Source organism: Cupriavidus lacunae (assembly GCF_003353055.1).
GTDB classification, from domain to species: Bacteria; Pseudomonadota; Gammaproteobacteria; order Burkholderiales; family Burkholderiaceae; genus Cupriavidus; species Cupriavidus lacunae.
In genome coordinates this window covers 1-57,671 of record NZ_QKWJ01000043.1, presented here as the reverse complement: position 1 = coordinate 57,671, position 57,671 = coordinate 1, and the positions used below count along the sequence as shown (strand labels likewise).

Genomic DNA, 57,671 nt, shown 5'->3' with positions numbered 1-57,671 from the left:
GTTTGCGGGTCACGAACGTGACTGCCGCAAGCTTCTGAGAGCATGACGATCCGGGGGGCGCTACCGGTACCAGAACGGCGCAACAGGAATCACTCACCACGGCAGCGGCCACGGGCGCGAGGACAACAATCCTGGCGAGCGAGGGCCGGCATCGAAACGATGCACCGGGTGGATGGCCGCGCAGCGGCACGCAAGGCGAGAGCCGGCGTGTTCGCATAGCGGACAGTCACGACGCATTGCTTCCATGCTCAGGGCTGATCGGTTTGCCATCGCTAAAGGACAGGAAGAAGTGGACTCCGGCATGGTGGCCGGTTAGCTGGATGTGGTAGTCCGGCGCACCAGGTGGTGAGTGTCGTAGGGGCGGCAATTCACCGAGCAAAGCAAGTCGCGCACTGGGCGCAAGGCAGGCAATTCGCAATGGCAGCGAGAACCTGCAGTTGGAGCAACGATGAGAATGAGCAAGGGCACCGACCTGCGCGCCGTGCTGGCACCGTACAAGCTCCCCGAGAGTTTCAAAGCCGCGTTCGCAGTGCTGGCGGCGGAGCATCTGCACGCGCCGCACAGCGGTAGCCGCGTCAGCGGTCGGTCGCTATCGCAGCTGTCGCAACGTCAACGCGCTCAGGCGTTGCTGAAGGCGTTCGTGGACTTGCGCAAGGGGGGGCTTCGCAGTCTCGTCGCCATACAGCCTTCGACAGAAGCACATTCAGTGGCTGGTGCACTTCTGGGTGATGGAGCAGAAGCTAAACGTCGGGACGGTAGAGTTGCGTCTGACACATCTGCGCGCGCTCGCATCATGGATGGGCAAGGCGAGCATGGTCGGATCGACCGATGACTATGTGGAGCGACCCGCTGACTACAAGCGCAGCTATATTGCCCGAGAGGATCGGTCGTGGGAGGGCAACGGGGTGGACGCGCTGGCAAAGATCGCGGAGATCGCCGGCACGGACCGGCATGTGGCGCTGCAACTCAAGCTGGATGCGGCGTTCGGCTTGCGGGCGAGGGAAAGCTGGCGCCTGCGGCCCATTCGAGACGTGCTTCCTTCTGGACATCTGCACGTTCAGGATGGAACCAAGGGGGGACGGCCGCGCCAGGTGAACATTGAGTTCACCTGGCAGTACGATTTACTGGTGGAGGCGGCAGAGCTTGCGGCGCGGACGAACCCGGAGCGGGGTACGCTAATACCCGCGACGTTCACCCAGGATCAGTGGCGACGTCGATTCTATGCTGTGCTGGAAAAGCACCGGATCACAAAGGATGGGTGTGGCGTCACGGCCCACGGCCTGCGACACCGGTGTTTCCACCAGATGTACGAGCGGACGGCCGGCCAGGCAGCGGCGATCAAGGGCGGTGGGGAGGTGATTGATCGCCAGCGCCATGAGGAGGCGATGCGCAAGATTGTCGAGGCGGCTGGCCACAGTCGTCAGACGAAGGCGAATGCATATCTGTCGACATACTCGGTGCAGGCCGCCGCCTCGCGGCCGGTCGTCACCCCGGCGATGGCCGCTCAGGCGGTGAAGGCTGCCGGTGGTGTGAAGGCGAAGGCAGCGGAAGCGCTGGGGATCTCCCGGCAGGCGCTGTACCGGCTGTTGGCAAGGCTGCAGGCCAGCAAATAAGTCCAAACAGGGTTCATCCTTGACTGCAGACAAACCGTGGTCCATTTGAGGTTCATCGCCAATTTCCGGGGAAGGCCGAGCACGGCCACGACCAGCCGGTCACCTGAGCTTGAGAGCTGACACCCAAGGGGCCGCTTCATTCTGAAACCAGCCGAACAGCCGACGCGAACTCCTCGGCCGGAGCCGCCGCAGCCCAGCCTCGAGCCCAATGGCCGGTCAGGATTGGTGGCAGGTCATACAACCGATTGGGTCCGACGGGCAACTTGCAAATCCCGGACCGACCCTGGCGACCCGAAGCTGAACTACAGGTTGCAAATTCAAGTCGAGTGAAATCTTCACCAAGGCCTCGGGAATTGCCGGAGCAAATCTCAAGACCCAATGCTGTAATGCACCAGCAAGGTCAGGTCCTTTAGCTTACTTGTGTCAGTGGCCGCCAGAGTAAAGGCCGTTTCGAGGGTCAATGTCGCTGACGTGCCGACGCACAATCGACCGAGATCGAAGTTGCGCTTCAAGTTGAAGTCAACCGCATCCAGCGACATGACGTATACGGCTGGATCGCCGTCCACTCTCGCGAACCAGGTGACCGAATCAACCACTGGGCCATGGCTTCGTACGAAGTACGGCAAGTGCTGCGGTCCGATCGTCAGCGTGGCGCTCATTGTCTGTTGCAGGCTGTACCACTCATTCGGGAACTGCTGGCGCAGGTTGTAGGCCTGGTATAGGCCGCTGCGGCTGGCCGCCAGCGTCATCTCGTCGAGCAGTTCGCGCTCCACGCCGTCCACCAGCGTTCGGAAGCTCGATCCCCCGTCGCGTGCCGTATACCTCAGGTGCAGGATGACGTCGCTGATCGTGTCGTAGTCGAACTGCCGGAACGAGTCGGGCATCTCGATGAGCCAGGTCGCGATGGTGCCGGTGCCTTCGAACGGCAGGTACCGATCGTCGCGGAAATTCAGCTCGAACATGCCGCTGTCGGACTGCCCGCTGCTGGTGGCGATCGACTGGATCGATCCGACGTTGTAGACGAAGCGCTCATCGTTGCCTGCCTGCTCCTGGTACTTGGCCTTGTCGGTGGCGGCGCCCTGGCGCAGCGCCGTGCTCTTGCGGTAGCGGTTGCTGATTAGGGAGAGCTTACAGCTCACCGAGGTGTAGGGCCCAGCTACGCAAGGGATCGAGAGGCTCACCGACTTGTGACGGCGCATGTAGTGGCCGGGATGATCGAGATCGAAGGCCGTCTCGGGCACCTGCACGACGCAACGGCCGGTCGTCTTCAACTGGATCAGCGCGGCCGGATCGAGCTGCAGCAGCGACAGGTGCTTGGTGAGCTCGTACTCGCGCTTGTTCTGGTCCAGATAGGCAGCTTCCATGCGCTTGATGTCGTGGAGCAGCGCGTCGGCGCTCATCAGCCCTTTTTGCAGGCTGTCCCAGTAGCCGAAGGCGATGAAATTTGCGCTGCCGCCGAGCTCGTGGCCGAAGCAGCGCTCGGCCTTCTTGGCAACGTCGAACGCGAGCTGGTAGGCCTTGAAGTACACTGAGCTGATCCGGCCGATCATCCAGTCGTAGAGTTCCTGGCGGGTGTATTTGCTGTGCATGTACGCGTCGGTCTGCCGCGCGTTCGCGACCTGCACGTCGTGCGCGGCGACGTCCTTGGCGAGCATGTCGAGATGCAGGTTGGCGGTGGCGATCTGCTGGTCGATCTGCACGAGTTCCTTGTCGGCCAGCCGGACCTGGAAGTCCCACTCGTCCTGGCGCCTCTGGTAGCTGCCTTGCGTGGCGGCCATCGCGGCCGCCTTGTCGAGTGCGCGCGCAATCGACGAAATCGTCTGCACGGCGGAATCGGCGGACGCTCCCGTACTGGAGCCACCGATGGTGAGCGTTACGGTCGGTGATCCGCCGAAGCCCGCCCCACCGGTCATAAAATCCGGGATCAGCTTCAGGCCCCCGGAAAGGATGTAGCCGAGCGCGATGGCCGCCTCGCCGATCAGCGAGCCGCCGGACAGCGCCACCGCGGTGATCTCCCAGGCATTCATGTAGCTCTGGCCGGCGTAATACGCCCTGCGCTCTTCAGTGACCTTACGGCTCTTGTTCAATCCTTCCAGCGCGCCCTGTGCCTCTGCAATCGATGCGACCTTCACGGCGCGCACCGCCTTCAACACCGCGATCTCCTGCTCCGAGCGCAGGCGAGCGAGGCTTTCGGCGTCGCGTTTCTCGAGTGCGGCCAGCATCGCGTTGCCGAGCGCGCTGACCTGCTGCACCAGTTCAGTCGCTTTCTGGCTCATCACGCTGAAACGGTAGTTGGGCAAGGGCGCACCGAGACCGGCGACGAAGGACGAGATATCGAGGCCCCCGGCCACCGCCCGCACCAGCGCGCCCGGATCGATCGGTGGCGAGAACAGCGCGAGGATGCTCTCCACGCCGTCGATGTTCTGGCAGTGGCGGATCTTGAACAGCCGGTCGGCGACCAGGTCCCAGTACTCGAGCATCTTCTCGTTCGGCGGCACGCAGAAGTACAGCGCCGACACCGTCATCGGCGCGGGCGGCAGCTCCGCGCCGCCATGAGGCAGCAGGCCGAGGTCCGGAATCATGTTCTCCAGGTCGAGCAACGCGTTGCCGAAGAGGTCGATCTTTGCCTGGAGCTGGTTGTAGGTTTCGGGCGGTGGCGAGATCAGCGGCGCGACGATGCGAGGCTTCGGTCCGAGCAGCTTGTCGGCCAGGATGTATAGCTGCGTGGCCTGCGTAACCGATTCGCGCGTGAATTGGCGAAAGAGGTTGTCGCCCCAATCGATGAGGTTCTGGATGTACTTCGTGACGACGGCGAGCTGGTACGCGACCGGACGCGAGCGCGCAACAACGTGCGGCCGGAACGGCTTGTCACGCCACTCGGAGACGGCGAACTTCAGGTTCGTGATGCTCGCGCCCGATGGATCGGCGGCGATCGCATTCATGATGCTGTCGATCGCCTGTTCCTGGTAGTCGGCCAACGTGGTCTGAAAGAACGGCTTGGTGACCCAGAACCTCTGCGGTGCCGGCGCGTCGGTTGCGCCGACCGGGTTGAAGATGTAGTGGAACCAGTCGCGGGCTTCCTCGAAGCGCTGGTCGCGGTTCAGCCGCATCGCGATCTCAAACGGCATGTGGAAGAACAGCTCCCAGTTGTAGCCCGCATAGGCGCCGTCGCGCTCGAAGTCGACGTCCTCGCGCGGATAGGGCTTCACCACCAGCGCGCTCGGCTTGTAGACGGCGGCGAAGTCGAACGGTGTGGTGGTTAGCTGCAGGTCGCGCTGCATTAAGGCGGGAATGCCCTCCCGATTGAGCGTCGATCTGAGCAGGCAGATCAGCGGGTGGTAGAAGTTGCTGAACTTCAGGCCGAATTGCAGCGACTTGTAGACCGCCCACTCGGCCTTGAGGCGCAGGTACTCCGGATCGACAAGCAGGGTCTGGATCAGCTTGGCGAGGTCGTGCGCCGGATCGTTCTGGTAGATCTGCAGGTACTTCGTCACGAGCGCGAGCACGTCCAGAACCAACTGGTCGATATCGGAGAACGTCTTCTCGATGCGGTGCCGCGGATCCTTCGCTTCGCGCTCGTAGAAGCCCGGAATGATGGCGTAGGTGCGCGTCACATCGCCGTAGAAGTACGGCATGAAGGTGCCGAGCGGGATCGCCAGCCCGCGCTCTCTGTAGGAGGCGGCGAAGCTGTTCTGCGCGCCCAGGTAGAGCTCCAGCCCAAGCAGGATCCAGTCGATGACCGACATCTGCATCGGGTACGTGACCTTGAAGATCCCGGGCGTGTCGTTGACGATGGTGTCGAACGCGCCCAGGTTGAATATGCTGCGGATCGCCAGGTCGTTCGTGGCGTCCTGGTTCAGTTCGGTGAAGCGCTCGGCCTGCAGCGCGCTATCCTTGAACTGCGGCAGGAAGGTCGCCGGAAAGCCCGCGCCGCCGGGCTGGGGCTCCGGGTAGCCCTTGCAGCCGGTGAGCGCAAACGAGCCGACCCAACCGGTGCCGCCGGTGTTGGAACATGAGACGGCCTGCCCCGCCGCACCCAGTCCCCAGACGAAGAAGTTGTAGGTCTGCGCCGCCGGCAGAGAATAGAAGTAGCCGCCCTGCGGGCTGTAGATCGCGCCCTTCGAGACCTTCTTCGGCATCCATTTTTCGCCCGAGCGTTCGCTGACGGCAAGCTGGATCTTCCAGCGCTTCTGCGGCACGTTGGTGTCCTTGCCGCCGGCGGGAATATCTCCCGGGCCGGGAATGTGCCCCACCTGGCTCGAATCGGTTTCCTCGGTGAAAACCGGCCAGGCCAGCGTGAGGCGGCTGTTGCGATCGAAGGCCAGCAGATGATCGCCGACGATATCGAGGTCGACCTTCTCCCAAGGCGTCCAGTAGCGCTCCTTCTGGAACTGGCGGTAGTAGTAGACGGCCGGGTCGCCCCCCTTGGTGCGGGCAAAGACGTGCATCGTGGCGATGTCCGTCTGATAGTAGGAGGCCATCACGTCCATCTGCGCGATGTCGTCCAGCTTCTCCAGATATGAAACGGCGGCGTCCTCCACTGCTTGGTCGGTGAGCTCGTTCTGCTGCAGCGTGTCCTCGACCTGAACGAACAGTTCGGACTTGTCATCGCGCAGCTCCGGTTCGATCCAGTTCTCCGGGTACAGGAAGATCTTGCGGTTGGCTTCCCAGACGCGGAAGTTGGCCATCCACCTCCACTGGGCCCAGCCCGCGTCCTGCTTCACGCTGGCGACGCTGCGCGGCTCCAGTCCCATCAGACAGCGCTGCACGAAGAGCTGGATCGTCGCATGCGCCTGGACGATCCGCGACGTCGGCATGCACGAGCACATCTCGACGTCGATCAGGAAATAGTCGTAGAGATCGTCGGCGGTCTTCAAGGTGGCGTTCTTGCCGAGCAGGAAGGCGACCAGCGCGTCGCGCTTCTGCTGGCGCAGCGGGTCCTGCACGTTGCGCAGCACCCCGAGCCATTCCGAGTCCGCGTAGCGTGCCTTCAGCGCCTGGCGCATGCGCGCGGCATCGGCCGCGAGCAGTTGCGGTTTGATCAGGTTCAAGCCCGATGCGACGTCGAGGCCCAGCGTGCGCAGCAGCGTCACCGGCGGCTCGAGCCGCAGCCAGGTCCCTGCGAGGCGGTAAGCGGTCAGGTCGACCGCCGAGAGGCCGAAGCGCGCATCGAGCGCCGCGAGCACCGCCGGGTCCCAGCCCGTCAGCCGCGCGCCATAGGCCAGCACGTCGGCGATGAGCGCACCCGGCTTCAGCACCAGCTCGAACAATCCGTAGACGCTCAGCGGCTTGGCCGCATCGGCGGGATTGGCAACCGGTGGATAGGCATGCACCAGGTGCAGCGCGTCCTGCAGCCTTTCCCATGCGTCGAAGGTCACGGGCGCGATGCCGGCCTGGTAGGTAAGCTTGTCCGGTTCCATCCATCCCAGGACGGGGTTGTTCGTCAGCATCCACCCCACTTGCTCGGCATCCAGCTTCAGCGCGCCGAGCAAGGCCGTCATCGCCTGCAGCAGACGCAATGCCCGGTACTGGTTGTCGAACGCCGCCGGGGTGATGGCCGGTGGAACGGCCGGCACGTTGACGGTGTCGACCAGCGCTTCGTCGGTCAACAGGTCGATGACGGTTCGTTTGCCGGCGGCGGCCGGCTCCTTCAGGCGGGCATGTTGCAGCACCGCCGTGGCGATGTCTTCGTCGAGCTTGAATGCCTTGACCATCGCCGCGACGAGCAGCTCGTTCTTCGCGCTCACGTAGAACGATCTCGACAACGCATCAGCCACCGAGCGGATCAGCGCATTGCGCTCGGCTTCCTTCGGCGCCACCGCCCCTGCCAGTGCGGCCTGGGCGGCCTTGATCGGCGCGGTGTCGACGAACTTCTGGAGCTTCTGGTCGATGAACTGTGCCGGCGTGACGATCGGGTCGACCCACGCATCGTCGACCAGGGCCTGGAAGCGCGCGAGGTCGGCCGTGCTGAAGTCGGGCAGCGTGGCCAGCAGGTCGGCAAGCGTGACCTTGTTCTCGTCCGCGGTGGAACTGACCGAGAACGGCGACCGATGATCCGCATACGCCAATTGATAGCCTGCCTGCAGCGCGCTCAGAAGCGTGCCGATGGCAGCATCGCCGAGCTCCCGGTCGCTGAGGTTGTCGGCCTGGTGGACCAGCAGGTACTGCAGGTCGGCCGGGCTGGTGCCCGAGGCGCGGACCTTCGCCAGCTTGTCGAGAAAGCGCATGGTGTCCGCGGGCGACAGCAAGGTGTCGATGCCGGTCAGGCTCTCGAGGATCAGCAGCTCCGTTGGCTTCAGGTGCAGCGTGCGTGCGAGAATGTTGCGCGCATACACTGCGGCGATGTTCGCCTCGCTGAGGATCGCGGGAGCGGCCAGGGCGGCGACGAGGCGGCCGGTCTCGTCGGCTGGCGCGCCGAGGCACAGCGCCAGGTAGTCGATGTAAGCCGACAACTTCTTCCCCGAGCCCGGCACGTTCGCTTCGTCCTGTACGTTCTGGCGCACGTTCGCGAGCCGGAAGTCTTCGTTCAGCGCGCCATTCGCGGACAGGTTCAGGAACAGCTGCGCATAGCGTGAGCCGTCGCCGTCGGCCTCGAGCGTCGCGTAGAGGTTGCATAGTTCGCTCACCGGCAGGTCGAGCTTGGCGCGCAACTGGCCTATCTGGCGGATTCGCACCAGGCAGGCATCGTCGAGGACGCCGTTGCCTAGGCGCGGCGCGCGGATCGCCCGGTCGAGGTCGGCGCTGGCCCAGCCGGTCTTGCGGGTCAGGCGGATGAAGCGGTGCAGGCGGTCCAGCGTGTTGTCGTCGAGGTTCTGGATTTCCTTCTTTGCGAGGTTGCAGCTATTGTCCAGTTGCCGGATGAACATAGTGGCGCCGGGATTGAGCCACGTGCGGCCGAGCAACTCCTGTAGCGTGGTGTAGTCGATGCCCGCCTGGGTGATGAGACTGTCTACCACCTTCATTGCGGTCGCGGCCGGCGTCGCGCCAGTGTTCCAGTAGGTCGCTTGGTCCGCCGGATCGGCGCTAACGATCAACTGGCGATGCGCATCGCTGAGCCCGAGATCCTCGGCCGCGATCTCGTTGTCCTGCGGGCCGGCGGTGATCCGCAATGCGTCCATCAGGTCGGCGCGCGACACGTCGAACTGCGCGAAGTAGCTGCGCGTTTCCTCGTGCGCCAAGTCGAAGGGCAGCGCGAAGGCGAAGCGCGCCGCGTTCAGTGCGGTGTAGGTGTCGGCGTTCAGGTACTGCGGCGCCGCGGCCAATTCCTCCGCCGTGCCGCGGGTCTGGCGCAGGCGTCGCAAACGCCAGGCGTTGGGGCCGCCGTCGGGAGTGAGCTTGCAGACCACATTGGCGTCGCGCACGATCCGGTGGCCGGTCAGGTCGGCGTCGTACACCGCGGCCTTGGTCGTGAACGGCAGGCCGTTCGCCTGCAACGCAGCCAGCAGGCCCGCGGGCACGACGCCGCTGGCCAGCGCGCCGTTGAAGGCGAAGCCCGGGTCGGGCGCGACGGCTTCTTCGAGCAACTCGCAGACCACGTCGATGTACTGCAGCGGCGTGTTGGTGTTGTCGCAATCGAGGTCCGTGTCGCCGAGGTCGGGGCGCCGCTCGAACAGCACGTCGCGGGCGATCTTGACGCTCGCCGGCCCGCCCGTGGTGTCGACCACGAGGCGGTTGCCGAGGAACTGCAGCGTGTCGACCACATAGGCCGCCGCGCTGTGCACGCTGCGGCATTCCTCGCACGCGCAGTAGTCGGCGAGTTGGAACAGACTCTTCATGTTCGGGAAGTCGCGCGTCACTGCGTCGAGCTTTGCCTGCGCCAGCGCCTTGGCCAACGCAGTCACGTGCATCGCGGCCGACGTGGCCTGTAGCTCGCCGGCCAGCAATGCGCTCGCGGTGTGGATGTCGCTCGCCTTGCCGAAAGTCTCGCGGGCCTGCTCGCGCGTGAACACGCCCGGCTTGGCGAACCGTTTGACGAAGCGCATAGCGCCGAGCGCGTGGATGTCGGCGGCCGAACGCACACCTCCGTCGAGCAGGGCCTTCGCCTGGCGAAACGTAGGCGCTACCTTGAAGACGCGCTGCGTGGCCTTGAGCGCCTGCTTGGCCTTCGCGTGCGTCGGGCTCTTCTTGAGCAGCAAGTCGATGTTGCCGGCGGCCAGATCGAAGTCGGGGTGTTCCGCCAGCAGCCCGAGCAGCGCATCGCGCTGCGCGGGAAGCGCGCTCCGGTCCCGTTCCAGTTGGGCGCCGAAGGCCGTGGTCGGGTAGCGCTTCTCCATCTTGCGCACGAGCGCCGATGCATGCAGGTCGACCAGTTCCTTGCGCAGCGGCCGGTCGCCGACCTGCAACGAACCCACGGTGCGTTGCAACAAAGCACTCCAGCCAGCGCGATTCAAGCGCGCCAGTTGGCGAACGTCTTCGGGCCGTTCGATGTTCTGCGCGCGGCGGATGCCATCGACGATCTGGTCGTCGTAGCCGAGAAGGTCGGCAAGGGTCGCGCCGACGGCCGCGCGGTTCGCGTCGGCAGGTTCCTTGAATGCCGCAGCGTCCTGGAGCCGCCGGAACAGCTCGGGCAGGTTGCCGAAGCTGTCCTGCTGGAGGATGTCGAGCACCTGCGTTTGCTTGCCGGCTGCGAAGAACCGTTCGAGCTGGCCCAGCAGTACCCTCGGCCTCTGCTGGCTGACCCAGGCCTGTGCCTCGGGCAAGTTGCGGGCCAGCCGCTCGGTGATGGTATCGAGCTGGTCGAGCAGGCTCGCACTGACAACGTGGTTCTTTACGGCCCGCTTTAGCGCGGCGCCCACCGTCTTCGCAGGCAACAGCACAATGTCGTAGTAAAGCGCTTCGCGGTCGGTCGCCAGGTCGATATCGAACCGCACTCCGGCTGCGCCGTCGAGCCCGGCTTTCAGCAAGATGTCCAGCGCGAACAACGCGTAGAAGAACTCGGCCGTGATCCCGGTCGTCTTTGCGAGCTTCTGGGCCACGGCGAAGTGCGCGATGTTGTGGCTGGGCTGGGCCGTCTCGCCCGCCAGGAACGTGATGTCGCGATGCCTGGCGTCCTCCTGCAGCGCATCGGGCGCGACTCCGTCGAGTAATGGCGTAACGGCTGCGACGATAGCCTCGTACTGGCTTTGCCGGTGCGTGTCGCCGTCGACCAGGTCAATATCGATCACCGTGACGGCCGGCGCGTTGAACACGATCTTTTCGATCGGCGTGTCGTACAACATCCGCTGGTCGTCGAAAACGCGCATCAGAAGGTCTGCCTTGCGGCCTTCTGCCCGACGGAACAGCGCGTCGGTGTAGACGATCTGGTAGAAGCCGCTTCCGTCAACGGTTGTCTCGCCAAGTTCCTGTTCCTGGCGCAGGTCTCGATCGAAGGCCCGCACCGTCAGCTTGCCGGCAGGTCGTCCGTTGGGGTGTCGCACCGTGCCCAATACCCGGTAGCCGAGGTGGGTCGACCCGTGTCGCCGCAGCGCGTCGGCGGTCGTTTCGTCGACGGTCCCGGTGACTGGCAACTGCAGCTTCTGCTGGAACTCCAGCACGGCCTTGCGCGTGCCCAGCCCGAACAGGGCTGCCCCCAGTTCCTCGGTCGCGATGTTCGCGCCGATATCGAGCAAGCAGCCTTGCACTTGGCTGACATCGCTGCCTTGGGTGTGGAGGGTGAGGACGCGGGGCCGATCGTCGCGGGTGGTCATCTTTATCTCCTCTGCAGACAGGGTCTCTAAGCCGAGGCGGATAGGGACGAACGCGCGGTGGTTGACTTGCCGGCCGCCCTGGCGTGGCGTTGCTCGGCGGCCTGCAAGAGTTCGCGCGTCTCGATGTGGCTGGCCTTTGCAACAGCTTCCGGCAAGCTCAGCCATTCGTGCCGGCGGTCCTTGTCCTGGCGCAGCCCGCTACCAATCGCTCGCATCAGGAAGAAGCGAGTCGTGACGGTAGAACCATCGACCAACCAGGTCGCATCGCCCAGGTCAGTGACGATGCGCGCCCAGACGCCGGTTTCCTCGTACACCTCACGCACGGCGGTTTCGCGGTGCTGCTCGCCTTCTTCGACGTGGCCCTTGGGCGGCACCCATTGCGTCGGATCATTCGTGGCCTCGACGAGCAGGTACTCGGCCGTGTCGCCGCGCAGTCGGAACACTACGCCGCCGGCGTGGGTGGGGCTGGCGGCTTGGGAAGCAGTCTTGTCGAGCGCGACATTGCCGTCTTTAGCCGTGAGCGTGATGACGGACCAATAGGCCTGATTGGTTGCCTTGTAGCGCAGTTCCATGTAGCGCCACAGCGCAAGGAGGAGCAGCGCCAACACCACGGGAATGCCGGCGACCGGCCACTGGTGTTGCCAGGGCCACGCGACGAGTAGGAGCAGCAGCACGACCGTAAAGCAGCGCAAGAACCTGGAGTCGGCCTCGAAGCGCAGGACAACGGCCAGACTGGCCGGGCTTTCGGCGTTGAGCAGCGCCTTGCTCCACTGGAAGGTGTCGACCGCGTCCTGGGCTTGCAGGGGGCCAAGGGCCTGCCGCTTGATCCTGCCGGCGCGCGCCACGGCAAGGTTACGCTCACGCTTGAACACCAGCCAGATCAGGGCGCGGGCGGGCCGAGACAGCCCATGGCCGCGGCGGGCTAGAAGCGCGATCTGAGTGTTCAGCGTGTAGTGCCGGGCCCAGTCGTAGAACGCGTCCAGCCAGGAGCCAAGAAGGAAGATCAGGTGGCCGAAGAGGTAGCTCGCGAACAGGAAGGCGGCCCAGGCCTGCGCGCCATCGAGTTTGGCATAGCGATGCCCCAGCACGACCGGGCCCACGTCGCCCATCATCAGCCAGGTAAGCAGCGCACCCGGCAGCAGGATGGAGAAGAAGTCCGTCAGGCCGACAAAGAATTCGTGAGGAACTGGCTTCATACATTTCCGTTCACAAATCTGTATCAATCAGGATGCGAGAAATAGTCAGCGTTTCATTTTGGCTTCTCGCTCGTTTTGCGCGTCACGACATTCAAATATTTTCCTTTCAAATTTTCCGTTTTTATTGTGTTGCTCTGTTGCGTGAATCGATGCCAGCCGATATCGCTATGGCGCAATGGCGTCGATGCTCGCTTGTCTTCTCCATATGATGAAACACCTTCGCTCCCGAAGACTTCGAGTCCCGTAATTTTTGCTAGCCGATAAGCGAAGGTATCCTCAATCGGTCCGGTCCATGTGGACTGACCGACATGCGTACCTTCTTTACCGCCAGCGGTTCTGCACATTCCCAAGACGATCGTCGCGTCCTTTTCGAACGCGATCTTCTTCTCATCGATCATTTTTTTCAGGTCTGACAGTTTGGCCGCACGCTTCGCGTCGAACGTGGCGCCGCCGGGTGGCTTGTCGGTGTACAGGCCGGCACCCGGTCCTTCACCGCCCAGTCCAAAGGGTGTGCCATGCGACAGGACCACGAGTTCCTTGATCGCCCCGGCGTTCTTGAGCGCATCGAGCAACGCTTTGCCGGAATCGACTTGCACGACATCATAGCCTTCGGCTTTCAGCGCGGCCTCGGACGCCTTGTACTCGTTTTGCGACTCATGATACGCACTCCACAATTTTTTATTTGCTTCGTACTTCTTCAAATCGGAAGAATATTTCTTTTCCGCTTCTTCGTACTTTTTCATGCTTTCTGCGAATGATTTCTCGGCTTTGTTCTTGTCTTTTTCGTATTTCGCCTTCTCTTTGTCTGAAGCATTCTTTCCGGGGGACTTGATCGTCGGCTTCTGGGGCTTCACGGGCTCCTTGGGTTTGGGGAGTTCCTTTCCCGCCGGCTTGGATTCATTGTGCATGACAATGGCGAGCTTTTTGCCGCTCTGACCGTCAGGATCGACGAAGCCTGTCGGATTGCCGAAGCAGTATTGGTAGAGGTTGGGACTTTCCTCCTCGCCTGCCGGATCGCAGGCCGTCCATCGCCCTAGCCACGGCGCGTAGTACCTCGCCCCGTGGTAGTACAACCCGCTCTCCTCATCCCGCTCCTTCCCCGTATACCGATACCGCTTCGCCGTCTCCGTCTGGCTGCGCACCGCCTGATAAGTCGAGCTGCCGTAGGGCGCGTATTCCTCGTAAGAAATGATCTGCGCCTGCTCATCCAGTTCCACGTAGCTCGACCCAAGGTGATTGCAGAACTGGTAGCGGATCGATTGTCGTGGCGCCTGATCGTTGCCCGCCGTGTCGAGCGTGCGCGTCTCCACCAGCGCAATGCGCCGCTTGTCGTCCATTACGTGCAGCGTTTCGCGCTCCAGCGTGGCGGTGTCGGTACCGATGGCGCCGCCGTGCCTGCGGAAGATCTCGAAGCCGCCGAGGTAGATGCGCTCTTCGGTGAGACCCGGCGCCTTCTCCCGCACCTTGCGCACGCGCTGGCCTGAGGCGTCATAGACGTAGTAGGCCGCGCCTCCGCCACCCAGATCGGCCTGCCGCAACTGGTCCTTGTAGTCCCAGTGCATATTCGGTCCAGGCAGGCCGCCGCCCAAATGCGGCATGCGCAGCATGTTGCCATGGGCATCGTGCATATAACTTTCCGGCTGCGGGGTGTTGCCTGCCGGGTTCAGCGTTGTGCGGGTGAGGAGGTTGCTGGTCTTGAGCAGCGCACCGCCGTTACCGTCTTCGATCAGGCTCGGATCAAGGTAGTCGTAGGCGCGCGTCCAGCCGGCATTTGCCGGATCGCTGCCGCGGTGTTGCATCTGCAGGAAGTTGCCGACGGCGTCGTACACGTAGCGCTCGATGTACGCGGCCATGGCATTGCCGTCGTCGGGGGCGAAACGTCCGGCTGCGTCGGCGCTGACGAGACCTACGCGGCCAGCGTCGTTGTGCGAATGGGCGATGGGTGAGCCGCCCTGACCCAGATGTTCGCGGCCAGTGGCCTGAATCAGCCGGTAGAGCGCGTCATAGACATACTCGTTGCTCGGCTCAACGCGCTTGTTCTTGAAGTAGACGGTCTGCTGCGCGTCGTCCTGGATGTGGGTGATGTTGCCCGCCGAGTCGTAGGTGTAGTGCAGGTTCTGCACTTGTTTTCCCGGCCAGCCGGCGATGGGGGGCTGCGGGTCGTCGTCGGGGAAGTTCGCTGCCTTGCGCTTGGTCAGCAGTTGGGTGAGGCGGAAAGTGAGCGGGTCGTAACCGTAGAAGGTGCTGGCACCGTTCTTGTAATCGATGAGCAGGCGCTGGCCCTTGGCGTCGTAGTCGATGCTGGAGACGCCGACGGGCGATGCCGCCTCGTTGTTCCGGTCGAGAAGCACCGCGGGTTCTGCCGCGCGCTCCAACCACACATCCACTCGATCCAGCAGGTTGGCTTCGTTGAACACCGGCTGAATGACATTGAACTTGCCGTTGCCCAGGCTGCTGCGAGGGGCGATGGACTGAATGGGCCGATTGAGCGCGTCGTAGCGGGTGCCGCCTTCGAAGAATTCCTCGTCAAGCTTCGGATTCAGCAGCCAGTCGGGGACGGTAGTGTAGTCGCTGACCAACCGCCGCGTGCTGCACAGCAGGTTGCCCTTGAAGTCGTAGGCCTTGGTCGGGTTGCCGCTGGCGTCGAGCCGTGCATGAGTGGCGACGCCCGCGGAATCGAAGTGCCGGTAGATGCGGCCGCGCAGGTTGAGCACTTCGGCGTTCGCCAGTGTCTCGCCATATTCGATCTTGTCGACCAGGACGTCACGGTTGAGCGTGCGCGGATCGGACGCCGCGCTAGTTCCGCGCGCAGTTTGTTCGGTCGGGCGGCGCAGCGCGTCGTAGCGGGTGGAGAAGTTATGGCCGCGGCTGTCCCAGGCGCGGATCAGCTCGCCGGCCACGTCATTGAGCATCCAGCGCGCGCCGGCTTCCATGCCGAGCTGGTAGATGCGGTCGCCGAGCATGTCGTAGGCGTAGCGCATGACGACGCGGCCCAGCGGGTCGCCGCCCTGCCGGACGGCATCGCGCACGGCGCGCTGGTTGCCTTCGATGTCCAGCTCGACGCGGGTGGTGAAGCTGTCTTCGCTGCCGTCGAGGTCGTGTCCGGCGCAGACGACGCGGTTGCGCGCGACGGTCAGGAAGGGGCGGCCCAAGGCGTCGAAATGCGCGGTGGTGGGCGTGTCGGCATGCGCTGCGGCACGTTGGGCGGCCTTTTGCTCGTCCGCACCCAATGCACCGCCGATGCGTTGGGCGTGCCAGGTCTGCCAGGTTGCGGGCTGGGTCTTGAAGTATTCCGCGACAGAGCCGGCGATGTCGGGGTCGGTGCGCGGATCGCCGGTCTGGGCTGGGCGGGGCGCGCAGGTGTCGTTGACGTCGTAGGTGGTCTGTTGCCACGGGTCGAACACCACCTTCTCGTAGCTGTGGTTAGGGTGCAGTGTGGCAATGACGCGCTCGGCCGGGTCGTAGAACAGCACCGGGCTGACGCCGATGCGGACATCGAACTCGAAGTGGTGGGTATCGGTAAAGAAGGGCTCGAACTGACGGACCGGCTTGTCCTTGTTGTTGAACACCGTCCAGCCGCTGCCGACCCAGCGCGGGCTAACATCATTCGGTGTCGTCAGCGGCTGACCGTCCGCACCGACGATGATCGCGCCGTGGGCATTACGCTGGGGCACCGGACCGGGTTCGGCCTGGATCTTCTTCTGGATCTCGCGGCCGAAACCGTCGGAGTAGGAAAAGCTGAGCTGGATCTTCAGCCCATGCGGTGGCAGCGGTGCGCTGACATGCGTTTCTCGGACGAGCGTGGCGGCGCAGGCCGGCTGCCATTTGTCCGGCTTGTCGGGGTTGGCCTGGCGAGTACGGCGGAAGCGGTCGAGGTCGTAGACGATGCACGTGGTCGCGTCTTTCAGCAGCGCCGACGCATTGGCTTGCGGATCGGCGGCATTGAAGAAGCCGTCGAGCTGAGCTTGCGTGAGGTTTGCCACAAAGCCGGCCAGCGTGTCGCCCTCCACCGGCGCTGGCGACGGTTTGCCCATGACCGCGGTGCCCACCACCATGCCCAGCGGGTCGAAGGCGACTTCGGTCTGGTTGCGGTTCGGGTCGCTGACCAGACGCGGCTGCAGAATGCGGTAGTCGTTGGCATCGACGGTCACGCGGTTGCCGAGGGCATCGCGGGTCTCCGCCATCAACAGGTCGTGGGCGTCGAAATCGACGAAGGCGTACTGACCGAAGGGGTCGCGGTAGCGGTGCGGCAGGAAGAAATGCTGCCGTGCCTGCGCCATCTCGATGGCGGCGTCATCGGCAGGATTCGTGCTGTAGAAGGACTGCCCCGAGGGAATCCACCATTGATCATCCGGGTCGCTCACGGGGAAGCGGCCATCCGCCTTGAGGGCCTGGCTTCGCAGGTAACCGCCCCGGTTGCCCGCTTGGCCGCCGAGGACGGCCGCTGGATCGGGCATCAGAGGCTCGTTCGCTTGCCCTTGGCGCGGACGCTGAAAGACCTGGTCGAGCAACCCGGGAGTGAACGCGAGCTTGTAGCTTTCACCGGGCAGCGCGAGCGGCTGCAGTTCACCGAGCGGCAAGAGGCCGCTCAGGTCATCGTGCCGATAGAGGGTACGCAACCATTCGATGAAGCGGCGGCGCTGGCTCCCGACGGCGGCGGCCTCGTAAGCGACTTCCGGGGCGGTGAACTTGTGGCGCAGGCGACCGGGAGCGGCGGGATCGGGCTCGACGAAATCGGTGGGCCGGTAGCGACCGGCCGGACCGGTGGCGGTGTAGCCCGTCAGCTCGAAAGTAATCGCCTCGCAGGGCAGCGGATTGCGCTGGATGTCCGACGATCCGATGGCGTTGGTGACCCGGTTCTCCGTGTAGGTGAGCAGTGCCGTAGTCTGGCGGTCGCGATCCCATTGCTCCGATAGCGGCGAAACGCGGCGCCCGTAGCCGATGACCGCTTGCTTGAGCACGTTGCCGTAGTCGTCAACCTCCAGCGTCAGCGCGTGCTGGATGCGCGGGTTGGCCGGGTTGCGCTCGTAGTGGTAACTCAGTGCCTCGTCCGCGTGGGTGAAGAACACCGAATGTCGGTTGGTGCCTCGGGGCTGCAGGGTTCGGATGGAGAAGTTCTGCTCCGTGACGGTATAGGGCGTGCCGGCACGCTGGATCTCTTCGGGCGTGGCGCCGGGGCGGTTGGCATCGTCGGCATAGACTTCCTGACGCAGCATGGAACCCTTCAGGGCCCGGCAGGCTTCGCGCTCTTCTTCCAGTGTCAAACCGGGCGGGACAATGGTGTCGTCGAGCAGAAGCGGCCGCGCGGTTTCGACAGTCAGTCCGGGTTCGTTGAAGTACTCGTACTCAAAATGGCGCGAGACGCGGTCCCGACCGAGGTAGACGCCGGTATGGAACCAGCTCTTTGTGTGCACAGGCGGCACATGCGATGCAGCGGCGACGTTGGCCGCCGGTGCGCTGCCGTCGGCGAGGGCGGCGAGCTGTTCCGTGTCCCACTGCTCCACCATGCCGAAGCCGCGGAACTCGCGCTCCTCGCCGTCGAAATAGCCATGGTGGTAGGCGTAGCGGGAGACGAAGCGGTTGCGGCTGATGTGGTCGTAGGTTTCCACGCGCTCGACCACGTGAACCGGGAAGGGCAGCCGGGTGATCCACGGTTTTCCGTCACGCTTGTCCAGCAGGTAGAACTTGGTCGAGGGCGCGTAGTCGACCTGCGTCTCCGCCCCAAGATTATTGGCTGCCTTGACCAGCAGATGCGGCTTGCGGCCGCCCATCAGGTTGACATAGCGCATTGGCGACCGTGCATCGCCCGGCAAGGGCGAGGACCAGACCAAGCAGGCGGTGCCGTTGCCGAGCAGGTCGGTCGGGACGATGCTTGCGAGGTCGTCGATGCGCGGAAACACCTTCAGCGCGTGCGGCTGGCTCCAGCCATTGCCCGACTGATTGAAGTACAGGCGCACGCCGTCGCGGTGAAGATAGATGATGTCGGTGGTGCCGCTGCCGTCGATGTCGGCCAGGCGGATACGCTTGTGGTCGAACTGATCCGGGTTGTCGAACCAGGGCGCGTTGTCCATCGTGATCTTGGCGCCGAAACGACCATAGCCCAGGTTGGGCCAGTAGCAGACTTCGCCGTTGCGAATGCGGACGATGTCGGTGAGGCCGTCGCCGGAGAGATCGGCCAGGTAGATAGACTGGGTGCCGTCGGCGAAGACGATGCGCGGACCCTTCTCCTCGTCGAGCGCCTGCGCCACACGGCGCGCCGGACCGAAGCCCTCCTCCGCAAGCGAGGCGTGCCAGACGAAGGCGTCGTCTTTAGTGATCAGCACATCGGCATGGCCGTCCCCGTCCAGATCGACGAATTTGATATTGGGGTCGCTCAGATCGCGGTACAACCGCGAGGTGAACGGGCGGAAGGGCTGCCAGCCTTCGGCCTCATCGTGCTCGAACAGGCCGGGCATCGGTCCTTCCATGACGACAACGTCGGGTTGACCGTCACCGGCCAGGTCCATAATCTCTGCCCCATCGCTCAAGGCAACATTTGGCTTGACAGCGACAGTTTCGAGCGAGGCAAGCTTTGCCTTCACGACCTCGCTGCCATCTAACAGCTTGGTGGGAATCGGGCTCCAGTTGCGCTTGTAAAACCACGTACCGGCCTGCTCGGCAAGGATGCCGGGAATCCCCTCGCCGTGCAGGTCAACCCAGCGATATTCGGCAACATCCAGACCGACGGGCAAATTCTGTAAGCTCTGCGCATCCACTTCATCGACCGTATCCTGCACGACCGGCTGGGTGTATTCGAACTCCACCGGCGGCAGACTGCTGCGTGTGGAGACGCCGTTTTCCTGCTTCCATCCCGTTTGCACCACCTGCTTGAGGAAGCTGTAAACGGGCCGGGTTGCAAGACTGGGATCGAGTTCGTCGTCGTAGGTGAATTCGGTGTTGCCCACCACACCCCGGTAGCCGCGTTGGGCCGCTCGACCGGAGCCTGCGGGCTGATCGGGGATGTGGTGCAGCATCAGCACCCGCTCACAGCGGCGGCAGGAGCGCACCTCAAAGCCGGCGCGGTAGCTGGAAAAGGCATCGGCGCGGTAGAACCAGGGCTTCTCCGGCTTGCCCGTGGGGTCGCCATCATCCAGTTCCCCATAGTCGAAGCGCACCTCGAACAACCAGTCGGCGCCGGTGTCCGTCGGCGGATCGAGCAGATCGCTCAGGTAACGCGGACGCTGCCCCTGAGAGTCCAGCAGGGGCTTGAGGTTGCCGTACAACACCCGCTGCAGGTAACGCTGGGCAGTACGGCGCAGATCGGACGCAAGCCCGCGGTTGAGCTGATGAGCCTGCTGGAATGGATCTGCTTGACCGGGTCGGGGTTGGTAGGCGCCATCCTCCTTCTTATAGAGGTAGCGAATACCGTTGCCCTTGTCGTCGCGTGATTCGCAGATCAGCCAGGAGAAGATGCGGCTTGCATCGAGCGGGTCGGCAATACGCGAGTTCGCGTCATAGCCGTAGAGGGTGAGGGTGTTGTCCTTGGAAAGCGAGCGCCAATGAACATCAGCGGGCGATCCAGTCTTGCTCCAGCGCTCAATGCGCGCGAAGAGCCCTTCGATGCGCGGCCGGTAGCGCCGCACGCGGTAGCCGTCGAGTTCGTCCTCGTGAGCGACGAGGTGGCCGAACGCATCCCGCACCCAGAACCCGTCCGCGTCTCGCTGAAAGCCCGGACGACCCGCGACCCAGGTACCGTCGGGGTCTTGCCGATAGACCGGCATCAGGTCTTCGGCGCCGGAAAGGATGAAGACGTCGGAATCGACTGCATCGAGATATTGCGGCAGGCCCTTGTCGGTCTTGCGCGTGATCGACGGCAGCGAAAGACTCCAGCCGAAGCCAAAGGGCCCGTTGCCGGCGCCGGAGTCGTAGGACAGGGAGAGTTGCGGCCCAAAGCCAGAACGCCCTGGGCTGGTGGCAATGGGCACCGACATCGAGCCGGTGCCGGTGAACGGGTTGGCGGCGAACTTCTCGCCGATGCCGCGGATGGCGCCCCCGCCTTTGGGGAGAGTGATTGATGGTGGTGCGGTATAGCCGCGATTCGCAGGATTCTGCTCGCCGCTGGGGGGCTTGGGCGGACCTCCCTCAATCTCGTTCGGCTGCATCACACCTCCCAAAGCCGTCAGTCACGGGTTATGTAGCACCTCTCGATGTTCAAGCGCAAGGCTGCTCCCCTATTACCGGAAGTCATGTCGCGGCACAGGCGAGGCAACTCACGGCGCCACAACGAACACATCCGTCCGATTCGCCATATTCCCGGAGTTCGTCTGCACAAAGAAGGGCACGAAGGCCGTGCCCCTCGCCGGCAGCCCTTCATAGTCCCCGACAAAGAAGCCCTCTGCGTTCGGGGCAGTCTTCATATCAAAGGAACCGGACAGGTGCACCTCGGCGCCAAAGGATGCGCCGCCGTTGCCTGATGTGGTAAGCCAGTAATCGGTGGGCAATGTGGTCGTATTGCTGGCGGCCAGGTTGCGGAAGTCGTAGTAGGTAACAGCGACTGTTCCCGCGGAATTGACGCGCACGGACGGATTGAAAGCTGGACGACCGGAGGGGGTATTTACGCGTATCGGAGCGCTCCACATCTGGCCACCATCGCTTGAAGTCGACATAGCGATCTCATCGTAGTGTCCGCCATTAAAGCGTGAGTCCTGCCAAACCACGTAGAGTTGCCCCGTCGCAGGGTCGATGGCAGGCTCGGGGATGATGTCCCCGGTTCGCACCGGCTCGCCGGTATTGGGATCCGTCACGCCCACCGTGCGCATGTCAGCAATGATCCTTGGTTTGGTCCAAGTGGCGCCGTCATCGGCCGACATGATGACGGCGACCTTGGACGCGGTGACGTTGAATGGCGGGCTGATCAGGTTGAAGAAGTTGTACAGCGTGCCCGTCTGTGCGTTAACGACAATCTGGTTGCCAATGGTTTGCTGTCGCGAAGGCGTCTTCACGATCACCTTCGGCGGGCTCCAGGTGCGGCCGCCATCTGTAGTTTTCGAGAACATTGCCGGTCCGCGGAAGGCTGCCGTGTGTAGATTGGCGTATGGGTTGCCATTCGGCAATTCGAGGCGATCCCATACCGCGTAGGCGACACCAGGGGTGACAGGGTTCGCCGTCACCGATTCCTTATCATTGAAGAACTGCGAAGTGGGCTCGTTGTCGGCAATGATGGCGCTCAAGTTCTGCCAGCTCTGGCCGCCATCGCGGGATACTGCAGCCCCGACCGCATTGCTGTTGTTGGAGCGATTGAACGAGATCGAGACCGCATAGGCAGTTCCGTCAGGCCCGATCGACACCCAGGGGTCGGAAGCTCTCTCGTACCCAAGGCCGTTGGCGCATGCGCTGAAGGGCAGCGGTGTCTGTCGCCAGGTCTTACCGCTGTCGAATGAGAACCCGGCAACCAGGCCCCGCGCGCCGCCATCCGACCAGCGGTCCTGCTGCCAGACCCCTATGAAGTTGGTCGGCTCATTGGGGTTGACGGCCAGATAGGGCTCCACCTCGGCATTCAGAAAATTCGTTCCGGTGACAGCGCCAATGTTGCTGCAGGTGGCAAAGGGGCTGGGGCCGGAAACGAGGGTGGCGGCCTGGCCCGAGAACGCCGTGCAGAGAGCCGCTCCGCCCAAGAGCAAGGATACCTTGTTATTGCGATGCATGATGGTCTCCTCCCTATGCGGATGACTGGGATCAGATTAGGACATTTACATCTCCCTGGAGAATTGACGAATTGTTAATTCTGATTGACAAGCGGTTTTCTGGCGTCCGCACGGCTTTCCAAACACCGACATCAGATCCACTGGCCATTACGTTCGTAGAACCGGACCGAAGCGGGCATGCGGAGGGGGAAGCGAAATACCCACGGATGGTGAAGCGCTTCACTCGCGTCGGGCTTGATGCGCTTGTCGTAGCGCAGATTAAAAGTGTCACGGCACGAGTCTCGGCAAATCAGGCCAGTAGCGGGTCCGCGTGTACAACGGCCAATGACCGCTCCCAGTAATTTGAGTCGTCGGGCGGCGTTACGTCGAAAAAGGAAGTTGCCTGACAAATTGCAGACGACCCAGCGCGAGCGAATGGCCGCCTGACTTTTGAGAACGGCCGTTGCCGTCGCGGCGATCCGAATGACGGCGAGGGGTCGGTCAGAGACGGTCGCGGTTTCGCGGCGGCTATCGGACCGAGATCGGCCATCTGCAGCCGCTGGCCCCGCTTCGACACGGACATTCGAATGTCGGATATACGCATAAGAGACGTTCACACTCCGACGGCGCTCGTCAGGGCCGTCAAGGCTCGCATCATGTACCTCCCCTCGTCATGGGCGACATTGCTTCTCTGGCGATGCAGCGTTGCGCGGTTGCTTCGGTGAGGCGGTCATCCCCAAACGGGCTACCACCGGCCGGTCTCGGCGATCCCTCTTCCATCGCGATTTGGTGCAGAGCGCGGGAGTTCCGCCGGGTCACTGAAAAGGCGGAGCGGTAAGGAAGCATAGTCTCTCCTATCCTCCTTTTGACACTCCTCGGGAACCTTCCGAATATAAATGGCATCGACCCGGTTTTCGAATTCGGAACGAATCTGTTGGTACGCCTCGGGATCCCTCTCCGCAGAATCTCCGACCAAGATGACATGGCGATCGGGAAAGCGTTGCATCAGAGCACGAATTTTTTCAATTTTGAAATCTCTTATCCGGTCTTTGCTTTGATCCGTGAGTTCCTGCAAGCCAGCCTGGATATTCGGGATATCAATCGATCGCATGTCCCAGGTGAAAACTGGAAAATTCTTCGCAATGACAAACTCCGCAAGCGGCTCATTGAGTTGCCATGGACCGGCTGACACGACGTGAAAGTGGATCCCGGGACCGTATGTCGTCTCCCATGATCGATAAAGGTCAGCCATGCCTGGTACATCTCTGAACTCATTCGAGAAGGTATTGGCAAGCATTTTGTCCCTGTCCAGCACGCATGTTTGCTTGATTGTGTCGTCCATGTCCGTCACAACGGTCAGTCCCTTGTCCGGAACCAATACGACGGTTCCCGTAAATCGCTCTTGATTTCCACCGGCGGGCAAGGATTCGAATGTGATCACTCCTTCCTTCGCAAACGACTTCGCCTCGGCGTCCGTCATCAGGACCTTGCCACTGAAGTAGCCGGCAGCATCGGAAGGCGGTAGTCGTACTGATTTCCCCCCTATTTCGACGGTCACTACAGCATTACCTTGACTATCGGATAGAAAAAGTCCCGCGCGCCGTCTGTAGATTTCCGGATCCCCGCTGGGATGTACGCGCAGTGCGAACGCCTTGACCAGACCCTGGCGGAACTGGCTTGCTTCCGCAGGTTCGTAGATGCGGCCCTGAATTTGCAAAAGCCACTGGCTTTCATTCACCTTGCTTGCCATGGACGGGAAGAAACGGACCACCTGGCCCGCCTGTGGTCCATCGGTTGGCGTGCCAGAGAAGGTGGTTGCACAGGACGTCAGCGCAAAGGACGCCACCAGCAGAAGGGGTGCAAGCTTCATATCGATTCTCCTGAGGACAGCATTCCTTCCCATGGCTAACGTGCTCTCAACTTGTTCTAGACCATAGAGATTCGACCATCAAACAGAAGGTGTTGTCATTCTGTAGTGGTCGACACCGAATGGTGTCGTCGGTCGGTGCATTGGGCTGCTCAGAAGTGCCCGCTGAAGGGTCGGTCGAGTCCACAACGCAGCATTGACCCGGCAGATGGGCTGGCATCGCAAGTGTTTTGGGCGAGGAGGATCTCTTCTTGATGTGCTTTCCAGAACCTCGCGGGAACCCTGGCCGCGGACGTCATCGACGTTGAGACGAATGGCGTGACTCCGGCCTGCTCGCAGCCGAAGATTTCCTCGCCGCTGAAGTATTTGCCGTTGGCCTGGATTTCGCCCACAGCAAGGATCAGAATGCAGTCTATGTGCAGTTGGGGAGCGCGTGGCACTAGATGCCGGACAGGGGGGTGGCAAGGCTTGCCAGAGTCGACGTCAATTGGCATCGCCGCCAACTAGAGCGACGCACAAGCGCGACGGACTATCTATCAAGGGGTCGGCAAGCGACGACCGAGGCAGGCCCTGCGGTCGCCTTCCGGGCATCTCCGGCCGCTCATCCACGCCGTTGCACGGACATTAGGACGTCGGCTTCGCCTAGGTAGCGGTCTTCCGTTGGCCAATGCCCCCGGCGGGGCATCGGCCAAAGCAGCAGCCGTGCACGCGTGGGCGCTCGACGATGATAGGTGTCATGCCGCACGTCTTTTATTGGCGCGTGTTCGATGGATTTGACGGCATGATCCCGCTCTGCGTGCGTGTGGTCATGTCCGGCAGTGCCGATGGCGATGCAGCGAGCATGGCTTAGGATGGCTGCCGACCGCAGCCTCCATATGGTTGACCCAATGCCCCACTGTCGCCTCGTGCAAAACCGCGTTGACGTTCGAGCAGACTACGTCGTATCAGGAGAGAAACACCCTGAATAAAAATTAGCTCTGGTGTGAACGACTTTTACTTGCCTTTTAGCTGGACAAAATCTAAAGGTTATTATTGTTTTCACGATTTCTTTCGGCTAGTGCACGGTGTTCGCAAGGTAATGGTCCGCCCGAAGAATCTCTATCGCTTTCAATCGCTACTCACAGTCTAGGGTTGGTCCGGTAGTACTAGAGGCACGGAAGCAAGCGTTGCCGACCAGCCGCAAGTGTAGGTTGAATTGGCCAATAGGAGGAGTGGGCAATGAAGGCGCTTGCCGTGCTCGTCGAGTATCTCGTGATTGGTGCTGTTGCGGCGCTGTGGCTCGTTCCAGCGTTTTTGCAGTCATCTTTCTTCACTAGGTTTGCGAGCAAAGACCTGCTTGGCTTCGCAATAGCGGCGCTGATTCCTTCCTTCTATGTTGTTGGCATGATCTGCGATCTGCTTGGGTATCACGCAACGCACTGGCTCAAGAAACGGATTGAACGGGTGCATGGAGCACGTAGAAGTTCTCAGCTACTTCACGTATTTGCCATTTGCAATGAGCCAGATCTCGCGAAGGAAATGGATATACGCAGTACTAGAGATCGAGTGGCTCGTGGCGCCATGGTGGCAATAATACCACTTCTATTCACCGATTGACTCGTTACCTTGGTGGCAAACACGTTTTCTGGCATTACTCGTCTTCGCCGCACTTGCCGCACTTTGGTATTAGATTTCAGAAGCTTTCGGCAAAGTACGAAAAGTATGTCGAGTCAGCGATTGAATCAAAACGTACTGCTGGAGCTTGCATGAACCAAGTCGATGAACGCGCCGCAGTAGCCGAGAGAATCCGGGAGTCGATTCGTTCTGGCTCCATTGAAACAGCAAGCCGTATCACGCATTACTGAATGCAGCACGTGGCTCTGCCGAGGCGGGGCCAATGATCCGTTCAACAACGCTGCTGAGTACGAGCAAACATGCGAACTGGTCAGGATTCATCTACTACGCACAATGATTGACGCGTTTGAAGCTCGAAGCAAGGCTCAAAACAGATGGGTTCTATTCTTCGCATTCGCGGCAATAATCGCTACACTTATGCCGCACTTCATCCCTGTGCCGTCACGACCTCAATCCAAGCAAGAGTCCACGGAATTAACTTCAACCACAATTCCAGAATCATCACCAAGACAGATGTAAATCAACATAGCTGCCCACTCCGACCCAGGCCTCTTCTGGTGAAGCGAACGCCTCCATACCTAGTGCGGCGTCTAAATGGGGCAGTGCATTCTTCGCCCCCAAAACCAGTGATCCTAACCCTTTCATCGAGCAGGGTCTCCGGGTGCTGCTCTTGTCCCGTGTTAACCGTATCGGTGGCCGCATAGGGGGCGGATAATTCATCAGTGTTTTCGGACGCGCGGGCGTCCATGTCACGGTGCTTGATCACCTTCGGTGCGATGCTGCGACCGCCTGGAAAGGCCGAGAAGTTGCCGAACAAAGTTCGGAAGGGGACGACCGATACCCCTGAAACCCGCCGTTCGCCGGATGAGGTGTGCTATGGCCGAGAAGGGTCGACTGCGGAAGCTCCGAAGATCAAAAGGGCCAGCGGGTCCGCGGTTCGCGATGGACTTCCGCATTCGAGCCATCTTGTGCCGTTCGCTTTCGGGCTCGGTTGGCCATTCAAGCGGCCGCCTCGCATCAAAGAACGGACATTCGTGCCCGGATCGCGTCGGACGGCCCACCAGCCGATCCGGTCAACCCAAATTCGGTCACTTGTAATATTTTTTCGCGTGCTCCAGTGTGAAGGCAGCCACCAGCCCATTGTGGGATCGTGAAGCCCCCCGCCAAGCCGACGTCCTCAACCCGCTGAGCCGCTGCGGCATCTGGCCGCACTAGCGGTTCCGGCATGACCAATCAAGCCAAATTCGAATCCATCCACGCGGGATCAACGCTCGACGGCCAATATCCGTGGCATTCCGCGCCGAGGCTGCAACGCAGTAAGCAGCGCCGGCAGTGGCTAGCGATGCGTCCGATCCCTGAGCCAGTTGTTCGCTGCGTACAGTGAAAAGGATCGCACTACTCCCGTACGTACCTTTTGCCAACAATCGTCAGGATGCGCGCAGTTCACGTACGCCCTTGCCCAGTCTCCGGCGCAGCAGCGTGCGCAGCGTCACCCCATCCGCGTAGCCAACCTGTTCGGCGATTCGATCGACGCTGTCTTTGCTGGTCTTCAGCAAATGAACGGCACGCTCGATCCGCAGCGTTTGAATGTATTCGATCGGCGTCTTGCCGAGCACTTCATTCAGGCGTCGCGTCAATGTCCGCTTGCTGGTTGCCAGCGCTTCGGCGGCCGAATCGAGCGTGATCGCCGTGTCGAGGTGGTCGCGCACCCAGCGGTCGAAACGCTCGACCAGCGGGTCCGAATGGCTGAGGTGATCGGTGATCGCATAGGCGGACTGCGACAGTCGCGTATCGAATACGAGGTACCTGGCAACGAGCGCTGCAAGCTCAGGGCTGTTATTGCGGATCAACCAGAGCGCAAGGTCGAGATGGCTGAGCGCGGCCCCTGCCGTGACTGTTGCGCCGCTGGGGACGATGATTCGATTCGCATCCAGGTGCACGTCCGGGTAGCGCTGCCGGAACAACGGTGTAAGCCACCAGGTCGTCGTTGCTTCGTATCCATTGAGCATGCCGCTTTCTGCCAGCACAAACGTACCCGTACAAGCGGCTGCAATGCGGGCGCCGGCATTCTGCCACGTACGCAAAGCGCCCAACGCATCGAACACGTCGTCCTGGCCAAGCGCAGGCACGAGCTGATCGGCCGTGATTGCGCCGAGCGCCGGTACGACGACCCAATCCGGGCGGGGGGCGTCCGCGATATCGCGGACGGGCACCTGCAGCCCAAGCGCCGTGCGTACTTGTGGCCGCACACCCACCACGGTGATTTCGAAGCCCGGCGTGGCCATCCCTGTTGCGTGCGCAAGTTTGTTGGCTGTCGTCAAGGCATCGAGGACGGAGGTGAGGCCGGTATCGAACACGCCTTCCAGCGCGAGAACAGAAACTCGCATGGCAGGATTGATATCAAAGTTGTCAATCCGGTCAGTGTTTCCCAGCGCGCTCCGTTTGTAAAGTCCCCCTCAACGTGAGCCTCCCGCACGCGGACACTGGAGAAACGAAGATGATCAGGAAAGCACTATTTGTCCGGCTTGAGGCCAAGCCGGGAAAAGAGCAGGCGGTAGCGGACTTTCTTGCCGCCGGCCTGGAAATGACAAATCGGGAGACGACCACGCCGATCTGGTTCGCCCTCAGGCTATCGCCGGCCACGTTCGGCGTGTTCGACGCCTTTGCGAGTGAAGAGGATCGCCAGGCACACCTCGTCGGCAACATGGCCCAGACCCTGATGGCGCGGGTCGACGAGATGCTGGCATGCCCGCCTTCGGTCGAGCAGTTCGACGTTCTAGCCATGAAGAACAAGCTGGCCTGACGTCCTGTCCATAGAACCTGGAGATTCAAATGTTTACGCTGCAAAAGAAGTTTGCGATTGCCATCATGATCGCCATGGGCGGTGCGATGGCTCACGCCGAGTCAAAGCCGGCTGCGAAAGAGAAAGATATCGTTATCGTCCACGGCGCACTGGTGGATGGCTCGGGCTGGCGGGCCGTTTACGACATCCTGTCCAAGGATGGTTACCACGTGACCATGGTGCAAGAGCCGCTCACTGGCCTCACCGAGGACATCGACGCCACCAAGCGCGCTATTGATCAGCAGAAGGGGCCTGTCGTGCTGGTCGGCCATAGCTATGGCGGCTCCGTGATCACGGGCGCAGGCGTCGACCCCAAGGTCAAAATGCTCGTCTATGTCGCCGCACTCCAACCCGATGCAGGGGAAGCCAGCGGTCAACTGCTGTCAAAGTTCGCTCCGCCCAACGATGCCATGCGAGCGACTCCAGACAAGTTCTTCTTCCTCCCCCCAGCGAAATTCCGCGAGACCTATGCATCGGATGTCTCACCGGCGGACGCGCAATTCCTGGCGGACTCGCAGCAGCAACTCGCTGAGAAAGCCCTGGGGGCACCTGTGTCCGTCGCGGCATGGCGGAACAAGCCTAGCTACGCCATTCTGACCACCCAGGACCACGTAGTGAGCCCTCAGCTTCAGCGCTGGATGTATCAACGGTCGGGTGCCAAGGTTACCGAAGTCAACGCAAGCCACGCTGTCTTCATCTCTCAGCCAGCCACGGTTGCTCGAGTGATCGAAACGGCTGCGAATCAGGCGAATTGACCGCTGATCAACCCAGTGAGGGTGCCCGCTCTGGCCCGAAGGCTGACACCTTGGCCAGTCGGCATGCCCCCATGGCCTCGCGCACGCTGGGACATAACCCAAGCGCGGGGCCGTGCGATCAGCACCACGAACCTGCCGCGGAGGTTGCCTTCATGCTTTTACTGATCCTTGCCTACCTCGGGGGTGTATTGACCATCCTTAGTCCGTGCATCCTGCCGGTGCTGCCTTTCGTATTCGCGCGGGCAGACCGCCCGTTCGCGCGCAATGGACTGCCCATGCTGATGGGCATGGCACTCACCTTCGCTGTGGTCGCCACGCTGGCCGCCATTGGCGGCGGCTGGGCCGTCCGCGCCAACCAGTACGGCCGCATCGTCGCCCTGGCCGTGCTCGCCGTGCTTGGCCTTACCTTGCTTTCCAACCAGGTTGCCGAATGGATCAGCCGGCCGCTCGTGGCCCTCGGCAGTTGGCGCGCGGCCATGAATCTCATAGCTTCAAGAGGCTTCTCTTATCGCTCCTGGATGCCCAGACCTCGGCGTCGGGAAGGGGCTGCGATGCAATCGTGACTACAGGCCATTGCTCTGCCATGCGTCGATTGATTTCGACAAACTCTACCTCGTGAGGTGCCAAATCAAAGTGGCTCTTGATGGCAGACACCGGACATACGACCTCGCAGATTGAGCAGTTAATACACACCTCGGCATCGATGACCATGAAATTTGGTCCCTGGTGGAAAGCCTGAACCGGACAAACTTCGATGCAGTCTCCGTGGCGGCAATTGATACAGGGCTCGGTGACGACATACGTCATGGTTTCCTCCGATGAAGCTATGAGGGCTATCCACCTGGATCGCCCTGTCCTCAACCGACTTCAGGACGTTTTGCGGAAGCCCGCCGTACCGAAGAACACATTGGGCTTGCGATAGACAGCAAGCAAGAGGCAGCCTTCATCCGATCGCGTCTCATGCAGCGAACCGGGTTGCCGCCAAACGAATTGGCCGGCGCGGCAGATGCCGTCGTGGTCGTAAAAGGACCCTTCCAGGACATAGCTCTGCTCGATCTCCGGATGCTTATGGAAAGGCAGGACCGCACCCGGTTCCCACTTCAGCAGCACCGTCATCTCGCCCGCTTCGTCATTGCGATACAAGACCTTCATGGAGATCTTCTCGAACTGGGACGGTTCCCATTCGAGCGTGTTCGGATCGATATAGACGGATCCGCCGGCGGTCGGTTCCAGTTTGCCTTTGAGGCGATCGGCAAAGTGCTTGTTCTCGGTCTGAGTTGTCATGACTTGTCTCCTTGGTATGGAAGATGGGAAGAGCGCGCACACGAAGTCTGCGATGCCGCTGTGGATCAATGTAGCCCGAGGTTTCCCAATGGTCAACCACAGAACCACGATTTGTCATGAATGTACCGTTTTATACCCTTATGTTTCCCTCGTTTACCCTTGTTTGGTTGAATATGTTTCCTTTTTGTCTAACATCAACGCGCAGGCAAAGGAAACCCAGTGGCCTCAGGCTACGACGAACAGGAGACAAGGAATGGACATCTACAATTCCGATGCGGCCGGACTAGCCCCCACCGCCCACCCGACAAGCAGCACCAACAGCATGGGGAAGGTGGTGACGGCAAGTGTCATCGGCACCATGGTCGAGTGGTACGATTTTTTGCTTTACGGTACGGCAGCGGCGCTCGTATTCAACAAGCTCTTCTTTCCCGCGCTAGACCCTTTGATGGGCACCCTTGCAGCACTTGGATCGTTTGCCGTGGGGTTCATCGCCCGGCCCCTGGGCGGTGTGATCTTCGGTCATTTCGGCGACAAGATTGGACGGAAGACAATGCTGATGACCACCATGTTTCTCATGGGTGGCGGCACGTTTTCCATTGGATTGCTGCCTACGTACGCACAAATGGGCATCTGGGCGCCCGCGCTGCTGATTCTGCTGCGCATTGTCCAAGGCATCGGAATCGGCGGTGAATGGGGCGGAGCCGCACTGATGGTCATCGAGCACTCGCCGCGCGACAAGCGTGGCTTCTACGGAAGCCTGGTGCAGATGGGTTTCCCGCTGGGGATGCTCGCGTCTACTGGAATCTTTGCCTATCTATCGCGCATGCCTGATGCAGATTTCCTGGCATGGGGATGGCGCATTCCATTCCTGCTCAGTGCTGTACTCGTGGTGCTGGGTTTCTACATCCGACTCAAGGTAACTGAATCGCCCGTGTTTGCTGCGGCATCCGGCGATGGGCAGGAAAATCCAAAGATTCCGCTCTTCGAGGTTCTTACCAAGCATCGGCGCAACCTGCTCATCAGCATTGGACTGAAGGTCTGTGAGGTTGCCTGGGTCTACATTCTGACCGTGTTCGTAGTGGTCTACGGCACGACGGTTCTGCACCTTCCCAAGGCGGTCATCCTGGATGGCGTATTGCTGGGTGCGGGTCTGGAGCTCTTCACGATTCCACTGTTTGGCTGGCTATCTGACCGGTGGGGACGCCGCCCGCTCTATTTCTTGGGCTCGCTCTTTACCATCGCTGCAGCGTATCCGCTCTTTCTAGGCATCCAGACTGGCAATCCCGTCATGATCGCCCTAGCTGTGGCACTCTGCATGAACCTGGGCCACGGATCGATGTATGGACCACAGGCTGCACTGCTGCCCGAGCTCTTTGGCACCAAAATTCGCTACAGCGGCTCGTCACTTGGATGCCAGGTCGCCGCTGGCATCGGCGGCGGGCTAGCCCCCATGTTGGCCACGGCTCTGCTTGCCAGGCAGGGACATTTTGTCGGCGTAGCCATCATGATTGCTGTACTTGGAATCGTGACGCTGATAGCCACGGCGGCTAGCCCCGAAACCCATCGTGACAATCTTTACGACTCCTGAGCAAGAGGTCTCCCCAGATAAGGGGCCGCCATTTTGGGCCGGCTCGCAAATCCGCATACAATCTTCCGTAGGAAACTATACGTTTCCTGAATCCCCCCTTGAACGGACGACCGGATTTGCGAGCCATGTCGGCAAAAGCCTTCCAGAGAAACACGCCCCCTGCCCCAGTTCCCCGAGTCTCCGCGCAGGCGCCGCAGAACACCAGCGCAGGACTGGATGACGAAGAAATCGTGTGCCAGCGATTGCGCATGGCACGGATAGAGCACGGCCTTACCCTGGATGCACTAGCCGAGAAATCCGGCTTCACCAAGGGATACCTTTCCAAGATTGAGAATGGCAAGAAGGCCCCTCCCATCGGCTCGCTCGCCCGTATCGCGCGGGCCATGGGCATGGAGCTTAGCTATTTCTTCACGGATCCTGCTCAGGCAGAGACCACGGCCATCGAAGAGGTCGATCGCCCTGTTTCGGTAGTCCATCACTGGGAACGGAAGCCCGTTGTTCGTGGCGGAAGCGCCTATGGATATGACTACGTGAGCCTCGCCCATAAGAGGCAGCACAAGCTGATGGATCCGTTCATGTTCACATTCCCCTCAGCAACCGATCTGGACTTTTTCTTCGAGCACACTGGAGAAGAGTTCGTCTTCTTGCTTTCTGGCAAGGTGGAATTCGAGTTCAAGCTAAACGGCAAACTCCAGCGCTACGTTCTGGAAGCCGGCGACAGCCTGTATTTCGAATCTGGCACACCTCATCGGGGCCGCGCCCTCGAAGGCGACGCACAGGCCATCGTCGTGGTTACGGAACCCTCAGAACCGAAAGCTGAGTAAGTCAACTTATGTTGACTGTTGGGAAACTTCTCCTAAAATTAGGAAACCTACCAACAGGAGACACCTATGCGCGTTGCCGTCGTCTTATATCCCCATGTTGAGCCCATCGATCTAGCCGTTGTCGGCACCCTTTCGATGGCCAAGCGTGTGACAGACAAGCTGTCCTACTTCACCGTGTCTGAGAATGGCGGCCAGGTGGAGCTGCAAAACGGACTGCGTGTCCAGACCGATTTCTCATTTGCTGACGCCCCTGTGGCTGACGTCATTGTCGTAACGGGCGGACCAGGTTGGCGCAATGAACTCGAGAACACGAAAATGCACGCGTTCCTCAACCATCGCCATGCTCGGGGCGAGGTCATCTCGAGCGTCTGCACTGGGGCGATGATTCTCGGAGCATCGGGGCTACTCGATGGCAAACGCGCGACAACCAAGGCGCCTGTAGCGAGCCCGGAGGAGCGTCCCATCACTACGATGGGACGTCTTTGCTCGACGACAGACGCTGTCGAGGCGCTCGTCGTGGATGAAGGCGATATCGTGACGGGCGGTGGCGTAACACTTGGCATCGATACGACTCTCTACTTGCTGGAGCGATTCCTGGGGGCGCATGTTTGCAACGAGACAGCACGGATCATGGAATACAGTGCAGCGCTCGCAGCGAATCGCCATCGACTATCGATACTTAAAACAGAGGCCATGACCCCTGTTTAACACGCCAGGACGCCGTCGTTGACTGGGACATTGATGGAATCTTGCATACGGAAACAGATAGTGTCGAGAACGGCGCCTGCTCGCAACTGGCCCCCGCTCACCGCTTTCGGGGTCGGCTATTCGCCCGATGCCCACCTGCAGCAGAAATTCGCAAACTCACGCTGTCACGCACAGTTGCCGTGAAACCAATTGGAGAAAAATGATGCTGAATCTTAACGCAATCGCCCTTGCACTGGGCGTCTTGAGCGTGGCGGCAAGCGGGGTTGCCATGTCCGCCACCAACGTCGAAACCAAGCCTTCCGTCGTTATCGTGCATGGGGCATTCGCGGATGGCTCCGACTGGGCGAAGGTTATTCCCCTGTTGCAGGCCAAAGGTATCAAAGTGCAGGCGGTCCAGAACGGACTGAACTCGCTTGGCGAGGACGTCGCCGCAACGCGACGCGCCATCAATAACCAGCCAGGCAAAGTTGTGCTCGTTGGACACTCGTGGGGCGGCACTGTAATTACCGAGGCCGGCAATAGCGATAAGGTGGCATCGTTGGTGTACGTCGCCGCGTTCGCCCCCAGCGCCGGCCAGTCGACCGAGGAAGCTGGTAAAGGTTACCCGCCAGCGCCCGGCATCACGAAGCTTGTCGCAGACTCCGAGGGTTATCTGACACTCCCGGCTAACGCGCTCGCGGAAGATTTCGCCCAGGACGTGCCAACAGCCCAAGCCCGCATCATGGCAGCCACACAGGGCCCGATTCAGTCGAAGGCATTTGGCGAGAAAGTCAGCACAGCAGCCTGGATGACCAAGCCATCCTGGTACATCGTCAGCCAGAAAGATCGCATGATCCAGCCGGAGCTGGAGCTTGCCATGGCGAAGACGATTGGTGCCAAGGTCACAACCTTGCCGACGAGCCACGTCCCTCAGCAGTCGCGTCCGAATGATGTTGCCAAAGTCATTCTCGACGCCGTCCAATCGAGTGGCAAGTGATGACATTTGGTATTCAAGGTGCGTCCTTTCGTTGCACCTTGAATACCAAGGCGTGAGTTCGCGCGCGGATAGGTTTGGTTCCGACAGCAATTGTCAAACATTGCCCCGCTGCCTTCGGTATGAGAACCATCTGCTTCCAGCACACTAATACGTGTTTCAGGGGGAACTCTCAAGTATTGAGTCGTCAGCTAACCGAAGCATTTCGTTGCCTCGAAGGGCTTCCCGTCGCGAAGCATGTAATAGGCTGCACGCACAAGCTTGTGCGCGAGCGCCTTCATCGCGACGACAGGCATGCGCCGAGCTTTCTTGCGTTCATAGACGCGTCTGGCCGGCGGGCAGCTACGCAGAGCGATGCCGGCTGCCTCGATGAAGGCCCAAGCGAGTTGCTCCGGCACCGAGTCGCTGGGTACCCGATGCATCGAGACGGCAACACCGAAACTGGACGAATGGCCGTTGTACTTTGGAAGCCGTCCTCACGGTACAGCGCGCTCGAGTGACCGAGAGGGGCAAAGCGACGGTCGGCACATGGTCGATGGCCGAGTCACGCACTACGTCGGAACTGGAAACGAGACTGTTGCCATAACTGGGCATGCGCGGCTCAGCCGATTTAGCGCTCCGCTGCCCCCAGTTCACGGAACGGCGTATTATCGGTGGCATTCCGCCTGTGACTGCCGGAACGCCTGCGATGACCAACGATCCTCACCTGTCTCCCAAGCTTCACCTGACCGCCGAGCATGGATTCGCCCTACATGAAAGCCGACAGCCCGCTTTTCGCCGAGCATGGCACGTCCACGACTGCGGCATGCTGTTGTGGCCGCGCATGGGCAGGCTCAGGACGGTTTGGAACGATTCGTCCGGCGAGCCAGACGCACTGCATGCGGCTTCGCTGGTGCGCGGTACCGCTGTATTGCTGCATGCGTCGACGTCGCACCTGACGGCATCCGAGCACGGCCTTCAGCAGCACGGGGAACTCTATCTGCCGCCCGATCGCCTGCCCGTGTGCCTACGGTTCGGCGCCATCCACCTGGACGCCGCGACGATCGCGATGCTTGAGGCGCTGCTCGCGCCTACGATCTCATTCACCAGCGCGTCCTGGCTCGTGCGCGCCATCGTGGCGCAGATCATGACGAGCCGGCCGCTGGCGATGCCCGAAGAGCCGGCGTCCGTCGCACTGCGCATGGTCCAGCGCTTCCATGCGGCGCTCGAACGCGACATGCCCTTGCCATCGATCGATACCGTGGCCGGCGAACTGGGCATCTCGATCCGACATTTGCAGCGCGCCTGTCAGATCGAGTTCGGCGCGACGCCCGTGACCGTACGGCGTCGTATTCTGGCCGAGCACGCACGCAAGCTGATTGCAGGAGGCCGGTCCGCCGCCTGCGTCAGCATGGGTCTCGGCTTTGCCTCCGGCGGGCATCTGCACCGGTTGCTGCGCGAGGTGCCGGCGCCGTCGTAGCCGGGCGGCCGACGCCTTCAGGCCGTCATCACAATGGCGTCGACCTCAATCTCCGTCCAAGCCCGGTCCGGTAAGCTGGCCACGCCAAGCGCGCTGCGTGCCGGCAGCGGCTGACCGGGGAATGCTGCGCGCATAACCGCCGAGGCCGCATCGAGCACTGCCGCATGTCGTGTAAAGTCCGGTGCCGCGCGGATGAAGCCACGCAGGCGAACGATCTGGATCACGCGCGACAACTCGCCATCGCAAGCCAGCCGCAGTATGGCCAGTGCATTCAGCACCGATACTTCAGCGGCATGGCGGGCGAGTTCTAGATCATCGTCGCTCCGGCATTGGCCCGCCATGGCCACGCCGTCCCGCCGGCATACCTGACCGGCAATCGACACCCATTGCGATGTGCCGACCTGGATCGCGCAATACGGCGCATAGCTGCCACGTGGACTTGACACTTCGGGCAACGTGAATCCGGCTGCGGCAAGCCGCGCCTCGGGGGAGCTGTCCGTCACGCATCGCTCCAAGTCACGCTGCCGCTGAGCCAGCATCCGTCAGGCTCGCCCGAATCCGTATGGCGCGGCGCCACGAGAATTTCCGAGGGGCTGCCCATGGCATCGCCTTGCCAGACCGCGATGGAAGACACCTTTCCATCAGGGCCAGCCAGTTCACCCGTCTGGTTCAGAAAGCCCCATAAGGCAGCCGCCGCTATGCCGGTGGCGGCATCCTCGGGATAGCCGGACGACTTTGGAAATTGCCGCGCATGGATCACGGGTCGGCCGTCCGCTTTCGATACGCCAAATGCATAGGGATAAAGCCCGGTCGAGCCGATCGATGCGCAAAGCGACTCCATGGTCGAGAAGTCCGGTTGCAAGCTGTCGAGCACCGCCACGGAAGGCAAGGCGATGAGCGTCTTGATGCGACTCGTCGCGGCATTGGTGGCCACATACGTACCGGCTGGAAAACCAAGTTGCGCCGCCACTCGGCCCGATGCCCCGGCGTCCAGCGTCTGGGTACGCACCGCCGGCTGCGAGATCCAAACGGATTGCAGCGCATCGTCCCAATACGCCAGCACGATGCCGCTCAGCGTCTCGATGCGCACCGCCGGGGTCGTCCAGCGGCCCCATTGGCGCAACGCCCACAGCGTGCCCACGGTGGCGTGACCGCACATCTCCATCTCGTGCTGTGGAACGAAGAATCGGAAACGCCAGTCGCAACCGATATCACTCGGCAATACAAATGCGGACTCGTGCCCATATGCAGCAGCAACCCTTCGCATTTCCGGCGCGCTCATGCCACGGGCATCGGAGACCAGCGGCACCGGATTGCCGCCTCGCCCATCGCGTACAAAAACCCGGATCAGACTGACATTACTCACCTGTAGCTCCCACGGAACTGGCAATCTTGCCCCAGTACGGGATGTCTGCTTGAACCGCGGCCTGCAGTGCGGCGGGTGTACCGGGGCGCGCCGTCACACCTTTGCTCGATAGATCGGCCACGACCGCGTTGTCAGAAAGCACCTTGTTCAGTGCTGCATTGAAGCGATCGACGATCGCAGCGGGCGTTCCCTTGGGAAAGGCGATGCCATACCACAGTTGCTGCTCGAAGCCTGGCACGCCCTGGCTGGCGAACGTCGGTACATCGGGCAGCAGTGGTGTCGGAGCGGTCAGGGCAATGGCGGCAATCTTGTGTGCCTTGATGTATGGCGCCAGTCCCACCGGATTGTCGAACATGATTTGCACCTGTCCACCAATTAGATCAGTGTACGCCGGCGCCGCACCGCGATACGGGACGTGAACCATCGGCACGGCGACGAGCTTCTGAAACTGCTCGCCCATCAGGTGCGACACGGTGCCGACACCAACTGAACCGAAGCTGTGCTGCGCCTTGTCGCCCTTCAGTCTGCTGACAAGCGCCTTGGCATCCGCCACCTGCAAGGTGTTGTTGACGGCCAGCACATAAGGCGACGTGCCAATGAATCCGGCATAGGCGAAGTCCTTCGCCGGGTTGTACGTCAGCTTTGGATATAGGGCGACGCTTACCGCGTGCGTGCTCGTCGTGACGACGCCGGCCGTATATCCATCGGCCGCAGCCCGCGCGACATAGGCAGACCCAAGCGTGCCGCCTGCGCCGCTGCGATTGTCGATCACGACGGGGCGGCCGAGCTCACGCTGCAACAGCGGCTGGATGGAGCGAACCACCAGATCGGTACCGCCGCCAGCCGGAAATGGCACGACCACGGTGATCGGCTTTGATGGCCAGGTTTCCGCATACGCGGCGACGCAACTTGCTGCGGCCGCGGCCGCCAGCACGGCGCAGCGGGCCTTGCTCGTTGAAATGGACAGGATGGACATGTGCACTCCGCTTGTTGGAATGCATGGAGTCTACGAAGGTGTTGGGCGGGCTACGAACCGGAATGCGACTTTCAGCCATCCGAAATGCGCATGCGCCGGGGGCTTGGAATGACGACCGGCGCTAGCCGGCAGCGGCCCAACGCCGCTCCGCCCTGGCGCTGCACGCCAGTCCAGCCAATTCTGAAATCCCAGTCCAGCGAACCGGTACGTAGTCCAGCTAATTCCGGTTTCCTACACGACCCGAAACGGTCCTTCGAGGCGTCGGGGGGAACATGCTCGCTTACTGTATATCCATACAGTGTGCGCCGGGAAACCTTGTTCAAGGGGTGCAAGTCCCCGACGTTGTAAGAATTAGCGATTCGCAATGTCCCCGAGTCATGCGTGGCCCGCCGCGAGGCGTGTCGCGAAGCGTTGATTTTCAGGGGTGCTGACAGGCCAGCCATTGAGCCACGAAATGTTATTTAAATTCCCGGGTGCCGACGTACTACTGTATGCGGAAGGCCACATCGCACGGCGCGCTATCGCAAGCGCCGTGGGGACCCGGCGCGGTCTGAGACCCTGGCATGTCAGTACGAACAACACGCGGGAACCGGACGCTTCGCGGCGAAGAACCGGGCCAGGCGTGGACTGGGGAATACTGAAGGGGGTTGACATCCTTGCCCTCATAGAAGGCCGGATTCCCGCTCATTGACTGAAGCTGTCGGCGGACACCTCGGCGCTCCCCAGGGCATCTGACGAAGCGATGTCGGTTTCATTACTGAGAAAAAGGGTTCTTCACGCTGATCCGTGAAGATCCCATTTCATTCCTTGCTCAGATCGCGAGCCCCGCTTTCCGAGGAGCGGGCTGGATCTTACCAACCGCAGCCAAGGCGGCAAGACTGATCACGGCGGTCAGCATCAGATAGTAGCTTGGCGCGCTCTTGTCACCGGTCACGCTCAGTAGCCAAGTGATGATAGCCGGCGTGAACCCGCCGAATATGGTCACGCCAATGTTGTAGCCGATCGACATGCCCGTGGCACGCGTCGAGGTCGGAAAAACTTCCGACATCAGGGCGGGCAAGGCGCCGAAGTAAATCGCCTTCAAAAGTGCGAGCCAACCCACCAGCACGAACAACGCCGTCACCGAGACGTGCGCGACGACATACGAGAACGCCGGGTAGCCAGTGACCAGAAAAAGCAGCGCTGCCAGCGACATCTGCTTTAGCCGGCCGACGCGGTCCGACAGGTATCCGGCGAACGGCGTGACGACGGTCAGGATCACGCCCCCCAGAATGGTTGCGGCAAACCCTGTGGAAGCATCCAGATGCAACTGGCGAATCGCAAAGGTCGGCACGTATTGCACGAGATAGTTGACCGCCGTCGAGACAGTCAGCGCGCCGATGGACACCAGCAGCATGAGCTTTTGCGTCGCGAAGACGTCGCGAATCGGCGTCGTGGTGTGCCTGGCCTCGGTGAAGTCGGGAGCGTCTTCCAGGAACCGGCGAAGATACAAGCCGACCGGGCCAATCAGCAGCCCAAAGAAGAACGGCACACGCCAGCCCCACGCCTCGAGCGCGGCCGGCGTCATGAGTTTCGCGAGCACAAAACCGAAGGTGGCCGCCATCAACGTTGCCAGGCCCTGCGTGGCGAACTGCCAGCTGGCGAGAAGCCCTTTGCGATGGGGCGCGTGCTCGATGAGCATGGCTGTGGAGGCGCCGAATTCACCGCCCGCCGAGAAGCCTTGAATCAAACGCGCGACAAAGACGCCGATGGGCGCTGCAATACCGATGGTCTCGTAGGTCGGGATGAGCGCGATGATGGCGGTGCCGATCATCATGAGCCCGACCGTCAGCAACAGGGCAGCCTTGCGTCCGTGCTTGTCCGCGTAAGCGCCGAGCACCATGCCGCCGAGCGGGCGCACCAGGTAGGATGCGCCGAATGAGCCGAAAGTGAGCAGCATGGAAGCTGTCTCATTGACGGTCGGGAAGAAGTTCTTTGCGATGTAGACGGCGAAGAAGGCGTAGATGGCGATATCAAACCATTCAAGCGCATTGCCGGCCGAAGTGGCGACGACGATCTGCGTCAGGCTGAGGGGCTTTTTCTGCATGATTTCAGCCTACAGGATGGATTGCGGCGCGATGTTCCGGGCGCCGTTTGAGTGTGTTGCAACGATGGCGCGGCCGGCGTCGCCCAGGTCCCACCACAGGCCGGCCATCAGCCCGAGCGCTTCGCGGGCCACGGAGCCGAGCAGATGCTCGTTCGGCGCATGCTGGTTGCAGGCGGGGTACGAGTGGGGAACCCAGAGCGTCGGCAGGCCAAGGGTCTTGGCAAAAACATCGTTCGGTACGGTGCCCCCGAGATTTGGCAGTAGCGCCGGTTTTTTGTCGGTCGTCGCGCGCATCGAGTCGAGCGCCCAATGGACCCACGGGTCGTCGAGGTCGAGCCGGGTTGCCGCGGTGCCCGATGAGACTTTGACCTGCACCTGCGTGAATGCCAGGCGCGCGAAATGATTTTCGAGATGTTCGCCGATACGCTCCCAGTCCGTACCGACGACGAAGCGCAATTGGCAAACGGCCTTTGCGAAAGGTGGAATGGCGTTGACGGGGGCGTCCGCGTTACCGGACTTGATTGCGAGCACCTCGAGCGCATTCCATCCGATGACGCGTTCAGTGGGACTCAGTCCGGGTTCGCCCCAAGTTGGGTCGATCTCGGGAGAAGTCTCGTCGCGGCCCAGTTCGATGTCGGCGAGCGCGCGGCGCACGGCGGCCGGGATCGGCGGCGGCCGGAGCCCATCGACCGCGATGCGGCCGTCGCGGTCCACCAGGCTTGCAATGGCATGAGATAGCACGACCGCGGGGTTGCGCAATACGCCGCCCCAATTGCCTGAGTGATGGCCGCCTTCACGCAGATCCACCAAAAGCTCGAAGGGTACGCCACCGCGTGAACCGAGAAACAGCGTCGGGCGTTCCGCGCTCACGCGTGGACCGTCGGATGCGAGAAACAAGTCGGCGGCCAGCGCGTCCCGCTGCGCGGCGCACACTTCGTTCAAACCCGGCGAGCCTATTTCTTCGCCGGTTTCGAAGATGACCTTGACGTTGTAGCCAAGCTTGCCGCCGCGAGCTTTCAGAACCGCTGCAAGGGCCGCGAAGTTCACCGAGTGCTGCCCCTTGTTATCGGCGGTGCCGCGGCCGTACCAACGGTCGCCGTCGACGACGATTTCCCACGGTTTCAAGCCGTCATGCCACTGGTCGTCATAGCCGCGCACGACGTCGCCGTGGCCATAGGTCAGGACGGTGGGCAAGTCGTCGCCTTCATGGCGCTCGGCGATCAGGAACGGCGCGCTTTCGACCACCGGATTGGCGACCAGTCGGCTCGTAAAGCCAAGCTTCGCCAGCACGGGACCGATCTCGTCCGACAAGTACGCGTGGAGCATTGCCGCCTGCGACCGATTCTGGCTTTCGGTACGAAACGCGACACGGCGCTCGAGGTTGGCGAGCAGGTCGCCGGAATCGAACGTTTCGAACGCGTTGGCAATCGCCGCGGCGCGGGTGTTCGGGCTGTCGTTCACATCTCCTCCTGGTTGCCATTTCCGATCTGATGCAAAGTCTAGGGAAGTCAAGATTTCTCTACAATTTCAAAAAATGCGGATAGCATTGCCGAAATGGCAAAGCAAGAACGGAGTGGAAGAGATGCTTCACGGTATCGCCCTGCGGTATTTTGTCGAGGTCGCGCGCACCGGGTCACTGAGCGCGTCGTCCGAAAACCTGCACGTTGCGGTCTCGGCGATCAGCCGGCAAATCGCCAAGCTTGAAGAGGAGGTTGGCACGCCGCTGTTCGAGCGAATGCCAAGGGGCATGGTGTTGACCGAATCCGGAGAACTGCTCGCGCAGCATGCGCGCCGCGCGCTCATGGACGCTGACGCGGTACTGAACGAGATATCGACGGCGCATGCGCTGGGCAGCGGCATCGTGCGCGTGGGGTGTACCGAAGGCTTCACCCGGTATTTCCTGCCGAGCGTTTTCGCCACTTACCATGCGGCGCATCCTCATAAGCGCTTTGTCCTGCGCTCGGGAACTCCCGTTCAGGTCGAGCACTGGGTGGCAACCGGGGAGGTCGACTTGGGCCTTGCGTTCACCACGGCGCCGTCGACGGCGGTTCATGTCGAATTCAGCGTCAATGCACCAGTTTGCGCGCTGCTTCGGGCTTCGCATCCACTGGCACGGAAAGACGTACTGACGCTCGACGACCTTCTCGAATACCCGGTAGCGGTTCTGGAGCGAGGAACGACGGTGCGTCAATTGATCGATTTGTGCTGCTCCATTCGCGGCAGACACCTGGAGCCGCTGATGACCAGCAACAATTCGAGCGCGATGCATCAGTTCGCGGCGCTTGGCGGGGCGATTACGTTAGGGAGCGCGATTGCCCTGCAGGGCATGCAAGACGAATATTCATTGCTGGCAAAGCCGATCGACGAGCCGCTCCTGAACGAACGGCGCCTGCAGATCACGGCCATGAAAGAGCGCCGGTTGCCGCCTTCGGTAGATCAGTTCCTGATGGCGTTGAAGGACGCTGTGACCGCCAGTCTGCCGCCGGAATGAGGCGTTTGCCGGCTGGGTTAGCGGAGCCGGTCGGAGACCGGCCCAAGATCACAGACTCGCCTCGACGCCAGGTCCGACCCGGAAAAACGCCACGGTAGGCTGCCACCCTGACGTGGCAGCACGGTCTTGCCGCGTTGCGCGTGCGCGCTTCACCACCGCTTTCTTCGACAGCGTTAATTGTCCAGTGTCTCTGCGCACTCAATCAGGAGCGGACCTTCGCGCCGGGTCTGTGCTGGCGGGCGCCGCAGCCACGGCGTGTACCTCTCCCCCCACATAGCGGAGGCATGTCCGCAGGATCCCGGAGATACATCGCAACGACCCGACTGGTGTCTTCGGGGAACTCAAAGACACGAAAAACCGCCTACAAATTCTCGCTGCGGGTCCTCGGAGGCTAGGCAAATGGCGCAGCCAAATGCGATCTCAGGTCGGCAACCGACTGGCGGAAGATTGCCAGTCTAACCTTATAGAAAGCGGATCGACGTATCGGCAAAGCCCTTCCAGCGCCGAATCTTACCGTCGACGACCGTGAAGATGTGCAGCCATTCGGTTTCAACCAGCTTACCTTCAGGACGCGTGGTCCCCCGTAAGAAGCCGAGTACAACCACATGGTCACCTGACTCGATAAACTCGCGTGGTTCGAAGATTTCCGTGTCATCCGCCCGTGCGAGCTGTGCGAAGAAGCTGGCGACTTCCGCTTTGTTGTTGCGCTGCCCGGTGTAGGGGATCTGGGGTGGCCCTACCATCTTCCAGTCAACCTGGTCGGCCACCAGATCGAGGATGGCATTGACGTCGCCGCGGCCATACGCCTCATAGGCTGTTTTCACGACAGAAATCGGGGTTGTCATTATTGTCTCCGGTTGCACACTCCGGCCCTGCCATCACAGGGGCGGATGTCTCCAACTTAGAGCGCAATGGTGTCCCCAGCAAGCGCCGTGGTGCCGGGTTTGACGTCGGGATTTGACTGCGCAGTAACTACTGGGTTTGACGGCGACAAAGTGGCGCATTTTTTTTCCTTCCTGGGGCGAAGTGTCTGCACTGTCGGCCAGTTTTATCGCCAGGATACGGCCATCGACATTTCCGAAGCGGATGACCGCATCTCGGCCGACTCAGCCCTTCGGCGCTGCGCAGTCGTATGGCTCTATAAAGGGTCGGTCTGAGACGGTCGCCGTTTCACGCAGGCGTCCGTCGGAGACCGGCCACGATGAGTCATTCTCCGACCGCGCGGCTCGGCCACCCAAATGTCAGCGTGGCCCAATAAGTGGAACTGAACCCGAGAAAGCATCGGCGAGCGCAGGCCTACTTTCCACCGCTCTTGCCACCCCGGCGGCCGTGCGCCGGCGCGCCTTGGCGAAGTAATCTCGGCTTGCGGCCTCGCGCTTATGCGCACAGCGTTTTGTGGCCTCTCTCTTGCCTGGACGGCCTTCCGATTGCGTTCAAACATCCGCCCTAGGCTCGGTCCTACGACTTCAGTGGCCGCGCTCTCGCCCGTAATATGGCGTTCGAGGTGCCACTTCCGAGCCCCTGACGGCTGGAAGGGCAACGCGATTTCGGCAGTACCTGTCCCGGAGAGTGAGCAGACGTGCTCTTTCGTCGCATTCCTGTATCTCCGTGCTCATCAACTATAAGAGGAGACGAAAAGCGAACAAGGCGAAAAATGCCTAAAAAGGCGGGTTAGGCAGCAAAGAGCCGCCGTCGCCCTGAGAACAGCGTGAATCCCGCCGGGCTTGTGGTTAGCGAACCGTCGATTGGCGAACGCAGCCTTGGGATAAGGCTGGCGGGCCAGTATATTCAGATGTCAGTGGCAGGTGAGGGAGCGAAACATGGAGCGCGAATCGGTTCGACTCAGGATGTGGACCTCCGGCGCCTACGCGCTGGCCTCGGCCGGCGCGGACGGCACGGCCAGCCTCGTCGAGCATGACGGACGAGGCGCCCTGCACACGATCGATATCGGCCCGGACGGCTTCGAAGAAGCAGTTATCCGGCGCCGCGTGGAGGCCGGCGGCGTGGTCATGCGCAGGTCCCGGCTGCGTGGCGATTCACGCGGCAATGTCGAGTGGGAGCAGCAACTCGACAGCCCCCACATCACCCGCACCGATGTCTGGTCGGCGCCTGCTGTGGGACCGGGCAGGTGGACGCGCGAGGACGTCCGGCCGAGCCGCACCACGCGCTATATCCGACACAGTGACGGCAGCTTCCGCGCCGTGGCGACCGCGCCGGATGGCACGGAAATCTGGACGGCGGATTGGCAAAGCAAGCAGGGCCGGCTGCACGGCACCTTCTTCCGCAGCGACGGAAGTGCCCTGGGCGATGCCAGCGTGAAAGGCGGTGGCCAGCGGACGATGCAATGGACCGGGCCCGACTCGCAAGGCACCTCGTCCCGGACCTACAAGGGCGCGGACGATACGGTGGTGGAGGTCAAGGACTACACCCAGCGCGACGGCGCGCACGTCCACATCGTCCGCACGTACGAGCCGACGCCGGGGCGCGGCCACGAAACGGGAAGCAGCACCAGGGGCGTGTCAGACGAAGGGATCAGTCCCGCGAGGTCGTGGATCAAAATCGACGTCAACGACGACAAGGACAATCCGATGGGGCAGCACGACGACGGGCACAGCTCGGTGGAGTTCGGCACCGAGTCCAATCCCGACGGCACACGCACGGAATACACCATCAGCAGGCATGAGAAGCCCGACGGTTCGTCGTCCATGGACAGGACCGACTGGTCATCCAACGGCGACACCGGCTCCGCCGCTAGTACGACCGACGTCAATGGAAACACTTCCACGACTGAAGTGGCCAGGCACTCGGACGGGAGCTACACCGTCAANGTACCGTCGACAAGAACGGCGACGGCACGGAGCAGACGGACTCGGTGGACAAGGACGGCAAGATCACGAACGGCGAGCCTAAGACCGTCAAGGGCGGCAAGATCGTGGCCGGCCCAACCGCCGGCAATGCCGATGGCTCGGAAGGCTCGGATCACTCCGGCGACGGCGATGACAACGACAACGCTGATAGCAATGTGGCGGACAACGCCAACGACTCCGGCCCCCCCGATGACGACGACCATCCCGACCCAGATGCGGATGCCCAGACCGGCCTGCCAGCGGGCGACGGGGACGACGGTGACCAGGAGGGCAATCCGGACGGCCGCCTTGCGGGGATGGACCGGGACACGCTGCTCGCCCTGGTCGGACGCGCGTGGCGCGGCGAGGAAGAGGTCGACAGCCTGGGCGATACGAATGCCCGCTACGGACGCTGGCTCGGTGCACTCAGGGCCGTCGTGGCGGCCGGCGGCACGGTCGGAAGCACGGGAGAGGAACTGGACAGCCTGGGCGCGCCGATCCCCGGATTCGACTTTTCCGGTGGCGGAGGTGGTCACCGGGACGAAGACCTCGACAGCCTTGGCCGCCCGGTGATCGACCTCGACATCGTGCCCCGGCCACGTCCGGGTTCGGACGGCATGACGCGGCTGGGGTCGCTGCTTGACCTCTGCGCGCAGCTCGCCGCGGGCTCCGCCACCGTGGCGGCGTCCGTGAACCTGCTCAGGCAGGCCTGAGCGGGCCGCGCGGTCGAGTCACCCGACTGCCATCCTATTGAGAGGCATTCGCGGAAATGTGGTCGAGAGGAGCGATGCCCTACCGATGTCCGAGTTGGCACGGAAGCGCGGTTATCCGCCCATGAATGGTCGAGGGCCGTTCCCGGCCAGTTTCTGTCCTTGGAGCCCGCCAGCACGGATGACCGCTGTTCGGCCGACGCCGACACTCGACCTGATACGTCCAACGGCGGAGAGGTATCGGCTGAGGCATGGCGTGGTCCCGCGAGCGATCGAATACGTCTCCGGTCGTAGCGAACTACTTCGTCTGCAGACGATATCCGTAGATCCAGCGCGGATTACTCTCGATCTGAGTGCCGCTACACCGAACCCGGTTTGCTTCCCTTGTGACAAGTGCTCGACGTTGGGCGCTTGCAAAGCGCCCAAACTATGACTTCGAGTGCATGATGATCCACGGACTAGAAGCGAGCCCGCTAATGATTTTCAACTGCCTTGACGCGCGCCGTACCCTCGAAGGCAGCCAGGACGGGTCCTTGTCATCGCACGGACATCATAACCTGGCCGGGGCGCCAGCCCCAGCCATGGCCTACGTTTCACTGAGAAGGCAGCAGGCCCTGCAGATCCTTCAGGCTGGGTGTTCCAGGCGCCGCAGCGGATGGGCGTGCCGATAGGGTGGGCCGCTTTGCATCCTCCGGGCGCGGCTTGGCAACCGCTGAAGGGTCCAGCCGCCCGCCTTGTCCCAGTGCGATCTGGCTGCACCCTTGCAGGATGCCGTCCTTCTTCAGGCCGTTTGTGATATCGATCGCCAGTACCGAGCCCCGTTCCTCAATGGGAATCACGGTGCCGCCACGATTGAACGCAAAGTTGCCCCGCCACACGGCTCGGTGCTGGCTGACGTCGCTCAGCGTGACACCATAGCTGATCGAGAGACGATTGCCGGTGCTGCCGCTGATCACCCCGCCGCCGTGCGTAATGGTCAGGATAGTGTCCGCGCCGAACGCAGCGGCCCTGGCCGCGGGTCCGTTTTGATCCAGTTCGAGACCAGAGATTTCTTCAAATCCGGTGGTAGCTCCGCAACGCCCGGCGATCTCCCGGAACTTTGCGCGAAATGCGCCAGAAAAATCTGGCCCCCATCCCATGCCCGCACCCGATATGACATACAGCCGAGTCGGCCGTGCATCGTAATCCAGCGCCCGATTGGTGGTCACGGCAGTCGGGGCCGCGCAGGCACCCAGCGCGAGTGCCAGCACGGCCGACATGGAAGGTCTTGCTATACGGAAAGCGGCAGTCAGGCAAGCAGGCGTCATCGGAAGGAGCTTCGAGCAAATACGCATTGGTCTTATCTGGAGAATACAATGTCACTGTCGACCATATAGAGCATGCAGTCCTTCCCTGCCGCTTCCTTGCATATCTGCAATGCTCTTTCCTTCGTGTCGACCGGCCTGGTCGGATCCTTGGGGCGACTGCCCCAGGTTGCGACGGAATAGCCTGTATCCGAAATCGCAAAAGCCCGCGGGAATGGCCTTGTCAGAAAATCGCGAAAGCGTTCCTGGCCTTTCTCCCCAAGGTAGGGTACGGACAAGCCGGGTTGACCACCTGTTGGTTCCGGTGCTTTTGCCAGTTTGGCTGGCTGGGGCGGATTCTCGGCGCGAAATTTTTCCAGCGCCACTTTTGCACGCGCAGGAACTTGCGCTATCCAGTCAGCCGGAATGGCAAAGTTCAGGTTCTGCGCATCCTTGAGCGTCAGGTAGGCGATGCCAATCAGGCGGCCGTCAGTATCGAACACGCCGCCGCCACTGGAACCCGGAGAAATCGGGGCGCTGATCTGGATCCGGGTAAGGTTGTCATCCTTGTCGTGATTCAGCGCGGATAGGAGCCCGTCGCTCAAGGTGAGTTCCATCCCTCGCGGAGCCCCAATGGCGTAGACCTTCTGCCCCACCTTCAGAGTCGACACCGGAGCGATCTTCACGGCAGGTGCGGCAAGACCTTTCGCACGAATGATGCACAGGTCGCGCTCTACGTCAGCGTGCGCGAGCTGAGCCGCATGCGCGGTATTTTCGTGCTTGATGGTGATCGACCGTCCTTGGGTCAGAACGTGGCAATTGGTGACCAGTTCCTCGTGGCCTGTCACGACAGCGCTCCCCATTTTGATGCGCTGCCCTTGAGCATCGTGGACGCTGACCAGCCAGATACTTGGGGAGCGCTTCTCATACAGGTCGGCAGCCTCGATCGCAAAGCAGGAAACCGTTGGCAGTAACAGCACAGCGGCCAGCGAGACCCGGAACGCTATTCTTCTGATGAGGACTAGAGCTGCCATATTTCAGCGATGTTTCATTATTTGAGTTTTCCCTCCCGTTCATTTGAACGCCTTCTGCCCGCCTGATCGGTATGGCAAGTGGGAAAACGCGGAGAGGCAGAGTAATGTAACCCGAATTGGGAATTGAAATAAGAGCCATCCCTCCTACGAAGGAGGGGTGTTTGTCGTAGGCTGCAAACAATCTTCCGGTAGAAGGAATGTAGAAGACGATTTAATGGAATGCTCCGAGCACGTGGACTTCGACGTGGCGCGGGCTTATCCGTCCACAGGCGGAACAAATTTCACGGTAGCATCTGGCTCTTACGGGACTAGCAATTGCAATGAGGAGGTTACCGTACCCTTCGACAAGATCCAGCCATTCCTCTCCAAGGAGGGACGGCGGAAGATTCGGTACTTTCGGGTGAAATAGGCGTTATGCGTCGCGACCACCCACACCTTTCTGGACCCCAGCCGGACGCTGATCGGTTCTCACGTCACGGTTGAACGGCTGAAACGACACCAAACTTCGGTTGTTCGCAGATGGGTGCGCGAATGACCGTGACGGGTCGGTCAGAGACGGCCTCGCTTTCGCGGCGGGCATCCGACCGAGACCGGCTGCGGATTCAACCGGTCGCCGGCGTGCGCCCGCACTCTTGTCACGTCATCGGCCTCTTCAGCCGCCGACGGCGTAGCCAATGACCACCTCGGCCGTCCCGATCGAGGCGTCCCGTCTCCTTCGCACGTCAAGCACCCGCCAATGCATCTCCGGGGGATCAAGGCGAGGGCGCAGGCGGGTGAATCCATGCCGGCAGATGCTGCACCAGCTTCCCGGCGGCGGCACGCACCTCCTCCAGCGCTTTTTCGGCGATCGGCGACAAGGGCGAGCCTTTGCGCCGTACGATTCCGACTGACCGGATCGGACCATCCACAATCTGGCAGAGACGCATCCCCCGCAGATCCAGCAGCGGCATGATGCCCAGGTAGGGCTGTATCGCTATCCCCAACCCCTGGCGTACAAATCCCGCCGCAGTGGCCACCTGGTCAAATGAGAGCTTCGGACGGAAGACAATGCCCCGCTGCAGGAACGCGGCGCTGACGTACTCCTTGGCGGTACTCGCGTCGGTTCCGCTGATCAGCGGCAGGTCGAGCAGTTCTTCCATTCGCATGATCGGTCGCACCGACGTCTCCCACCCCTCCGGCGCCAGCAGCGCAAAGCGGTCGCGCATGACCTCCTCGTACTCCAGCTCCGGGTGCGACGGCGCTGCGGAGGCCAGGGCGAAATCCACCTGATAGTTGACCAGGCGCAGAATCGTGGACGCGTTGGTGCCGTCGTAGATCGTGAAGCGCACCTCGGGAAAGTGATTTTCCAGGCTCGCGCAGACCCCCGGGAGCACTGCATTTGCCAGCGACGGGATCGCCGCGATGGCGACGTGGTGGGCTTCATGATCCGCCAGGCCCTGCAGACGCTGCAGACCGGTATCGAATTCCCCGACCACGCGCCGCGCCAGTGAGGTCATGCGCTCACCGGCCGCTGTCAGCCGCACCGAGCGCGTGGAGCGTTCGAACAACACGACGCCCAACGCGTCCTCCAGGTCCTTCACAGCCTTGCTGAGGGATGGCTGTGTCACGAAGAACTTCTCGGCCGTACGACTGAAATTGAGCGACTCGGCAAGAGCCAGGAAGATTCTGAGTTGACGTGGCGTCACATTCACGCGTATTCCTCATCACAAGAGATCCGACCCAGCTGGCGGGATCGAGGAGATCCAGGTTGCCATGCGTCGGCCTATTTATTCCTAAACTCTATCATTAAATAGGTATAAAGAATTTCACTTATCAATCGGCCCTGCTTACGATTTCGCCCAACGCTGACCGGGATGACAGGTCGCGATGCCATAAAGGAGATCAATCGAATGCTGAAACTGACCGACAAAGTTGCCCTCATCATGGGATGTGGCGCAGTGGCCCAAGGATGGGGCAATGGAAGAACCATGGCGGTCCTGATGGCCCGGCAGGGTGCCAGGATTTTCGGCACCGACCTCAATCTGGCGAATGCCGAAGAAACGCGCAAGCTGATCCAGGAAGAAGGCAGCCACGCCCATGTGGTGCAGTGCGACTCCACCAAAGCCCATGACGTCGAGCGCGTGGTCAACGAGTGCTTCGAGCGGTATGGGCGCATCGACATCCTGGTCAACAACGTTGGCCTGTCGCAGCCCGGCGGACCCGTTGATATGACGGAAGAAGTCTGGGACGCTCAGATTCAGGTGAACCTGAAAGGCGCGTATCTCGCCTGCAAGCATGTGCTGCCGATCATGCGCAAGCAGGGCGCCGGTTCTGTCATCAACGTATCTTCGGTCGCTGGACTGCGCTACGTTGGCAAGCCCCAGGTTGCATATGCAGCGGCCAAGGCGGCGCTGATCCAGTTCACGAAAACGACAGCCGTGATCCACGCCGCGGAAGGTATCCGGCTGAACTGCGTGGTGCCAGGCCTCATGCATACGCCGCTTCTCGATAACCTGGTTCAGAAATATGCGCAGGGTGACCCGGAAGGCTTCCTGGCGCGACGGAACAACCAGATTCCCATGAAATACATGGGTGACGCCTGGGACACGGCCCATGCCGCCCTGTTCCTGGCCGCCGACGAGAGCCGTTACGTCACCGGCACCGAGATCGTCGTCGACGGAGGCCTGATCGCCAGCACGCCTTAACGCCCAAACACCTTAACGCCCCGCACCTGTGCCCGGCCAGGTTCACGCGATCGCTGGAACTGGCCGGATAAAACAAAAAGATCGGAGACAACCATGGCATCCATCTATCGACGCCTTTTCAACGCCACCGTATTCGCTGTCTGCGCCAGTGCCAGCGCATTGGTTTCGGCAGAGGGGTATCCCCATCAACCGATCCGCCTGATAGTACCGTTCGCGGCCGGCGGCGCCGTCGATCAGACGGCTCGCATCATCAGCGTGGCCCTCGGCGAGAAGCTGGGACAACCTGTCGTGATCGAAAACAAGCCTGGCGCCGGCGGATCCATCGGCGCTGCAGAGGTCGCCCGTTCGAAGCCCGACGGCTACACGCTGATGCTTGCGCTGGATACGCAAGCGGCCAACTACCAGATCATGAAGGCGTTGCGCTACGACACCTTCAAGTCGTTCGACTACCTGAACCTCCTGGTGACGACGCCGCAAGTTCTGGTCACCCGCGGCGATCTGCCCGTCAAGAACCTGGAAGAGCTGATCGCCTACCTCAAAGCCCATCCAGGCACCACGTATGGCACGTCGGGCGTGGCGTCGGCCGGGCACGTCAACAGTGCCCAGATGGCCTTGGCGCGCCAACTGAAAACGACTCACGTTCCCTACAAGGGAGCGGCGCCGATGATTACGGACCTGCTCGGCGGGCACATCGATTTCGCGTTCGCGGGGGTCTCCGTACTGCTTCCGCATATCCAGGCCGGCAAGGTCAGGGCCATTGCCGTCGGATCATCGAAGCGGTCAGCACTGCTGCCGGGTGTTCCGACCATGAGTGAGTCCATTCCCGGGCTGGAGTACCCCACCTGGGTTGGCCTGGCAGCCCCCAGTGGCCTGCCGGCAGACGTCCGGCGAAAGATCGTTTCGGCCACTGCGGAGGTGATGCGCAACCCGGAGATCGCGAAGCGGTTCGCCCAGAACGGGTTTGACGTCGTGAGCAGCACGCCTGAGGAATTCAAGGCAAGGCTGGCAAAGGACTCCGGCATCCTGGAAGACCTGATTCGACGCAAGGTCCTCGTCAGTGAACAACTCTGAAAAAACAACCTGCTACCTACTTACCCATGATTGTCTCAGTCAACCCCTCGACCGGTGCAGAGATCGGGCGCTATCCGCTCGACCGTCCCGACGACATCGAGCAAAAGCTGCGTTCGGCCACGCTTGCCCAGCAAGCATGGCGCATGCAACCAGTTCATGAACGCTGCGCGCTCCTGAAGGCAGTGGCCGCGGTGCTTCGCCGTCATCAGGCGCGGTTTGCTGCCATGATCACTGCCGAGATGGGCAAGCCGATCGCGGAGGCGGCAGCCGAGATCGAGAAATCGGCGTGGACCTGCGAGTTCTACGCCGAGTCAGCGCCGGCCTTTCTGGCTGACCTCCGTGTTCCCAGCAGTGCGGCGGACAGCCGGGTGGTGTTCGACCCGCTGGGCGTCGTCCTGGCGGTGATGCCGTGGAACTACCCCTTCTGGCAGTTCATCCGCTTTGCGGCCCCCGCCCTGGCCGCGGGCAATGCAGCATTGCTCAAGCACGCCAATAACGTGCCGCAATGCGCGCTCGCGCTGGCGGACGTCTTCCGCGAAGCAGGCGCGCCCGAGGGCCTGGTCACCACCCTGATGATCGAAGCATCGGACGTCGCGGGTGTGCTGGACGATGCGCGCGTCGCCGCCGTGACGCTGACCGGCTCCACGGCCGTCGGGAAACTGATCGCTGCCCAGGCCGGAAGCCTCATGAAGAAGCAGGTCCTGGAACTTGGCGGCTCCGACCCGTTTATCGTGCTGGCCGATGCGGACGTCGAAGCCGCGGCCAGGATGGCAGTGAAAGCCCGGTTCTCAAACACGGGGCAGAGTTGTATTTCCGCCAAGCGATTCATCGTCGAAGAGGCGGTCGCCGATCAGTTCGTTGCCGCGTTCTGCGCCGGGACACGCATGCTGAAAGCTGGTGACCCCATGGATCGCCACACAACCATAGGACCACTGGCGCGCGCCAACTTGCGCAGCGATCTGCACTCGCAGGTAGAGCGCTCTGTCGATGCCGGCGCCGTGATTGCGCTGGGCGGGCACCCGCTCGACGGGCCGGGCTTCTACTACGCACCGACCATTCTGGACAGGGTCACGCCGCGCATGGCTGCGGCTGTGGAGGAGACGTTCGGGCCTGCCGCGGCGGTGATCCGGGTCAGCAGCGCCGAGCAGGCAATCGAAGTTGCGAACGCCACGGAATTTGGCCTGGGCGCCGCACTCTGGACCAACGACCTCGCGCGCGCCCATATCCTTAGCAGGCAAATCGAAGCCGGCGCCGTGTTTGTCAACGGGCTGGTCGCCTCCGATCCGCGCCTTCCTTTTGGCGGTGTGAAGCAATCCGGCTACGGCCGCGAACTCGGCGAGTTTGGCATTCGCGAATTCACCAACATCAAGACGGTGTGGGTCGGCCCCACCCACTGATCCTTCCTTCTCATTTTCCAGTCAACGCCATGATCAAGACCGCATCCAACTCCGTGCTGCTGAAGCCCGATACCATCCAGACCCATGACCGGGGCGGCGGCGCCCGCACGACCCCCCTGGTCGGCAAGATGGTCGGGGCCACGGCCTTCATCACGGGCTACACCGAGTTTGCCGGCGGCGCGGAGATCCCTTTCCATCATCACAATACCGAAGAGAGTGTCGTGCTGATCGAGGGGGACGCCATTTTTGACATCGATGGGCAATCCATTCCCGTCAAGCGAGGCGATGCCACGTTCATTCCCCCGAATGTTCCGCACCGCTTCCGCAATGCTTCGGCAACGGCGCCGATGAAGATTCTCTGGATTTACGGGTCAATGAACGCGAGCCGAACCCTGGTGGAGACCGGCGAAACCCGTCCCATCGCTGCCGAACACAACACGTAAATCCAGGGTTTCCCTGCCGGCACGCGCCAGGCAGGGAACTCCTGGGATAGTTCAGCGACAAAGTCCTTCGGCCCGAAGACACCGAAACTGGGAAACGCAGGCCAATGATCGGCGCGATGCGTCTCTGCTCGTCCGTGATTCTTGCAGCACCGGTTGTGGACAACATCTGGATCATCGGCGCTGGCAGTCGAAGCCCGTACGGTGGTGCCGATCGATGGGTCTTGCACGCAAAGATTGATGAGTCCACGATGGCCGCCATCGGGAACATAGGCAACATGCCCGACGTTGCATTCTTGGAATGCAGCGTAGATGTCCTTCTGCCACGGGCGTACGGTCTGGTCGAGGTCTGCAGTCATTGGCCTAAAAGGGTGTTGTCGTGGGTGCGCTTCATTAGACGGTCCGGATTGAACGCTGGCAAATTGAGGGTTTGTCTAGCCGCATTCACGGTGGAAATAGTGAGAACGCATGGGTGGCTAATGCAGATGAAGCGAGAATCGTGGCGCCGGGCGCACCGGGTGCGCCGGGCGGGAGAGGACTTCATCGTGGGCTGCGTGCGACCGTAGCAGCGAATCAGACGGCAGGCGCGGCCGCCTCTCCAAAGCATGCAACCGGGCGACGGCGATGTGGCCCGATGTGTCGGGCGAGTCGCAAAGAGAGCGGGCGATGGAGGGCTACCATCAATGGCAGCCGATCAAACGTGAGGCGTTGCAGGGCGCGCCGCGGACTGTTGAAACGTCCGAACGCCGGCGGCGCCTCGCATGTGAGCCAGGTAGCGCGTCCCGGTGCGGCGAACCTCAGAGGTCAGTCGATCATCGCGGCTTGGCGTGCAAACACCGCCGATGCCGATTCGCCCACGATGTCGCGATAGATGTCGACGTCGGTAGCGCCCTCACAGCCGAACAGCAGGACATGGCTGCTCGCATCCAATCCCAGCTTCGTCTTGAGTTCCGGATACGCGAGCGTATTCAGCAAGACGCCCATGCCACCCGAGGCGGATTCGCCGCTGACAATGGGAACATCTCCGCCACCGTCCGCCAGACTCTTGAGCCTGTTGCCCGCCGTCTCGGTCACGGCAGGCGCAGAGGTCGGCACGGTGATCCTGGCATTTGTGGATGTGCTCGCCCGTGCCAATCGGACACCGGCGTCCTCCGGGGTGAAGCAATAGTGGTTTGTCGACAGACCGGTTGAACCCAGACCGAGGAGCGGTCAGTTGACAGCCAACAACGAATGACTGTTTCCGGTAGTTCGGCCCGTGCCGACAGTTGGCTGGTCGTCGGCCTTTCCAGATGGTCGCGGATCGCCGGCGAAGGTCGGACAGGGCAGGTGATGTGGGCGTCTAGTATTACTCCCAACCCGACCACTCGTGGCTCGCTTGAGCGGTCGTTAAGGCGCGGAACAGAGGTCTGCTCGACATTACCTTTGCCTAGTTGACGCTGGCGATCCAAGTTGGAGCGGAGTCAGACTACGTTGGATCATGTCCTGTTGCGGCAGAAATGGTTTCTGCATCCTGTGGGCAGGCCTGAGGTCAGCCTAAAGAGTTGCAAGGAAAACTGCTTGCCGGATTGAAGCGTGATTGTCTTCTGCGACAGGCATGCAAAGCCTGCTGCTTCTGCGCTGTCAAGCAATTCTCCGGGTGGAACCAGCCGCATGATGGAGTTCAGTTCCTTCAAGCTTGCAAAAGGCGAATGAGTAACAGCATCGGCTCCCTGCTTGGGCAATTGCAGAAGGGCGGCCAGAAGTCCGTTCGGTCGGCAAAGCCTGCTTATGTTTCTCAATGCCACAGGGACATCTACGTACTCGAACACGAGGGCTGCATAGACCAGTTCGACGGCTTGCAGATCCGGCATGTCGCCCTGGATATCTGCACAATGAAGTTCCAAGCCTGGAATGGTGTCGGCGTAGCGATCCTTTGCGTCCGCGATGTAACGTGCATTGATGTCGATTCCGACGAGGCGCGAAACTCCGACTTCTGCAGCCTTGTCAAATCCATTTCCTCCGGCGCAGCCGACGAGCGCAACGGTTTTCGGCGCATGACTTTTCAATAGCGCCCCGAACTCAAGTGCGAGCATCTCGGCCTGACCTACGGCCGGCGATGCCATGTGCCTCTCATAGTCCGCCAGAGGGATAGCCACCCAAGGATTATTCATGTTCCCTCACGGATTAAAGACCGAAACTCATGCGCTCGACTACAGTAAGTTCATTCTACTCGGTCTTGTCATGGACGCTGTCAGTCCAGTGGCGTTCAGGTGACTTGCCTGCTGCCGTGGTCCCGGGCTTGCCGAATGAATCTCACATAGCCATCAGTGGGGGAAGCGAGGTCCCGCTCAATCCCCCACGTGCGCAAATCTCCGCAGCGCGCCAAGGTCCAGAATCTGGATCGCTCCGTATTCCACCGCGATCAATTTGGCGTCAGCCAAATCGCGAAGTGCACGATTTGTGTTCTGCCGCGATAGTCCAGACAGGCGTCCTATTTCCTCTTGGGATAGACCCAGGATCCTGTCAGTAGCTGGATAGAGCTGCTGATTGAACATCTCGGCCAAGCAGAATGCCAGCGGGGGGCGTTAAGCCTTCGGCGGACGCCCCGTCTTCACGGCTTCGAGCTTCCTGATTGTCGCCAGCAGTTCCTTCGGCGACCTCTCAGTCAGCAGCAACAACCCAGCACGAAGAATTTCGCATCTTCTTGATGCGAACGCCGCCTTCCAGGCAGCGCCCCTTCAGTTCTGCGATCTTCTGGTAGTCCGACTTCGGCATCGTGAAACTGTCGCGTACCACCTTTTCGCGCTTGGGCGCAGGCGCCTGCTTCGCCGGCTTCGCGTTCGAGCGCGACTCGGGCTTTGCTGCCTTGGCCTTTTCAGCCTTTTCAGCCTTTTCAGCCTTTGCCGGCTTTGCGGCCTTCACGGTCTTCGTGACCTTTTCAGCCTTCGCGGCCTTTACGGCTTTCACTGCTTCCACGGGCTTCTCAGCCTTACCGGCGCCTCTTCAGCGAAGCGCGTACCGGATTGGTCGTCACGGTCAATGCGGCGCTAACCCTACTGTATTGGCGGGTCGGCCAACGCTTCAGCCAATCTCCCCCGCATGAACGCTTCTTAGCAGACCCTTCTATGAGGGCGAGGGTGTCAACCCCCCTTACAGTATTGGATTTCAGCATAGGAATGTCTGGCGCGATACTCTCTCCTTGCAAGCCATTACTTTTCGTTCGCGGACTGACGCGGC

At 61.6% G+C, this 57,671-nt stretch carries 37 protein-coding genes and 3 pseudogenes; 16 read left to right on the top strand and 24 right to left on the bottom strand.

The window, feature by feature from the left end:
* Nucleotides 1–454: 454 nt before the first annotated feature.
* Nucleotides 455–1,613, top strand: a pseudogene (locus tag DN412_RS26670) (integrase domain-containing protein).
* 368 nt (nt 1,614–1,981) lie between these two features.
* Here DN412_RS26670 and DN412_RS26665 read toward each other — a convergent pair.
* The 6 genes from DN412_RS26665 to DN412_RS26640 form a co-directional block, all read right to left on the bottom strand.
* Nucleotides 1,982–11,299 carry a Tc toxin subunit A-related protein gene (locus DN412_RS26665; RefSeq protein ID WP_244222793.1) on the bottom strand — a complete coding sequence of 3,106 codons (9,318 nt, stop codon included), beginning with the start codon at nt 11,297–11,299 and terminating at the stop codon, nt 1,982–1,984.
* 26 nt (nt 11,300–11,325) lie between these two features.
* Nucleotides 11,326–12,495, bottom strand: coding sequence for an NUDIX domain-containing protein (locus tag DN412_RS44695; RefSeq protein ID WP_244222790.1), 1,170 nt, complete (start codon nt 12,493–12,495; stop codon nt 11,326–11,328).
* Between the two features lie 53 nt (nt 12,496–12,548).
* A complete protein-coding gene (locus DN412_RS26655) occupies nt 12,549–20,636 on the bottom strand; it encodes a SpvB/TcaC N-terminal domain-containing protein (RefSeq protein WP_115214331.1) in 8,088 nt (2,695 codons plus the stop codon).
* 108 nt (nt 20,637–20,744) lie between these two features.
* Complete coding sequence (locus tag DN412_RS26650) at nt 20,745–22,178, bottom strand: sialidase family protein (RefSeq protein ID WP_115214330.1); 1,434 nt, start codon at nt 22,176–22,178, stop codon at nt 20,745–20,747.
* A gap of 724 nt (nt 22,179–22,902) precedes the next feature.
* Nucleotides 22,903–24,027, bottom strand: coding sequence for a phosphatidate phosphatase App1 family protein (locus DN412_RS26645; protein ID WP_161564047.1), 1,125 nt, complete (start codon nt 24,025–24,027; stop codon nt 22,903–22,905).
* Between the two features lie 149 nt (nt 24,028–24,176).
* Entirely contained in the window at nt 24,177–24,416 is a 240-nt protein-coding gene (locus DN412_RS26640; protein WP_133303087.1) for a hypothetical protein, read from the bottom strand.
* A gap of 826 nt (nt 24,417–25,242) precedes the next feature.
* Here DN412_RS26640 and DN412_RS26635 point away from each other — a divergent pair.
* Entirely contained in the window at nt 25,243–25,620 is a 378-nt protein-coding gene (locus tag DN412_RS26635) for a hypothetical protein (protein ID WP_115214327.1), read from the top strand.
* A gap of 1,445 nt (nt 25,621–27,065) precedes the next feature.
* Here DN412_RS26635 and DN412_RS26630 read toward each other — a convergent pair.
* Nucleotides 27,066–28,025 (bottom strand): GlxA family transcriptional regulator, encoded by a 960-nt coding sequence (locus DN412_RS26630; protein ID WP_115214326.1) that lies wholly within the window; start codon nt 28,023–28,025, stop codon nt 27,066–27,068.
* Nucleotides 28,026–28,135: 110 nt separating this feature from the next.
* Between DN412_RS26630 and DN412_RS26625 the strand changes: the two genes are divergently transcribed.
* The 3 genes and pseudogenes from DN412_RS26625 to DN412_RS26615 form a co-directional block, all read left to right on the top strand.
* Complete coding sequence (locus tag DN412_RS26625) at nt 28,136–28,441, top strand: putative quinol monooxygenase (protein ID WP_115214325.1); 306 nt, start codon at nt 28,136–28,138, stop codon at nt 28,439–28,441.
* A 29-nt stretch (nt 28,442–28,470) separates the two neighbouring features.
* The gene (locus tag DN412_RS26620; protein ID WP_039014769.1) at nt 28,471–29,235 is read left to right on the top strand and encodes an alpha/beta hydrolase; all 765 of its coding nucleotides are present in this window, start codon (nt 28,471–28,473) and stop codon (nt 29,233–29,235) included.
* 152 nt (nt 29,236–29,387) lie between these two features.
* Nucleotides 29,388–29,699: pseudogene (locus DN412_RS26615) on the top strand (cytochrome c biogenesis CcdA family protein); the annotation flags it as partial.
* 19 nt (nt 29,700–29,718) lie between these two features.
* On the opposite strand, the gene DN412_RS26610 reads toward DN412_RS26615, so the two are convergent.
* Nucleotides 29,719–30,042, bottom strand: coding sequence for a DUF3470 domain-containing protein (locus DN412_RS26610; RefSeq protein WP_115214324.1), 324 nt, complete (start codon nt 30,040–30,042; stop codon nt 29,719–29,721).
* Between the two features lie 60 nt (nt 30,043–30,102).
* Entirely contained in the window at nt 30,103–30,519 is a 417-nt protein-coding gene (locus DN412_RS26605; protein WP_115214323.1) for a cupin domain-containing protein, read from the bottom strand.
* A gap of 253 nt (nt 30,520–30,772) precedes the next feature.
* On the opposite strand from DN412_RS26605, the gene DN412_RS26600 reads away from it, so the two are divergent.
* The 4 genes from DN412_RS26600 to DN412_RS26585 all read left to right on the top strand — a co-directional run bounded on the left by DN412_RS26600 (nt 30,773) and on the right by DN412_RS26585 (nt 34,615).
* Entirely contained in the window at nt 30,773–32,107 is a 1,335-nt protein-coding gene (locus DN412_RS26600) for an MFS transporter (protein ID WP_115214322.1), read from the top strand.
* Between the two features lie 125 nt (nt 32,108–32,232).
* Complete coding sequence (locus DN412_RS26595; protein WP_167471133.1) at nt 32,233–32,931, top strand: helix-turn-helix domain-containing protein; 699 nt, start codon at nt 32,233–32,235, stop codon at nt 32,929–32,931.
* Between the two features lie 66 nt (nt 32,932–32,997).
* Nucleotides 32,998–33,639: a DJ-1/PfpI family protein gene (locus DN412_RS26590; RefSeq protein ID WP_115214321.1), complete on the top strand. Its 642-nt coding sequence runs from the start codon at nt 32,998–33,000 to the stop codon at nt 33,637–33,639.
* 199 nt (nt 33,640–33,838) lie between these two features.
* Nucleotides 33,839–34,615: an alpha/beta fold hydrolase gene (locus DN412_RS26585; RefSeq protein WP_115214320.1), complete on the top strand. Its 777-nt coding sequence runs from the start codon at nt 33,839–33,841 to the stop codon at nt 34,613–34,615.
* A gap of 188 nt (nt 34,616–34,803) precedes the next feature.
* On the opposite strand, the pseudogene DN412_RS45950 reads toward DN412_RS26585, so the two are convergent.
* A pseudogene (locus tag DN412_RS45950) lies at nt 34,804–34,998 on the bottom strand (IS110 family RNA-guided transposase); the annotation flags it as partial.
* A gap of 302 nt (nt 34,999–35,300) precedes the next feature.
* On the opposite strand from DN412_RS45950, the gene DN412_RS26575 reads away from it, so the two are divergent.
* Nucleotides 35,301–36,071, top strand: a complete 771-nt coding sequence (locus DN412_RS26575; RefSeq protein ID WP_115214319.1) for an AraC family transcriptional regulator — start codon at nt 35,301–35,303, stop codon at nt 36,069–36,071.
* Nucleotides 36,072–36,088: 17 nt separating this feature from the next.
* Here DN412_RS26575 and DN412_RS26570 read toward each other — a convergent pair whose 3' ends face one another.
* From DN412_RS26570 to DN412_RS26545, 5 genes are all read right to left on the bottom strand, one after another.
* A complete protein-coding gene (locus tag DN412_RS26570) occupies nt 36,089–36,586 on the bottom strand; it encodes a RidA family protein (RefSeq protein WP_244222789.1) in 498 nt (165 codons plus the stop codon).
* Nucleotides 36,571–37,437, bottom strand: coding sequence for a PhzF family phenazine biosynthesis protein (locus DN412_RS26565; protein WP_115214317.1), 867 nt, complete (start codon nt 37,435–37,437; stop codon nt 36,571–36,573). The genes DN412_RS26570 and DN412_RS26565 overlap by 16 nt, the downstream gene beginning before the upstream one ends.
* Nucleotides 37,430–38,413: a Bug family tripartite tricarboxylate transporter substrate binding protein gene (locus DN412_RS26560; protein ID WP_115214316.1), complete on the bottom strand. Its 984-nt coding sequence runs from the start codon at nt 38,411–38,413 to the stop codon at nt 37,430–37,432. The genes DN412_RS26565 and DN412_RS26560 overlap by 8 nt, the downstream gene beginning before the upstream one ends.
* An 811-nt stretch (nt 38,414–39,224) precedes the next feature.
* On the bottom strand, nt 39,225–40,502 hold the full coding sequence (locus DN412_RS26550; RefSeq protein WP_115214314.1) for an MFS transporter: 1,278 nt from the start codon (nt 40,500–40,502) through the stop codon (nt 39,225–39,227).
* Nucleotides 40,503–40,508: 6 nt separating this feature from the next.
* On the bottom strand, nt 40,509–41,960 hold the full coding sequence (locus DN412_RS26545; RefSeq protein ID WP_115214313.1) for a M20 family metallopeptidase: 1,452 nt from the start codon (nt 41,958–41,960) through the stop codon (nt 40,509–40,511).
* Between the two features lie 121 nt (nt 41,961–42,081).
* On the opposite strand from DN412_RS26545, the gene DN412_RS26540 reads away from it, so the two are divergent.
* Entirely contained in the window at nt 42,082–42,990 is a 909-nt protein-coding gene (locus DN412_RS26540; protein WP_115214312.1) for a LysR family transcriptional regulator, read from the top strand.
* A 461-nt stretch (nt 42,991–43,451) separates the two neighbouring features.
* On the opposite strand, the gene DN412_RS26535 is transcribed toward DN412_RS26540, so the two are convergent.
* Entirely contained in the window at nt 43,452–43,835 is a 384-nt protein-coding gene (locus DN412_RS26535; RefSeq protein ID WP_115214311.1) for a nuclear transport factor 2 family protein, read from the bottom strand.
* Nucleotides 43,836–45,412: 1,577 nt separating this feature from the next.
* The gene (locus DN412_RS26530) at nt 45,413–45,697 is read right to left on the bottom strand and encodes a hypothetical protein (RefSeq protein WP_133303085.1); all 285 of its coding nucleotides are present in this window, start codon (nt 45,695–45,697) and stop codon (nt 45,413–45,415) included.
* Nucleotides 45,698–45,862: 165 nt separating this feature from the next.
* Between DN412_RS26530 and DN412_RS26525 the strand changes: the two genes are divergently transcribed.
* Nucleotides 45,863–46,549, top strand: a complete 687-nt coding sequence (locus DN412_RS26525) for a hypothetical protein (protein ID WP_115214309.1) — start codon at nt 45,863–45,865, stop codon at nt 46,547–46,549.
* Nucleotides 46,550–47,139: 590 nt separating this feature from the next.
* Here DN412_RS26525 and DN412_RS26520 read toward each other — a convergent pair.
* The 3 genes from DN412_RS26520 to DN412_RS26510 form a co-directional block, all read right to left on the bottom strand.
* Nucleotides 47,140–47,805 (bottom strand): hypothetical protein, encoded by a 666-nt coding sequence (locus DN412_RS26520; RefSeq protein ID WP_115214308.1) that lies wholly within the window; start codon nt 47,803–47,805, stop codon nt 47,140–47,142.
* Between the two features lie 80 nt (nt 47,806–47,885).
* Nucleotides 47,886–48,863, bottom strand: a complete 978-nt coding sequence (locus DN412_RS26515; protein WP_115214307.1) for a S1C family serine protease — start codon at nt 48,861–48,863, stop codon at nt 47,886–47,888.
* 752 nt (nt 48,864–49,615) lie between these two features.
* A complete protein-coding gene (locus DN412_RS26510; protein WP_115214306.1) occupies nt 49,616–50,554 on the bottom strand; it encodes a LysR family transcriptional regulator in 939 nt (312 codons plus the stop codon).
* A 198-nt stretch (nt 50,555–50,752) separates the two neighbouring features.
* On the opposite strand from DN412_RS26510, the gene DN412_RS26505 reads away from it, so the two are divergent.
* From DN412_RS26505 to DN412_RS26490, 4 genes are all read left to right on the top strand, one after another.
* Complete coding sequence (locus DN412_RS26505; protein WP_115214305.1) at nt 50,753–51,547, top strand: SDR family NAD(P)-dependent oxidoreductase; 795 nt, start codon at nt 50,753–50,755, stop codon at nt 51,545–51,547.
* Between the two features lie 93 nt (nt 51,548–51,640).
* Nucleotides 51,641–52,618 carry a Bug family tripartite tricarboxylate transporter substrate binding protein gene (locus DN412_RS26500; protein ID WP_115214304.1) on the top strand — a complete coding sequence of 326 codons (978 nt, stop codon included), beginning with the start codon at nt 51,641–51,643 and terminating at the stop codon, nt 52,616–52,618.
* A 26-nt stretch (nt 52,619–52,644) separates the two neighbouring features.
* Nucleotides 52,645–54,015 carry an NAD-dependent succinate-semialdehyde dehydrogenase gene (locus DN412_RS26495; RefSeq protein WP_115214303.1) on the top strand — a complete coding sequence of 457 codons (1,371 nt, stop codon included), beginning with the start codon at nt 52,645–52,647 and terminating at the stop codon, nt 54,013–54,015.
* A gap of 29 nt (nt 54,016–54,044) precedes the next feature.
* A complete protein-coding gene (locus tag DN412_RS26490) occupies nt 54,045–54,458 on the top strand; it encodes a cupin domain-containing protein (RefSeq protein WP_115214302.1) in 414 nt (137 codons plus the stop codon).
* Nucleotides 54,459–55,259: 801 nt separating this feature from the next.
* On the opposite strand, the gene DN412_RS26480 is transcribed toward DN412_RS26490, so the two are convergent.
* The 4 genes from DN412_RS26480 to DN412_RS44690 all read right to left on the bottom strand — a co-directional run bounded on the left by DN412_RS26480 (nt 55,260) and on the right by DN412_RS44690 (nt 57,410).
* Nucleotides 55,260–55,529 (bottom strand): hypothetical protein, encoded by a 270-nt coding sequence (locus DN412_RS26480; protein WP_115214300.1) that lies wholly within the window; start codon nt 55,527–55,529, stop codon nt 55,260–55,262.
* 401 nt (nt 55,530–55,930) lie between these two features.
* Nucleotides 55,931–56,557 carry a class I SAM-dependent methyltransferase gene (locus tag DN412_RS26475; RefSeq protein ID WP_208647662.1) on the bottom strand — a complete coding sequence of 209 codons (627 nt, stop codon included), beginning with the start codon at nt 56,555–56,557 and terminating at the stop codon, nt 55,931–55,933.
* Nucleotides 56,558–56,782: 225 nt separating this feature from the next.
* On the bottom strand, nt 56,783–56,998 hold the full coding sequence (locus DN412_RS26470) for a helix-turn-helix domain-containing protein (RefSeq protein WP_279635241.1): 216 nt from the start codon (nt 56,996–56,998) through the stop codon (nt 56,783–56,785).
* A 97-nt stretch (nt 56,999–57,095) separates the two neighbouring features.
* Nucleotides 57,096–57,410, bottom strand: coding sequence for a hypothetical protein (locus tag DN412_RS44690; RefSeq protein ID WP_425267450.1), 315 nt, complete (start codon nt 57,408–57,410; stop codon nt 57,096–57,098).
* Nucleotides 57,411–57,671 lie beyond the last annotated feature (261 nt).

Bases quoted from the DNA above. Each gene is read 5' to 3' on its own strand.
- DN412_RS26620 (WP_039014769.1), top strand. From the start codon at position 28,471: ATGTTTACGCTGCAAAAGAAGTTTGCGATTGCCATCATGATCGCCATG.
- DN412_RS26630 (WP_115214326.1), bottom strand. From the start codon at position 28,025: ATGCGAGTTTCTGTTCTCGCGCTGGAAGGCGTGTTCGATACCGGCCTC.
- DN412_RS26540 (WP_115214312.1), top strand. From the start codon at position 42,082: ATGCTTCACGGTATCGCCCTGCGGTATTTTGTCGAGGTCGCGCGCACC.
- DN412_RS26575 (WP_115214319.1), top strand. From the start codon at position 35,301: ATGACCAACGATCCTCACCTGTCTCCCAAGCTTCACCTGACCGCCGAG.
- DN412_RS26495 (WP_115214303.1), top strand. From the start codon at position 52,645: ATGATTGTCTCAGTCAACCCCTCGACCGGTGCAGAGATCGGGCGCTAT.
- DN412_RS26650 (WP_115214330.1), bottom strand. From the start codon at position 22,178: ATGCATCGCAATAACAAGGTATCCTTGCTCTTGGGCGGAGCGGCTCTC.
- DN412_RS26505 (WP_115214305.1), top strand. From the start codon at position 50,753: ATGCTGAAACTGACCGACAAAGTTGCCCTCATCATGGGATGTGGCGCA.
- DN412_RS26500 (WP_115214304.1), top strand. From the start codon at position 51,641: ATGGCATCCATCTATCGACGCCTTTTCAACGCCACCGTATTCGCTGTC.
- DN412_RS26625 (WP_115214325.1), top strand. From the start codon at position 28,136: ATGATCAGGAAAGCACTATTTGTCCGGCTTGAGGCCAAGCCGGGAAAA.
- DN412_RS26515 (WP_115214307.1), bottom strand. From the start codon at position 48,863: ATGGCAGCTCTAGTCCTCATCAGAAGAATAGCGTTCCGGGTCTCGCTG.
- DN412_RS26520 (WP_115214308.1), bottom strand. From the start codon at position 47,805: ATGTCGGCCGTGCTGGCACTCGCGCTGGGTGCCTGCGCGGCCCCGACT.
- DN412_RS26665 (WP_244222793.1), bottom strand. From the start codon at position 11,299: ATGACCACCCGCGACGATCGGCCCCGCGTCCTCACCCTCCACACCCAA.
- DN412_RS26605 (WP_115214323.1), bottom strand. From the start codon at position 30,519: ATGACAACTCAGACCGAGAACAAGCACTTTGCCGATCGCCTCAAAGGC.
- DN412_RS26490 (WP_115214302.1), top strand. From the start codon at position 54,045: ATGATCAAGACCGCATCCAACTCCGTGCTGCTGAAGCCCGATACCATC.
- DN412_RS26635 (WP_115214327.1), top strand. From the start codon at position 25,243: ATGAAGGCGCTTGCCGTGCTCGTCGAGTATCTCGTGATTGGTGCTGTT.
- DN412_RS26600 (WP_115214322.1), top strand. From the start codon at position 30,773: ATGGACATCTACAATTCCGATGCGGCCGGACTAGCCCCCACCGCCCAC.
- DN412_RS26585 (WP_115214320.1), top strand. From the start codon at position 33,839: ATGATGCTGAATCTTAACGCAATCGCCCTTGCACTGGGCGTCTTGAGC.
- DN412_RS26595 (WP_167471133.1), top strand. From the start codon at position 32,233: ATGTCGGCAAAAGCCTTCCAGAGAAACACGCCCCCTGCCCCAGTTCCC.
- DN412_RS26475 (WP_208647662.1), bottom strand. From the start codon at position 56,557: ATGGCATCGCCGGCCGTAGGTCAGGCCGAGATGCTCGCACTTGAGTTC.
- DN412_RS26655 (WP_115214331.1), bottom strand. From the start codon at position 20,636: ATGCAGCCGAACGAGATTGAGGGAGGTCCGCCCAAGCCCCCCAGCGGC.
- DN412_RS26610 (WP_115214324.1), bottom strand. From the start codon at position 30,042: ATGACGTATGTCGTCACCGAGCCCTGTATCAATTGCCGCCACGGAGAC.
- DN412_RS26590 (WP_115214321.1), top strand. From the start codon at position 32,998: ATGCGCGTTGCCGTCGTCTTATATCCCCATGTTGAGCCCATCGATCTA.
- DN412_RS26535 (WP_115214311.1), bottom strand. From the start codon at position 43,835: ATGACAACCCCGATTTCTGTCGTGAAAACAGCCTATGAGGCGTATGGC.
- DN412_RS26560 (WP_115214316.1), bottom strand. From the start codon at position 38,413: ATGTCCATCCTGTCCATTTCAACGAGCAAGGCCCGCTGCGCCGTGCTG.
- DN412_RS26530 (WP_133303085.1), bottom strand. From the start codon at position 45,697: ATGGACGACGAACCGTCGGGCTTCTCATGCCTGCTGATGGTGTATTCC.
- DN412_RS44695 (WP_244222790.1), bottom strand. From the start codon at position 12,495: ATGAAGCCAGTTCCTCACGAATTCTTTGTCGGCCTGACGGACTTCTTC.
- DN412_RS26645 (WP_161564047.1), bottom strand. From the start codon at position 24,027: ATGAAGCTTGCACCCCTTCTGCTGGTGGCGTCCTTTGCGCTGACGTCC.